The 57,671-nt window shown below is 69.8% G+C and carries 44 protein-coding genes, 1 rRNA gene and 2 pseudogenes (1 of these 47 running past the window's edge); 35 read left to right on the forward strand and 12 right to left on the reverse strand.

The window, feature by feature from the left end; translation table 11 throughout:
• From CV755_RS31025 to CV755_RS31035, 3 genes and pseudogenes are all read left to right on the forward strand, one after another.
• A pseudogene (locus tag CV755_RS31025) lies at positions 1 to 547 on the forward strand (GNAT family N-acetyltransferase); the annotation flags it as partial.
• A gap of 107 nt (positions 548 to 654) precedes the next feature.
• Positions 655 to 1,188, forward strand: a complete 534-nt coding sequence (locus CV755_RS31030) for a GNAT family N-acetyltransferase (RefSeq protein WP_109283848.1) — start codon at positions 655 to 657, stop codon at positions 1,186 to 1,188.
• Between the two features lie 315 nt (positions 1,189 to 1,503).
• Positions 1,504 to 3,211 (forward strand): annotated as a pseudogene (locus CV755_RS31035) (proline--tRNA ligase).
• 102 nt (positions 3,212 to 3,313) lie between these two features.
• Here CV755_RS31035 and CV755_RS31040 read toward each other — a convergent pair.
• Genes CV755_RS31040 through CV755_RS36980 form a run of 3 tightly spaced genes read right to left on the reverse strand, consistent with a single transcriptional unit; the run spans position 3,314 to position 5,012 of the window.
• Positions 3,314 to 4,237, reverse strand: coding sequence for an aminoglycoside phosphotransferase family protein (locus CV755_RS31040; protein WP_109283850.1), 924 nt, complete (start codon positions 4,235 to 4,237; stop codon positions 3,314 to 3,316).
• Between the two features lie 29 nt (positions 4,238 to 4,266).
• A complete protein-coding gene (locus tag CV755_RS31045) occupies positions 4,267 to 4,740 on the reverse strand; it encodes a ferritin-like domain-containing protein (protein ID WP_241560875.1) in 474 nt (157 codons plus the stop codon).
• Positions 4,741 to 4,754: 14 nt separating this feature from the next.
• A complete protein-coding gene (locus tag CV755_RS36980) occupies positions 4,755 to 5,012 on the reverse strand; it encodes a hypothetical protein (RefSeq protein ID WP_338323720.1) in 258 nt (85 codons plus the stop codon).
• 405 nt (positions 5,013 to 5,417) lie between these two features.
• Here CV755_RS36980 and rimP point away from each other — a divergent pair, with 405 nt between their 5' ends.
• The 9 genes from rimP (at position 5,418) to CV755_RS31095 (ending at position 18,102) form a co-directional block, all read left to right on the forward strand.
• The gene (gene rimP, locus CV755_RS31055) at positions 5,418 to 5,933 is read left to right on the forward strand and encodes a ribosome maturation factor RimP (protein WP_109283823.1); all 516 of its coding nucleotides are present in this window, start codon (positions 5,418 to 5,420) and stop codon (positions 5,931 to 5,933) included.
• A 2-nt stretch (positions 5,934 to 5,935) separates the two neighbouring features.
• Positions 5,936 to 6,934 (forward strand): transcription termination factor NusA, encoded by a 999-nt coding sequence (gene nusA / locus CV755_RS31060; protein WP_109283852.1) that lies wholly within the window; start codon positions 5,936 to 5,938, stop codon positions 6,932 to 6,934.
• Positions 6,935 to 7,110: 176 nt separating this feature from the next.
• Positions 7,111 to 7,392, forward strand: a complete 282-nt coding sequence (locus CV755_RS31065; protein WP_109283854.1) for a YlxR family protein — start codon at positions 7,111 to 7,113, stop codon at positions 7,390 to 7,392.
• A 152-nt stretch (positions 7,393 to 7,544) separates the two neighbouring features.
• Positions 7,545 to 10,547, forward strand: coding sequence for a translation initiation factor IF-2 (gene infB, locus CV755_RS31070; RefSeq protein ID WP_109283855.1), 3,003 nt, complete (start codon positions 7,545 to 7,547; stop codon positions 10,545 to 10,547).
• Between the two features lie 136 nt (positions 10,548 to 10,683).
• Positions 10,684 to 10,980 (forward strand): DUF503 domain-containing protein, encoded by a 297-nt coding sequence (locus tag CV755_RS31075; protein ID WP_109283857.1) that lies wholly within the window; start codon positions 10,684 to 10,686, stop codon positions 10,978 to 10,980.
• A gap of 22 nt (positions 10,981 to 11,002) precedes the next feature.
• Positions 11,003 to 11,455, forward strand: a complete 453-nt coding sequence (gene rbfA / locus CV755_RS31080; RefSeq protein WP_109283859.1) for a 30S ribosome-binding factor RbfA — start codon at positions 11,003 to 11,005, stop codon at positions 11,453 to 11,455.
• Positions 11,452 to 12,354, forward strand: coding sequence for a tRNA pseudouridine(55) synthase TruB (truB, locus tag CV755_RS31085; protein ID WP_109283861.1), 903 nt, complete (start codon positions 11,452 to 11,454; stop codon positions 12,352 to 12,354). The genes rbfA and truB overlap by 4 nt, the downstream gene beginning before the upstream one ends.
• 306 nt (positions 12,355 to 12,660) lie before the next feature.
• The gene (locus CV755_RS34825) at positions 12,661 to 17,091 is read left to right on the forward strand and encodes a serine protease (RefSeq protein WP_161968773.1); all 4,431 of its coding nucleotides are present in this window, start codon (positions 12,661 to 12,663) and stop codon (positions 17,089 to 17,091) included.
• A gap of 45 nt (positions 17,092 to 17,136) precedes the next feature.
• Positions 17,137 to 18,102 carry a bifunctional riboflavin kinase/FAD synthetase gene (locus CV755_RS31095; protein WP_109283863.1) on the forward strand — a complete coding sequence of 322 codons (966 nt, stop codon included), beginning with the start codon at positions 17,137 to 17,139 and terminating at the stop codon, positions 18,100 to 18,102.
• Positions 18,103 to 18,146: 44 nt separating this feature from the next.
• On the opposite strand, the gene CV755_RS31100 is transcribed toward CV755_RS31095, so the two are convergent.
• The 3 genes from CV755_RS31100 to eccE form a co-directional block, all read right to left on the reverse strand.
• On the reverse strand, positions 18,147 to 20,990 hold the full coding sequence (locus CV755_RS31100) for an SCO5717 family growth-regulating ATPase (protein ID WP_109283865.1): 2,844 nt from the start codon (positions 20,988 to 20,990) through the stop codon (positions 18,147 to 18,149).
• Between the two features lie 825 nt (positions 20,991 to 21,815).
• A complete protein-coding gene (locus CV755_RS31105; RefSeq protein WP_109283867.1) occupies positions 21,816 to 22,598 on the reverse strand; it encodes a hypothetical protein in 783 nt (260 codons plus the stop codon).
• On the reverse strand, positions 22,598 to 23,941 hold the full coding sequence (gene eccE, locus CV755_RS31110) for a type VII secretion protein EccE (protein ID WP_109283870.1): 1,344 nt from the start codon (positions 23,939 to 23,941) through the stop codon (positions 22,598 to 22,600). The genes CV755_RS31105 and eccE overlap by 1 nt, the downstream gene beginning before the upstream one ends.
• Before the next feature lie 135 nt (positions 23,942 to 24,076).
• Here eccE and eccB point away from each other — a divergent pair, with 135 nt between their 5' ends.
• From eccB to CV755_RS31145, 7 genes are all read left to right on the forward strand, one after another.
• Positions 24,077 to 25,672, forward strand: a complete 1,596-nt coding sequence (gene eccB, locus CV755_RS31115; protein WP_109283872.1) for a type VII secretion protein EccB — start codon at positions 24,077 to 24,079, stop codon at positions 25,670 to 25,672.
• A 3-nt stretch (positions 25,673 to 25,675) separates the two neighbouring features.
• Positions 25,676 to 26,968, forward strand: coding sequence for a type VII secretion-associated serine protease mycosin (gene mycP, locus CV755_RS31120; RefSeq protein ID WP_422070617.1), 1,293 nt, complete (start codon positions 25,676 to 25,678; stop codon positions 26,966 to 26,968).
• A gap of 110 nt (positions 26,969 to 27,078) precedes the next feature.
• Positions 27,079 to 27,525 carry a hypothetical protein gene (locus tag CV755_RS31125; protein ID WP_153068774.1) on the forward strand — a complete coding sequence of 149 codons (447 nt, stop codon included), beginning with the start codon at positions 27,079 to 27,081 and terminating at the stop codon, positions 27,523 to 27,525.
• 20 nt (positions 27,526 to 27,545) lie between these two features.
• The gene (locus tag CV755_RS34395; protein ID WP_153068775.1) at positions 27,546 to 29,063 is read left to right on the forward strand and encodes a WXG100 family type VII secretion target; all 1,518 of its coding nucleotides are present in this window, start codon (positions 27,546 to 27,548) and stop codon (positions 29,061 to 29,063) included.
• 113 nt (positions 29,064 to 29,176) lie between these two features.
• Positions 29,177 to 30,382, forward strand: coding sequence for a S8 family serine peptidase (locus CV755_RS31135; protein ID WP_241561507.1), 1,206 nt, complete (start codon positions 29,177 to 29,179; stop codon positions 30,380 to 30,382).
• 97 nt (positions 30,383 to 30,479) lie between these two features.
• On the forward strand, positions 30,480 to 30,794 hold the full coding sequence (locus CV755_RS31140) for a WXG100 family type VII secretion target (RefSeq protein ID WP_109283880.1): 315 nt from the start codon (positions 30,480 to 30,482) through the stop codon (positions 30,792 to 30,794).
• Between the two features lie 54 nt (positions 30,795 to 30,848).
• Positions 30,849 to 31,151: a WXG100 family type VII secretion target gene (locus tag CV755_RS31145; protein ID WP_109283882.1), complete on the forward strand. Its 303-nt coding sequence runs from the start codon at positions 30,849 to 30,851 to the stop codon at positions 31,149 to 31,151.
• Positions 31,152 to 31,213: 62 nt separating this feature from the next.
• On the opposite strand, the gene CV755_RS31150 is transcribed toward CV755_RS31145, so the two are convergent.
• From CV755_RS31150 to CV755_RS34405, 3 genes are all read right to left on the reverse strand, one after another.
• Complete coding sequence (locus tag CV755_RS31150) at positions 31,214 to 31,447, reverse strand: DUF397 domain-containing protein (protein ID WP_109283884.1); 234 nt, start codon at positions 31,445 to 31,447, stop codon at positions 31,214 to 31,216.
• A gap of 28 nt (positions 31,448 to 31,475) precedes the next feature.
• Positions 31,476 to 31,691, reverse strand: a complete 216-nt coding sequence (locus CV755_RS34400) for a hypothetical protein (protein ID WP_153068776.1) — start codon at positions 31,689 to 31,691, stop codon at positions 31,476 to 31,478.
• A gap of 251 nt (positions 31,692 to 31,942) precedes the next feature.
• On the reverse strand, positions 31,943 to 32,419 hold the full coding sequence (locus CV755_RS34405) for an ATP-binding protein (RefSeq protein ID WP_153068777.1): 477 nt from the start codon (positions 32,417 to 32,419) through the stop codon (positions 31,943 to 31,945).
• A gap of 203 nt (positions 32,420 to 32,622) precedes the next feature.
• Between CV755_RS34405 and CV755_RS31160 the strand changes: the two genes are divergently transcribed.
• The 6 genes from CV755_RS31160 (at position 32,623) to CV755_RS31190 (ending at position 37,940) form a co-directional block, all read left to right on the forward strand.
• Positions 32,623 to 33,477, forward strand: coding sequence for a helix-turn-helix domain-containing protein (locus CV755_RS31160; protein ID WP_109283888.1), 855 nt, complete (start codon positions 32,623 to 32,625; stop codon positions 33,475 to 33,477).
• A 970-nt stretch (positions 33,478 to 34,447) separates the two neighbouring features.
• Positions 34,448 to 34,846: a hypothetical protein gene (locus tag CV755_RS31170; protein ID WP_109283893.1), complete on the forward strand. Its 399-nt coding sequence runs from the start codon at positions 34,448 to 34,450 to the stop codon at positions 34,844 to 34,846.
• A 15-nt stretch (positions 34,847 to 34,861) separates the two neighbouring features.
• Complete coding sequence (locus tag CV755_RS31175) at positions 34,862 to 36,646, forward strand: alpha/beta hydrolase (RefSeq protein ID WP_109283895.1); 1,785 nt, start codon at positions 34,862 to 34,864, stop codon at positions 36,644 to 36,646.
• 3 nt (positions 36,647 to 36,649) lie between these two features.
• Positions 36,650 to 37,213, forward strand: a complete 564-nt coding sequence (locus CV755_RS31180) for a hypothetical protein (protein ID WP_153068778.1) — start codon at positions 36,650 to 36,652, stop codon at positions 37,211 to 37,213.
• Positions 37,214 to 37,394: 181 nt separating this feature from the next.
• Positions 37,395 to 37,526, forward strand: coding sequence for an alpha/beta hydrolase (locus CV755_RS31185; protein WP_109283899.1), 132 nt, complete (start codon positions 37,395 to 37,397; stop codon positions 37,524 to 37,526).
• Positions 37,527 to 37,625: 99 nt separating this feature from the next.
• Complete coding sequence (locus CV755_RS31190; protein ID WP_109283901.1) at positions 37,626 to 37,940, forward strand: hypothetical protein; 315 nt, start codon at positions 37,626 to 37,628, stop codon at positions 37,938 to 37,940.
• Between the two features lie 429 nt (positions 37,941 to 38,369).
• On the opposite strand, the gene CV755_RS31195 is transcribed toward CV755_RS31190, so the two are convergent.
• Both CV755_RS31195 and eccCa read right to left on the reverse strand, forming a co-directional pair.
• Complete coding sequence (locus CV755_RS31195; protein WP_161968775.1) at positions 38,370 to 39,758, reverse strand: outer membrane protein assembly factor BamB family protein; 1,389 nt, start codon at positions 39,756 to 39,758, stop codon at positions 38,370 to 38,372.
• A gap of 494 nt (positions 39,759 to 40,252) precedes the next feature.
• Positions 40,253 to 44,242: a type VII secretion protein EccCa gene (gene eccCa / locus CV755_RS31200; protein WP_109283905.1), complete on the reverse strand. Its 3,990-nt coding sequence runs from the start codon at positions 44,240 to 44,242 to the stop codon at positions 40,253 to 40,255.
• Between the two features lie 173 nt (positions 44,243 to 44,415).
• Here eccCa and eccD point away from each other — a divergent pair, with 173 nt between their 5' ends.
• The 6 genes from eccD (at position 44,416) to CV755_RS31230 (ending at position 51,546) form a co-directional block, all read left to right on the forward strand.
• Entirely contained in the window at positions 44,416 to 45,885 is a 1,470-nt protein-coding gene (eccD, locus tag CV755_RS31205; protein WP_109283908.1) for a type VII secretion integral membrane protein EccD, read from the forward strand.
• A 246-nt stretch (positions 45,886 to 46,131) separates the two neighbouring features.
• Complete coding sequence (rpsO, locus tag CV755_RS31210; protein WP_109283937.1) at positions 46,132 to 46,419, forward strand: 30S ribosomal protein S15; 288 nt, start codon at positions 46,132 to 46,134, stop codon at positions 46,417 to 46,419.
• 256 nt (positions 46,420 to 46,675) lie between these two features.
• Entirely contained in the window at positions 46,676 to 48,904 is a 2,229-nt protein-coding gene (locus CV755_RS31215) for a polyribonucleotide nucleotidyltransferase (RefSeq protein ID WP_109283911.1), read from the forward strand.
• Complete coding sequence (locus tag CV755_RS31220; protein WP_109283914.1) at positions 48,901 to 50,280, forward strand: M16 family metallopeptidase; 1,380 nt, start codon at positions 48,901 to 48,903, stop codon at positions 50,278 to 50,280. The genes CV755_RS31215 and CV755_RS31220 overlap by 4 nt, the downstream gene beginning before the upstream one ends.
• A 45-nt stretch (positions 50,281 to 50,325) precedes the next feature.
• Positions 50,326 to 51,078, forward strand: a complete 753-nt coding sequence (gene dapB / locus CV755_RS31225; RefSeq protein ID WP_109283917.1) for a 4-hydroxy-tetrahydrodipicolinate reductase — start codon at positions 50,326 to 50,328, stop codon at positions 51,076 to 51,078.
• 6 nt (positions 51,079 to 51,084) lie between these two features.
• Positions 51,085 to 51,546 carry a hypothetical protein gene (locus CV755_RS31230; protein ID WP_109283920.1) on the forward strand — a complete coding sequence of 154 codons (462 nt, stop codon included), beginning with the start codon at positions 51,085 to 51,087 and terminating at the stop codon, positions 51,544 to 51,546.
• 70 nt (positions 51,547 to 51,616) lie between these two features.
• Here CV755_RS31230 and CV755_RS31235 read toward each other — a convergent pair whose 3' ends face one another.
• Positions 51,617 to 51,853, reverse strand: a complete 237-nt coding sequence (locus tag CV755_RS31235) for a hypothetical protein (RefSeq protein ID WP_109283923.1) — start codon at positions 51,851 to 51,853, stop codon at positions 51,617 to 51,619.
• Positions 51,854 to 52,052: 199 nt separating this feature from the next.
• Between CV755_RS31235 and thyX the strand changes: the two genes are divergently transcribed.
• From thyX to CV755_RS31260, 4 genes are all read left to right on the forward strand, one after another.
• A complete protein-coding gene (gene thyX, locus CV755_RS31240; RefSeq protein WP_241561508.1) occupies positions 52,053 to 52,832 on the forward strand; it encodes an FAD-dependent thymidylate synthase in 780 nt (259 codons plus the stop codon).
• Between the two features lie 186 nt (positions 52,833 to 53,018).
• Positions 53,019 to 53,918 carry a 4-hydroxy-tetrahydrodipicolinate synthase gene (gene dapA / locus CV755_RS31245; protein ID WP_109283928.1) on the forward strand — a complete coding sequence of 300 codons (900 nt, stop codon included), beginning with the start codon at positions 53,019 to 53,021 and terminating at the stop codon, positions 53,916 to 53,918.
• A 141-nt stretch (positions 53,919 to 54,059) separates the two neighbouring features.
• Positions 54,060 to 55,745, forward strand: a complete 1,686-nt coding sequence (locus tag CV755_RS31250; RefSeq protein WP_109283930.1) for a ribonuclease J — start codon at positions 54,060 to 54,062, stop codon at positions 55,743 to 55,745.
• 508 nt (positions 55,746 to 56,253) lie between these two features.
• Positions 56,254 to 57,671 (forward strand): 16S ribosomal RNA (locus CV755_RS31260) (it continues 108 nt past the right edge of the window).

A 57,671-nucleotide genomic window follows, 5' to 3' on the forward strand; every position in this document is an offset into this window, starting at 1 on the left:
GCCGAGTCCACCGCCGCGCTCTGGGCGCTGCTGGAGCCGCACTGGGGCCCCGCCCGGGAGGTCCGTGCGCACCAGCCGCTGATGGTCACCGCGCCATGCCGCCGGGCATCGTGCCCGACCCGCTGGTGCGGCGCGTCCGCAAGGACGAGATGGACCTGATCCTTCCGGCCTGTGTGGCCATGTTCACCGAGGAGGTGGGGGTCTCCCCGCTGGCCGGCGACGGCGGGCTGCTGTACCAGGCGCGGGTCGCCGAGCTCGTGGGCGCCGGGCGGTCCTTCGCCCGGGTCGAGGACGGCCAGGTGGTCTTCAAGGCGGAGATCGGTGCCGCCACCGACCGGGCCTGCCAGATCCAGGGCGTCTGGSTCGSCCCGGGCCACCGGGCCGCGGGCTGTCCGTCACCGGCATGGCGGCCGTACTGCGCTACGCCCTGCGCGAGGTGGCCCCTGTGGTCAGCCTCTATGTCAACGACTACAACACCGCCGCCCGCGCCGCCTATCGACGGGTCGGCTTCCAGGAGACCGGCGCCTTTATGAGCGTGCTGTTCTGAGGGCCTCATGCGGGCCGCCGTGCCGGGCGCGCCCCGCGCCGCGGGGCGGGGCGGACCGGTCCGGCGCCACGGCCCACGGGGCCGCGTACGGCGGGTAGCCTCCCGGCATGGATGACATCGTGGTCGGACCGCTCGACCTGGCGGCTCGGGTGGACGACGCGCTTGCCGTGCAGGCGCTCGCCTTCGGGCTCTCCGCGGAGGAGGTCGGCGTACGGCGGCACATCGTGCTGCGGCACCTCACCAACCCCGGGGCGCGCGCCCTGGGCGCCACCACGCCGAGCGGGCGGCTGGTCGGCTTCGTCTACGGCATGCCCAATGACCGCACCCAGTGGTGGTCCACCGTGGTCGAGCCATATCTGCGGGCCACCGGCACCGAGGGCTGGCTGGACGAGTCCTTCGTCATCACCGAGCTGCATGTCCACCCGGCCTTTCAGAACCGGCACATCGGCCGCGCCCTGCTCACCGGCCTGACGGCGGGGGCCAGCGAGCCCCGCTCCATCCTCTCCGCCATCGACACCGAGAGCCCCGCCSGGGCGCTCTACCGGAAGCTGGGCTACCGGGACCTGGCCCGGCAGGTGGTCTTCCCCAGCGCGGCCAGCCCCTATGTGGTCATGGGCGCCACCCTGCCGCTGCACGGATAACAGGCTGGTCCGGCGCCCCATGGGGCGTGGGGCCGCGGCCCCATGCGGCTCCGCCGCGCGGCGCGGCCGGCCACCAAGGACCCGTACCCGAAGGGCGCCGGACCGCACCGCCACGGAGCACGGAGCGGTCCAGGAGCCGTCGCGCTGGCCTGCGCACGGCGCAGCCGGCCGGGAGACAAAACCGGTGCGCGGCCGCATGGGGCCGCCGTTACCCTCCTGGCACCGCGGACGCACCGCGGACGGACCGCAGGCGCACCGCAGACCCGCCGCAGGCGCACCGCACGCACCGCAATCGCACCAGAGGGAGACCGCCCCATGCCCCAAGTCCAGCGCATGTCCGCGATGTTGCTCAAGACACTGCGCGACGACCCGGCCGACGCCGAGACCGCCAGCCACCGGCTGCTGGTCCGGGCCGGCTACGTTCGCCGCTCCTCCGCCGGAGTGTGGACCTGGCTGCCGCTCGGCAAGCGGGTGCTGGAAAACGTGGCCTGCGTGGTGCGCGAGGAGATGGACGCCATCGGCGGCCAGGAGGTGCTGCTGCCCGCCCTGCTGCCCAAGGAGCCCTACCAGCGGAGCGGGCGCTGGGAGGAGTACGGCGACCTGCTGTTCCGCCTGAAGGACCGCAAGGGTGCCGAGTACCTGCTGGGCCCCACGCATGAGGAGATCTTCACCCTCACGGTCAAGGACCAGTGCACGTCCTACAAGGACCTGCCGGTCATCGTCTACCAGATCCAGACCAAGTACCGGGACGRGGCCCGGCCCCGCTCCGGGGTGCTGCGCGGCCGCGAGTTCCAGATGAAGGACTCCTACTCCTTCGACACCACCGACGAGGGCCTGGCGGAGTCCTACCGGCTGCACCGCGCGGCCTACCGCCGCATCTTCGAGCGCATCGGCCTGGATTACCGCATCGTCTCCGCCGTCTCCGGCGCCATGGGCGGCTCCGCCTCCGAGGAGTTCCTGGCTCCGGCAGCGGCCGGCGAGGACACCTTCGTGGAATGCCCGGCGTGCGACTACGCAGCCAACACCGAGGCGGTCACCACCGTGGTGGAGCCCCGGCACCGGCGGCGCACGGCCCCGTCGAAGAGCTGGACACCCCCGACACCCCCACCATCGAGACGCTGGCCCGGCACCTGGCCGTGCCCGCCTCCGCCACCTTGAAGAACCTCCTGGTCAAGGTGGACGGCAAGATAACGGCGGTCGGTGTGCCGGGCGACCGCGAGGKGGACCTGGGCAAGCTGGCGGAGCACCTGGCGCCCGCCGTGGTGGAGCTGGTGACCGCCGAGGACTTCGCCGGCCACCCCGAGCTGGTCCGCGGCTATGTGGGCCCGCAGGGCCTGGGGCTGCCCTACCTCGCCGACCCCCGTGTCGCCCCGGGCACCGCCTGGATCACCGGCGCCAACAAGCCCGGCACACACGCCCGAAATGTGGTCTGCGGCCGCGACTTCACCGTGGACCGCTACCTCGACGTGGTGGTTGTCGAGCCGGGCGACCCCTGCCCCCGGTGCGGTGCCGGACTGCGCATCGGCCGGGCCATTGAGATCGGCCACATCTTCCAGCTGGGCCGCAAGTACGCCGACGTCTTCGGCTTCGATGTGCTGGGGTCCCAGGGCAAGCCGGTCCGGGTCACCATGGGCTCCTACGGCATCGGCGTGTCCCGCGCGGTGGCGGCACTGGCGGAGCAGACCCATGACGAGGCCGGCCTGTGCTGGCCCCGTGAGGTCGCCCCCGCCGACGTCCATGTGGTCGCGGCGGGCAAGACGCAGCAGACCGAGCTCGCCCTCCGGGTGGCCGGAGACCTGGCCCGGGCCGGGGCCAGGGTGCTGGTGGACGACCGCGCCGGAGTGTCCCCCGGGTGAAGTTCACCGACGCGGAGCTGATCGGTGTGCCCACCGTGCTGGTGGTCGGCCGCCGCGCCGGGGAGGGCGTGGTGGAGCTGAAGGACCGCCGCACGGGGGAGCGGGAGGAACTCACGATCCAGGCGGCGGTGGCGGCCGTGGCACGGCTGGTCGGCCAAGAGGGCTGATCAGACGGGCGACCCGGTCGGCGGGGTTGTCCGGTCGGCTGGTTGACCCGGTCGGCAGGGCGATTCGGTCGGCCGGGTGCCCGGGCCGGCAGGGCGATTCGGTCAGCTGAGCGACTGGGCGAATTCCAGCAGGAGTTCGCCTGCCGGGCGGGCGCCGAGCGCGATCTCCCCCAGGCCCGCCTCGGCCGCCCGGAAGACCGCCCAGCCGCGCAGCCGCTCCCGGTCCACCTCCAGCGAGTCCGCCAGCTTGGTCACCCGCCGCCGCCCGGCGGCCGCCGCGCCCGGGGCGGCCAGCAGGGTGTCCAGCCGGTCCCGGGCCGGCCAGGCCAGGTCGTACGCCCGCTCGCCCACCAGCGGTCGCGGCCCCACCGCCAGCCATGGGGCGCGGTCCCCGGCCAGCACCTTGCCCTGGTGATAGTCGCCGTGCAGCAGGTACGGCTCCTCGTCCGCCCCGCCGGCCAGCGCCTCGCGCAGCTCGAGCGCCTCGTCGATCAGCGCCCGGGCGTCCGCCGCCCAGGGCTCCGCGCGCCACCGGCGCAGGTTGCCGGCCAGGGCGGCGGTGTGCTCGGCCACGGACGGGAAGGAGTGCCCCGCGGGAGGGCGAACCCAGAGCCGCTGAAGCGTCGCCGAGGCCTCCAGTACGGCCTTCGCCTCCGGCAGCGAGCGCAGGTTGACCTCCCCGTGCAGCCGCTCCAGCAGCAGCGCGCCCGCCYCCGGAGCGGCGCGCAGCACCCGCMNCGCGCTGGCCCCGTGCCAGTGCGCCAGCGCCGCGTACTCAAGCTCCGCCGTGCGCCCCGGGGGCGTGAGCTTCAGCGCGGCCGGGGTGCCGTCCGCCTGCCGCACCAGCACCACCATGCCGCGCCGCCCGCCGGGCCGTTGCACCCGTTCGGGTGTCAGCTCCCAGCGGGCCAGGTACTCCTGACAGGTCGTCGGCACGGTGGCCAGCCACTGCCGGGCCTCCTCGTCCGCGGCCAGGGCGCGCAGGAGCCGCTCCGGTGGTTCTAGGCGGTCGTTCCCACTGGCCATCCGTGCGCTGTCCCTTTCGTCGTTGCCGGTCAGGACCGCGCCGCCGGACTGCTCGGCGCGGCGGACGCGGCCCGCTCGGCGAGCCCCGGGAAGGCTACGCCGTCGCCCTGCCAGCGCACCGACCGCACCGCCGCCTCGCGCAGCGCGGCCGCCGCCTCCCCGCGCAGCGCGCCGCTCGCGGCACGCACCAGGTCGGCGTAGACGCCCGCCAGCCGGTTCTCCAGCTCCGCCGCCAGGCGCACCGCCGAGTCCGCGTCGGTGACCGGGAACGGCAGCCGGTAGCCGGCCGCGGCGGCCATGGGGCGGCCGCCCAGCTCCCGCACGGTGCGCTCCAGCGCGTCCCGGCGGGAGCGGTGCGCCTGGTACGCCTCCTGTGCCTGCGCGGCGCGCGCTCCCTCCAGGTGGCCGCCGGCCACCCCGTAGCCGTAGACGGCGGCGTGCTCGCCGGACAGTGCCGCCTGGGCCGCCTCCAGAGCCGCCTGGTCCGTATTCGCCTGGTCCATGGCCGCCTGATCCATCAGTCCGCCCCCAGCAGATAGGTGTGCGCGGCGCCCGCCGCCGCGATGGAGGCCAGCAGCCGGGCCAGTTCGCCGGGCGCGGCGGCCAGGGCCGCGGTGTGCGCCTCGGTGGTGCGCCGCTCGGCCTCCGCCAGGGCTCCCAGCGCCGCCTTCTCGTCCCCGGGTGGCGTGGGGGAGGCGGAGGGCGCGGTGGCATGGGGCGAGGCGGCCTGGGGCGTGGCGCGCGGGGGGCCCAGGGCCTGGACATGCCGGGCCACCTGCTCGCGCAGCGGGCGCAGCCTGGGGCCCAGCGCGGGGTGGGCGGCCAGCGTGGCGTCGTACCGTCGCAGCAGCTCGGCGGAGCGGTCCGCGGCCKGGGCGCGCRGCGTGCBCKSGGKGGYGCGCGCCCGBCGGCCYCCCGGCGCGSGGGGCSGGRGCMGCCGGRGRGCRGGRGGGCCSCCSCSCCCCCCCGCCAGTACCCTGCGTCTGCGCGGGCCGTCGGCGCCCCGCGTCGTCATGGTGAGCGGCACGATCCTCTTTCCGTAGGTCCATGATCGCCGCCTGCGAGGGTACCGGCGCCCGGGCACCGGGAACCGAATCGTCAGCCGGGTGCCGGAACAGATAGGCTTTGACCTGACACGCGACTTTCCCACAACAGCACACGCGGCCGAGGAGTCACCCGGATGAGCACCACCCAGAGCGAGCGGCTGCGCGAGCTGCTTGCCCCTCTCGTCAGCGCGCGGGAGCTGGATCTGGAAGAGGTCGAAGTGACACCGGCCGGCAAGCGCCGGGTGCTGCGTGTCGTGGTGGACGGCGACCAGGGCGTGTCGCTCGACGAGTGCGCGGAGCTGAGCCGCGAGGTCTCCCAGCGGCTGGACGACACCGATGTGATGGGCGGCGCCCCGTACGTCCTGGAGGTCACCTCCCCCGGCGCCGACCGCCCGCTGACCAGGCACCGTCACTATGTCCGGGCCACCGGCCGGCTGATCAAGGCCCAGCTCGCCGAGGGCGGCGAGCTGCTGGCGCGGATCACCGCCGTGGACGAGGAGGGGCTCGACCTCGAGGTTCCCGGTGTCAAGGGGCGCAAGCCCACCACCCGCCGACTGGCCTTCGACGAGATCGCCAAGGCCCGGGTGGAGATCGAGTTCAACCGCAAGGCCGCCGAGAAGGCCGCCGACGAGAGCCAAGAGGAGGCGTAGCCGTGGACATCGACATGAGTGCCCTGCGGGGTCTGGTGCGAGAGAAGGAGATCTCCTTCGACCTGCTGGTCGAGGCGATCGAGTCGGCCCTCCTCATCGCCTACCACCGCACCGAGGGAAGCCGCCGCCGGGCCCGGGTGGAGCTGGACCGCTCCACCGGCCATGTGACGGTCTGGGCCAAGGAGGACCCGCAGGACCTCGCCGAGGGCGAGGAGCCGCGCGAGTTCGACGACACCCCCTCCGGCTTCGGCCGGATCGCCGCCACCACCGCCAAGCAGGTCATCCTCCAGCGTCTGCGGGACGCCGAGGACGAGATCACTTTCGGTGAGTTCGCCGGCCGGGAGGGCGATGTGGTCGCCGGCGTGGTCCAGCAGGGCAAGGACCCCAAGAACGTCCTGGTGGACATCGGCAAGCTGGAGGCCATCCTGCCGGTGCAGGAGCAGGTTCCCGGCGAGGAGTACAAGCACGGCCTGCGCCTGCGTACCTATGTGGTGCGGGTGGCCAAGGGCGTCCGCGGCCCCTCGGTCACGCTCTCGCGCACCCACCCCAACCTGGTGAAGAAGCTCTTCGCCCTGGAGGTCCCGGAGATCGCGGACGGCTCGGTGGAGATCGCCGCCATCGCCCGTGAGGCCGGTCACCGCACCAAGATCGCCGTACGGTCCAACCGCTCCGGGCTCAACGCCAAGGGCGCCTGCATCGGCCCCATGGGCGGCCGGGTGCGCAGCGTGATGGCCGAGCTCAACGGCGAGAAAATCGACATCGTCGACTGGTCGGACGACCCGGCCGAGCTGGTGGCCCACGCACTGTCCCCCGCGCGGGTGAGCAAGGTGGAGATCGTCGATCTCGCCCAGCGCTCCGCCCGGGTGACGGTTCCCGACTACCAGCTCTCGCTGGCCATCGGCAAGGAGGGCCAGAACGCCCGGCTCGCCGCCCGGCTGACGGGCTGGCGGATCGACATCCGCCCGGACACCGAGCAGGCCGAGCCGGCCGCCCAGTCCTAGCCGGCCGGAGCGCCGGGGGCGCGTGGAAGCGAGCCGGAGCGCATGGAAGCGGTTTGGCGATGTTCCGAAAAGCCGCGTGACAGGCGGCGCCGGTCCGGAGACCATGGTCATAACGGATGCGTAGCCGATCAGTGCCCCGAAGGGGTGAGGTTGGCACGGGGAGGTAGACTTAAGCAGTGTCTGGCCGGACGCATGCCCGCGTATGCCCTGAACGCACCTGTGTGGGGTGCCGGGAGCGAGCGGCCAAGGGCGATCTCTTGCGGATCGTGGTGATCGAGGGCGCCTGCGTCCCCGATCCTCGCGGTACGCTGCCCGGCCGGGGTGCCTCCGTGCATCCCACACCGGTTTGTCTGGAACTGGCGGTGCGCCGCCGGGCGTTCCCCCGGGCCTTCAAAAGCCCGGGACCGTTCGATACCGCTCAACTGCGTCGATACGTCGAACACGGTGAGCGGCACTAGTTCGGCCCCGCGTCATGCGGGGATGGTCCATGTCAGGTACCTCGCGAGTTGGAAGTAGGTCGAGATTGCGATGAGCACTCGATGAGTACGCGATGAGTACGCCCATGAAGTAGCGACGGTCCGGTTGACAACCCGGACCTAGAAGGAGCGAAGTGGCTAAGGTCCGGGTATACGAACTCGCCAAGGAGTTCGGAGTAGAGAGCAAGGTCGTCATGGCCAAGCTCCAAGAACTTGGTGAATTCGTCCGTTCGGCGTCCTCCACGATCGAGGCGCCGGTCGTCCGTAAGTTGACTGACGCGCTGCAGGGACCCGGTGGCAACGCCGGTAAGTCCGCTGCCAAGCCGGCGGCGCCGCGCAAGGCCCCGTCCGCGAAGCCGGGTGCCCCCACCGCGGGTGCGCCCCGTCCCGCTGCCCCGGCACCCAAGCCGGCCGCGGCCCCCACCCCCAAGCCCGCCGGTGCCGCGCCCACGCCCGGCCCGCGTCCGGGCCCCAAGCCCGCCCCGGCCGCCCCGGCCAAGCCGGTGCCCGCGGCGGAGTTCTCCGCGCCCCCGGCGCAGCCCGCCGCTCCCTCCGGTCCGCGTCCGGGTGCCCCCGGTCCGCGTCCCGGCGCCCGTCCCGGCCAGGCCGGCCAGCAGGGCGGCGGCCAGCGTGCGCCGCGTCCCGGCGGCGGCCAGGCGCCGCGTCCGGGTGCCCGTCCGGCCGGTCCCCGTCCGGGCAACAACCCCTTCACCTCCGGTGGTTCCACCGGCATGGCCCGTCCGCAGGCTCCGCGCCCGCAGGGGCCGCGTCCCGGCGGTGGCCAGGCCGTTCCCGGCGCCCCGCGTCCGCAGGGCGGCCCGGGTGGTGCCCCGCGCCCGCAGGGTGGTGCCCCGCGTCCGACCCCGGGCGGCATGCCCCGTCCGCAGGCTCCCGGTGGCGCGCCGCGTCCCGGCGCCCCGGCGGGTAACCGTCCCAACCCCGGCATGATGCCGCAGCGTCCGGCCGCCGGCCCGCGTCCGGGCCCCGGCGGCGGTGGCCGCGGTCCCGGCGGTGCGGGCCGTCCCGGCGGTGCCGGCCGTCCCGGCTTCGCCGGCCGTCCGGCCGGTCCGGGCGGCGGCGGCCGTCCGGGTGGCGGCGGCGGTTTCGCCGGCCGTCCCGGTGGCGGTGGCCCCGGCGGTGGCGGTGGCGGCTTCGGCGGCGGCCGTCCCGGCTTCGGCGGGCGTCCCGGCGGCCCCGGTGCCCGTGGCGGCACGCAGGGTGCCTTCGGCCGTCCCGGCGGTCCGGCGCGGCGTGGCCGCAAGTCCAAGCGCCAGCGCCGTCAGGAGTACGAGGCCATGCAGGCCCCGTCGGTCGGCGGCGTGATGCTGCCGCGCGGCAACGGCGAGACCATCCGGCTCTCCCGTGGTGCCTCGCTCACCGACTTCGCGGAGAAGATCGGCGCCAACCCGGCGTCGCTGGTCGCCGTGATGATGAACCTGGGCGAGATGGTCACCGCCACGCAGTCCGTCTCCGACGAGACGCTGCAGCTCCTCGGCGACGAGATGAACTACACCGTTCAGATCGTCAGCCCCGAGGAGGAGGACCGCGAGCTGCTCGAGTCCTTCGACATCGAGTTCGGTGAGAACGAGGGCGGCGAGGAGATGCTCGTCGCGCGTCCGCCGGTGGTCACCGTCATGGGTCACGTCGACCACGGCAAGACCCGCCTGCTGGACGCGATCCGCAAGACCAATGTGGTCGCGGGCGAGGCCGGCGGCATCACCCAGCACATCGGTGCCTACCAGGTCGCGACCGAGGTCAACGACGAAGAGCGGCGCATCACCTTCATCGACACCCCCGGTCACGAGGCGTTCACCGCCATGCGTGCCCGTGGTGCCAAGTCGACCGACATCGCGATCCTCGTGGTGGCGGCCAACGACGGTGTGATGCCGCAGACGATCGAGGCCCTCAACCACGCCAAGGCGGCCGACGTGCCGATCGTGGTGGCGGTCAACAAGATCGACGTCGAGGGCGCCGACCCGACCAAGGTGCGCGGTCAGCTCACCGAGTTCGGCCTGGTGGCCGAGGAGTACGGCGGCGACACCATGTTCGTCGACATCTCCGCCAAGCAGGGTCTGAACATCGACAAGCTGCTCGAGGCCGTGGTCCTGACCGCCGACGCCGCGCTCGACCTGCGCGCCAACGCGGAGCAGGACGCGCAGGGCATCGCGATCGAGGCCCACCTCGACCGCGGCCGCGGCGCCGTGGCGACCGTCCTGGTCCAGCGCGGTACCCTCCGCGTCGGCGACACCATGGTGGTGGGCGACGCCTACGGCCGGGTGCGCGCCATGCTCGACGACAAGGGCCAGAACGTGGAGGAGGCGGGTCCCTCGACCCCGGTCCTCGTCCTTGGTCTGACCAATGTCCCGGGCGCCGGCGACAACTTCCTCGTCGTGGACGAGGACCGCACGGCCCGGCAGATCGCCGAGAAGCGTGCGGCGCGCGAGCGCAACGCGGCCTTCGCCAAGCGCACCCGCCGGGTGTCCCTGGAGGACCTGGACAAGGTGCTCAAGGCCGGCGAGATCCAGCAGCTCAACCTCATCATCAAGGGCGACGCGTCCGGCTCGGTCGAGGCTCTGGAGTCCTCGCTGCTCCAGCTCGATGTGGGCGAGGAGGTCGACATCCGCGTGCTGCACCGCGGCGTGGGTGCGGTCACCGAGTCCGACATCTCGCTGGCGTCCGGCTCCGACGCGATCGTCATCGGCTTCAATGTCCGCGCCGAGGGCCGTGCCACCCAGCTGGCCGAGCGCGAGGGCGTGGACGTCCGGTACTACTCGGTCATCTACCAGGCGATCGAGGAGATCGAGGCGGCCCTGAAGGGCATGCTGAAGCCGGAGTACGAAGAGGTCGAGCTCGGTACGGCGGAGATCCGCGAGGTCTTCCGCTCGTCCAAGCTGGGCAACATCGCGGGTGTTCTCATCCGCTCCGGCGAGGTCAAGCGGAACACCAAGGCGCGCCTCATCCGCGACGGCAAGGTCGTGGCGGAGAACCTCACCATCGAGGGTCTGCGGCGCTTCAAGGACGACGTCACCGAGATTCGCGAGGGTTACGAGGGCGGTATCAACCTCGGCAACTTCAACGACATCAAGGTCGACGACGTCATCGCGACGTACGAGATGCGCGAGAAGCCGCGCGGCTGATCGCACCACCTCTACGGGGCCGGTCGGCGGGTAGGAATATCCGTCGATCGGCCCCGGCCGTTGCGTGTACGGTTTCGAATGAGCCGTACGAATCACGGATCCCCAAGGCCCCACGGGTGGCATGAACCCGCACTGCATGTACGTAGGGACGCTGTCCTTCGACCTCCTCCTCGGCGACGTACGGTCGCTGAAGGAGAAGCGCTCCGTCGTCCGCCCGATCGTCGCCGAGCTGCACCGCAAATACGCGGTGAGCGTGGCGGAGACCGGCGAACAGGATCTCTACCGCAGGGCCCGCATCGGCCTGGCGGCGGTCTCCGGCGACATGGGGCACCTCACCGACCTACTGGACCGCTGCGAGCGCTTCGTCGCCGCACGTCCTGAAGTGGAGCTGCTGTCCGCGCGGCGGCGGTTCCACGGCGAGCACGACGACTGAACATCAAGAAGGAGACGGACCAGTGGCCGACAATGCGCGGGCGAAGAAGCTGGCGGACCTCATCCGGGAGGTGGTGGCCCAGAAGCTCCAGCGCGGCATCAAGGACCCGCGGCTCGGTTCGCATGTGACCATCACCGACACCCGGGTCACCGGCGACCTGCGAGAGGCGACGGTCTTCTACACGGTCTACGGCGACGACGAGGAGCGGGCGGCCGCGGCCGCCGGCCTGGAGAGCGCCAAGGGCATGCTGCGCTCGGCGGTGGGCAAGGCGGCGGGCATCAAGTTCACCCCCACCCTGACCTTTGTGGCCGACGCCCTGCCGGAGACCGCCCGGACCATCGAGGACCTGCTCGACCGGGCCCGCAGCTCGGACGCCAAGGTGCGCGAGTCCTCCTCCGGCGCCCAGTACGCCGGCGAGGCGGACCCGTACCGCAAGCCGGGCGAGGCCGAGGACGGGGACGCGGCCGCCGAATGAACCGCAAGCCCACCGTGCCGGACGGCCTGGTCATCGTCGACAAGCCGGCCGGCTTCACCTCCCATGACGTCGTCGCCAAGATGCGCGGCATCGCCCGCACCCGCCGGGTGGGCCACGCGGGCACGCTCGACCCGATGGCCACCGGCGTGCTGGTGCTCGGCGTGGAGCGGGCCACCAAGCTTCTCGGTCACCTGGCGCTGACCGAGAAGGAGTATGTGGCCACCATCCGGCTCGGCCAGAACACGGTGACCGACGACGCGGAGGGTGAGATCACCTCGTCCGCCGATGCCTCCGGGGTCACCCGGGAGGCCATCGACGCCGGGGTGGCCAAGCTGACCGGGGCCATCATGCAGGTCCCCTCCAAGGTCAGCGCGATCAAGATAGACGGCAAGCGCTCGTACAAGCGGGCGCGTGAGGGGGAGGACTTCGAGATCCCGGCGCGCCCGGTGACGGTGTCCTCCTTCGCCGTGCACGCGGTGCACCCCGCCGAGGCCGAGGACGGCACGGCGGTGCAGGACCTGCTGGTCTCGGTGGTCTGCTCCTCCGGCACCTATGTCCGGGCGCTGGCCCGCGACCTGGGCGCGGACACCGGCGTGGGGGGCCACCTCACCGCGCTGCGCCGGACCCGGGTCGGGCCGTACCGGATCGGTGACGCGCGCACCCTGGACCAGCTCCAGGAGGAGCTGACCGTGATGCCCGTCGCCGAGGCGGCGGCCGCCGCCTTCCAGCGCTGGGACGTCACCGCCGAGCAGGCCCGCCTGCTGGGCAACGGCGTACGGATCCGGGTGCCGCTGTTCGACACCACCGGGCCGATCGCCGCCTTCGGGCCGGACGGCGCCTTCCTCGCCCTGATCGAGAACCAGGGCGGACGGGCCAAGAGCCTCGCCGTCTTCGGCTGAGCCGACGGGGCCGGGCACCAGGCCGTGAACCCAGGCCCTGACCAGCCTGTGAACACCGTCGGGCGGGGACCGCGAACCGCGTTCCCCGCCCGACGATCCCCCTCCCTCGCTCTCTATCCATCTGATACGCGGGATTCACCCCAACGGGCAGGCGCTCGGAGTGAACCAAGGGGGTGGAAGGGGGCGCGTTCGGCTCGAGATCTGTCCCGCCGATCATCCGCTGCCTACCGTCGTTGGACGTACGGGCGTGTGACGGTCGCCATTACTGCGTAGGCGGACGTACGCCACTGCGGGGAGGTTCGGCGGATGAGCGGTCGGCGGACCGATGCCAACGAGTCCTTGGTGCGCATCAGAGATCTCGCCGGCAGGCCGCGTGGCACCGGCTTCCCGGTGGACGACCGGTCCACCCTGATCACCAGCCATGAGGCCGTGGACGGCCTGGCCTGCCTGGTGCTGCACGCACCGGGCGACCGCACCGTGGTGGTCGGCGCGGACGCCATCACCCCCCTGCCGGAGTGCGACCTGGCCCTGGTGCGCGCGGAGGGGCTGGCCATGCCGCCCCTGCCGGTCGCGGCGGCCCCACGGGTGGACGGCGGCACCCGGGTACGGCTGAAGGCCGGCCGCTGGCACCGGGCGGAGGTGGTCGGGGACGCCCTGGTCACCTACACCGCCACCGACCGCTTCCATCTGCTGGGCGCCGCGCTGGAGCTGTCCATCGGCGAGCGCACCACGCTGCGGCTGGGGGACGAGGCCACCGGCGGCCCGGTGCTGGACGCGCGGACCGGAGCGGTGCTCGCCGTCCTCGGTACCGCGCTTCAGGCCGACCATGAGGCGGCCGGATTCGCCATCCCGCTGCGGGCCACCGCCGCCGCCCGGCCGGGCGGGGCGCTGGCCGAGCTGCTGGAGCGCAACGCCGCCGCCGTGCCCGCCTATGGCCCCGACCTCAACCTGGCCGGCGCGCTGGAGCTCACCGCCACCTCGCTGGGCTCCGTGGCCACCCCCCGCGCCTGGCAGGACCCGGTCCGGCGCCCGGAGATCGAGCGGGAGTTCGGCCACTTCCTGGACGCCGGGCAGCGCGGCACCGCCCGGGTGCTGGGCCTGGTGGGGGAGCCGGGCACGGGGCGCACCACCGAGCTGGGGGCGCTGGCCGCACGGCGGGCGCGTGGGGCCGAGCCCGCGCCCACCCTCTGGCTGCGCGGCGCCGACCTCAGGGCCGACGACCGGAGCCTGCGCGACGCAGTGGCCCGGGCGCTGAAGTCGGCCGGCCGTATCGTCACCGCCTCCGCGGGGGCCACCGGCACGGTGGGCGACGCCTGCTGCGCCACCCCGGAAGCCGTCGCCGAACTGGCCCATGGCGTGGGGCGGCCGCTGCTGGTGCTGCTGGACGGGCCGGAGGAGATGCCGCCGGTGCTGGCCCATGCCCTGCCCGCCTGGACCGAGGCCACCGCCCGGTGGCTGGAGCAGACCTCCGCCCGGCTGGTCATCGCCTGCCGCCCCGAGCACTGGGAGAGCGCCGGACGGCTCTTCCCGGCCGGCCTGCTGCACGCCCCGCGCGCCACGCTCCGCGCCGCCGCGGAGCGGGAACCGGTGGGGCCCGCCATGCCCCCCTGCGTCCGGCTCGGCGACCTCACCCCCGACCAGGCCGCCCTGGCGCGCAGCGGCCATGCCATCCCCGACGGGGCCATCGACCCGGCGGACGCCTGCCACCCGCTGGCCCTGCGGCTGCTGGCCGAGGTACGCGCCGCGCTGCCCGCCGGGGCCATCACGGGCCCCATGCGCGCCGTGCCGGACCGGTGGGACGTCTTCTCCGCCTACCTGGACCTGGCCTGCCTGCGCATCGCGGTGCGGCTGGCCGCCGCGCGCCGCCCGCCGCTGCGCGGCACCGCGGTCCGGCGGCTGGCGGCCCGGGTGGCCGGGCAGGTGCATGAGGCGGCCCGCCGCTGCCTGGGGCCGGGCCAGGGCGAGCTGGAACGGGAGGCCTTCGAGGAACTCTTCCCCTGGCGCACCGGCTGGGCCTCCGCGGTGCTCACCGAGGGCCTGCTGGTCCCGGCCGGGGCCGGTTACCGCTTCGCCCACGAGGAGTTCGCCGACTGGCTGCACGGCACCCACCTCGACCTGGACGCCGCCCTGCACGCTCTGGTGCACCGCTGGCACGAACCCGACGGCCCGCCCGCCGAGGCACTGCTCAGGCTGCCCTCCCGGCGCGGCGGCTCCGCGCCCGCCCCCGACGGCCATGTGCCGCCCCCGCCCGGCTCCCGCCCCATGCGGGCCGGCCGCCGCCGGGGCCGCCGTACGGATCCCGAGCCGGCCCCGGCGCCCCGCCCGCTGCCGGTGCCCCGTCACCGCATCGGCCCCGTGCTGCAAGCACTGATCATGCTGGCCCGGCGCTCCGGCCCCGACCAGCTCTCCCGCCGCCTGGCCGCCCTGGTGCACGCGGTGGAGATCCTGGTGCCCCAGGCGGGCACGGCCGGGGCAGCGGGTACGGCCGGCGTGACAGGTATGACCGGTAGCGGTGCGGCCGGGGCGGTGAGTGCGGTCGGCATGACCGGTACCGGCGCGTCCCGTGTGGCGGGTGCGGCCGGTGCGGGCGGTACGGCCGGCAGGGGCGAGGCAGCCCGTAACGGCGCGGACGCGCCCACCGGTGAGGGCGGCCCCATGAGAGTGGACGGCCGCCCCATGGAGTGCGGGGGTGACGGCCCCATGGGCGCGGACGGCGGCCCCATGGGGGGCGAGGGCGGCCCCGCAGAAGCGGATTCCGGCACCGCCGAGGGTGCCCGCAGCGCCAGCGGCGCCCGCAGCACCAGGCGTACTCGCACCAAGGGTGCCCGGCCCAAGGATGCCCGCACGGCCGATGACGCCCGGGCCGGGGAAGCCCGCAGCGCCGAGGACGTCCGCAACACCCAGGACGCCCGCACCACCGAACACGCCCGCCCCAAGGGCCGCCCCGAGGAAGCCCCAACCGAGGGCACCACCACCGCCGCCCCCAACTTCGGAGACCCCCACCTCAGGGACCCTCACCCCGACGACCCCCACTCCGAACAGGACACCTCCACTGCCGGCGACGGCGCCCCCGGCCACCTCCCCGACCCCGCCTGGTGGGCCGCCCGCCTGCTCGCCGAGACGCTGCTCCGCCTCCCCGACGCCACCCCCTACCGGCGCGTGCTGCGGCTGCTCGCCGAGCGGCTCACCGCCTGCTCCCGCCTGGTGGGCGGCTTCGACAGCGGCGCCGTGGCCACCCTCGGCGGGCTCACCCTCTTCGGCCCCTCCTTCTGGCTGCGGCTGCGCCTAGGGCCGGCCGACCGCCTGGACCTGCTGCGCCGCCTGGTGCCCGCCGACGCCCCGCCGCGTGGTGCCACCGCCGCCCCGGGCGACCGCTTCCTGCCCACCGTCGCCACCCTGCTCACCGAGGACCCCGGCACCGTCCAGCCCCTGCTGTGCCGCTGGTTCGGCGATGAACGTCCGCTGCTCACCGGCCCGGAGCAGGACCCCGGGCAGGACCCGGACCTGCCGCCCCCCACCGTTGCCGCCGCCGCCCAGGCGCTGCTGCACACCCACCGCGGCCAGGCCCTGGACGACCTCACCGAGGCCCTGGTGCGCACCGCCCACCCCCGCGCCGATGAACTGCTGGCCGCCCTCGCCGAGGACGAGCCCTCCGCCCTGTGCCGCGCGGTGGACCGCTGGGCCCATGACGAGGAGCGGCTGGAACTGCATGTGGCGGCCGCCGCCTACGGACTGAAGGCGGCCCCCCACGCCCGCACCGACGCCGACCGGGAGCTGCTGCGCTACGCCGCGCGGGCCCTGCTCTCCCGCCCCGGCGAGGACACCCTGCATGGCGCCGCGCTCACCCTGCTGGTCCGGGACCGCGAGACCCGCGCCAGGCACCTGCCCCAGGCGCTGGCCCGCTTCGCCGCCGGCGACCCCCAGCTGCCGCCCGATGCGCTGGCCGCCGCCCTCACCAGTCACCCCGAGCCGGTACTGGCCGCCTTCCGGGCCCGGCTGCACGAGGTGGGCGACGGCCCCGCCGCCGTCCTGGCCACCCTTGCCCGGGTCAGCACCCCCGCCCTCGCCCGGCGGGCCTCCGCGCTGGTCCGGGAGTACCTGGAGCACCATCCGGACGGCGCGGGGCACGCCGCCGCTTTTGTGGACCGGCGCCTGGAGGAGGGCTCCGGCGCCCGCGCCGTGCTCTTCCCGCTCGTCGCCGACCTGCTGCGCACCTGCCCCGCGCAGGTGCGCCGCGCCCTGGCTCCGGTGCTCGCCGCCCCCGGCACCCCCGCCTCCCGGCCGCTGCGCCAGGAGCTGCTGGAGGTGCTGCTGGAACGCGAACAACAGAGCCCGGACCAGGACCAGGTCATGGTGCTGGACGCCCTGCTCCGCGCGGTGGCCGAGGGCGCCCCGGGGCGCGGCGAGGCCCGTACCAAGGACCTGCTGCTGCGCACCGCCGAACTGCTGGCCCGCAGCACCGAGGGCACCAGGTGCCTGGACCGGCGGCTGGCCCAGCTGGCCCGGGAGGTCCCGGTCTTCGGCGCCCTGCTGCGGCGCTGGCTGAGGTCCGCGCCCGCCCAGTGGGCCCGGTACATCGGCCCGAGGAGCCGGATCCGGCTGTCGCCGGGCGCCGACGACCCGGAGACCGGGCAGTGCCAGGTGCCGGAACCGGCCGACGGTGCCGAGCAGGCCGGCCCGGAGCCCGGGGCGACCCCGGCCGATGCGGACCGCCGACAACCGGCATGGCACTCTTAGACCTGCGAAATCGACAGACAAGAGTTCGGGCGAGGAGCGGGCACAGTGCAGCGCTGGCGTGGCTTGGAGGACATCCCCCAGGACTGGGGGCGCAGCGTCGTCACCATCGGCTCGTACGACGGGGTGCACCGCGGGCACCAAATGATCATCGGTCGCGCGGTGGAGCGGGCGCATGAGCTCGGTGTGCCCTCGGTCGTGGTGACCTTCGACCCGCACCCCAGCGAGGTCGTCCGGCCCGGCAGCCACCCGCCGCTGCTCGCCCCGCACCACCGGCGCGCGGAGCTGATCGAGCGGCTCGGGGTGGACGCGGTGCTGGTGTTGCCCTTCACCGCCGACTTCTCCAAGCTCTCGCCCGCCGACTTCGTGGTGAAGGTGCTGGTGGACAAGCTGCACGCCAAGCTGGTGGTGGAGGGTCCCAACTTCCGCTTCGGCCACCGCGCCGCGGGCAATGTCGATTTCCTGGCCGAGCTGGGCGAGACCTATGACTACGAGGTCGAGGTGGTGGACCTCAAGCTGACCGGCGAGGCCGGCGGCGGTCTGCCGTTCTCCTCCACGCTGGTGCGCCGCCTGGTCGCCGAGGGTGATGTGGCGGGCGCCATGGAGGTCCTGGGGCACCCGCACCGGGTGGAGGGCGTGGTGGTGCGCGGAGCCCAGCGCGGACGCGAACTGGGCTTCCCCACCGCCAATATCGAGACGCTCCCGCACACCGCCATCCCGGCCGACGGGGTGTACGCGGGCTGGCTGGTGGTCAGCGGCGAGTCCATGCCGGCCGCCATCTCGGTGGGCACCAATGTCCAGTTCGACGCCCGGGAACGGACCGTGGAGGCGTACGCCATCGACCGCGTCGATCTCGACCTGTACGGCCTGCACGCGGCCGTGGACTTCCTGGCCTATCTGCGCGGCATGGAGAAGTTCGAGAGCATCGAGGCGCTGCTGGAGCGCATGGCGGAGGACGTCCGCCAGGCCCGCGACCTGGTGGCGGCGCACGACGGGGCCCCGGCCGGCCGCTGACGGCCCGCCGCGCCCCGGAGCGGGGGCGCGGCGCCGTACCCGCCTCAGCCCTGCGGGTACCCGTACCCGCCCGGCTGCTGCGGCGGCTGCTGCTGGGGCCACCCGCCCTGCTGCGGATATCCGGCCGGCGGCATCGGCTGGGGCTGCCCGTAGGGGTTGTACGGCCCCGGCATCGGCTGCCCGGGGCCCGGCATGGGCTGCCCCGGCTGCGCGGGAGCCGGCGCCTGCGGCTGCTGCGCCTGGTGCGGTGCCTGCTGGGCCTGCTGCGGGTATCCGTACCCGCCGGGCTGCTGCGGCTGCTGGGGCGCGCCGCCCCACAGCCCCTGCTGCGCCCGCACAAAGTCCTCGGCCACCATGGCCGACAGCGTGAAGTACGCCTCCCTGGTCTTGGGCCGCATCATCTCCAGGTCCAACTCGGCACCGGCGGCGAGGTGTTCGTCGAACGGCACTACGACCACTCCGCGGCAGCGAGTCTCGAAGTGGGAGACGATATCCTCCACCTTGATCATTTTTCCGGTCTCCCGGACTCCCGAGATCACGGTCAGGCTCCGCGCCACCAACTCGCTGTAGCCGTGCGCGGAGAGCCAGTCCAGTGTGGTGCTGGCGCTGCTCGCCCCGTCCACGGAGGGTGTGGAGACGATGATCAACTGGTCGGCGAGGTCCAGCACTCCGCGCATGGCGCTGTACAGCAGCCCGGTGCCGGAGTCGGTGAGGATGATCGGGTACTGCCGGCCCAGGACGTCTATGGCCCGCCGGTAGTCCTCGTCGTTGAAGGTGGTGGACACCGCCGGGTCCACGTCATTGGCGATGATCTCCAGCCCGGAGGGGGCCTGGGAGGTGTAACGGCGGATGTCCATATAGCTGTTGAGCCGCGGGATCTCCGAGACCAGGTCACGGATGGTGGCCCCGGTCTCGCGCCGCACCCGGCGCCCCAGCGTGCCGGCGTCCGGGTTGGCGTCGATCGCCAGGATCTTGTCCTGCCGCTCACTGGCCAGCGTGGCGCCCAGCGCGGTGGTGGTGGTCGTCTTGCCCACGCCGCCCTTGAGGCTGATGACCGCGATGCGGTAGCAGGAGAGCACCGGGGTGCGGATCAGCTCCAGCTTGCGCTGCCGCTCCGCCTCCTCCTTCTTGGCGCCGAACTTGAACCGGCTGCCCGAACTCTGCTTCTTCGGCTTGGGCTTGTTCTTCAGCAGCCGCTCCGAGGACAGCTCCACCGCCGCCGTGAAGCCCAGCGGGGCCCCGTGCACGGAGCGCTGGCGCTGCTCGGGCGTCACCGTCGGCCAGCCGCCGGTACGCGGATCCGCCGGCGGCACGGGCGCCGCGGCCTCGCCGAGCCGGGGGTCCACCGGCCGCGCCTCGCCCGCCGGTTGACCCTCCGGTCGCTGGTGGGCGTACGCCTCCGCGGCGCCCGTCACGGGCTGGGCGTAGGCCCCATGCGGCGTGGGGCCGGGGTACGGGGCGGGACCGCCCTGCGGCGCCCCATGCGGCGCACCGTACGGCGCCTGGTGCGGGCCCTGGGGGGCGCCGGCACCGGCCCCATGCTGCGCCGGAGCGCCGTAAGGGCCCGGCGCCGCGGGCGGGTTGGGGACGGGCTGCCCGGGCGCACCGTAATCGCCCGGCGTGGGGCCCGGGTTGGGCGATGGCTGAGCCGGGGACGGGGCGCCGGGGCCCTCCTGCGCGGCGGCAGGCTGCTGGGCCGGGGCGCTCGGGGCGGCCGGTGCCATGGCGCCCTCGGGCGCCGACGGGACGGCGGACGGGGCCTGGGAGCTCTCCGGCGCGGCTGCCGGAGCGCCGTAACCGCCTTGTGCGGCGGCCGGGTTGGGGGACGGCTGAGCCGGGACTCCGGCGTCACTCGCCACGGCGGGCGGCTGGGGCGCCTGCTGCGCGGGAACCGCCGGCTGGACGGGCGCGGCGGTGCCGTAACCGCCTTGCGCGGCAGCCGGTTCGGCGGCGGCTGGTGCCGGGGCGGCCAGCTCGTAACCGCCCGAGCCGGACGCCGGCTCCGGTGCCGGGGGAGCGGGGGCCGTGGCGGGAGCGGTGCCCGCCTGGTCCTGGCCGGAGGCGGCCGGGGCCGGTGCCGCGTTGAACGCGGCCTGCGGGGCACCGGAGCTCGCCGGGACCGGGGCGCTGTAGTCGCCGGACACCGCCGGAGGCTGAGCCGGCTGGACCGGCGGGGCCCATTGGGCCGGCGGGGTCGGCGAAGCGGGCTCGAAGTCCGGCGGCAGCGGCGGCAGGGAGCCCTGCGGTACGGACGGCGGAGTCCACGGTTCCGGAGCGGTCGGCGGGGTGGCCGGGGCCTGTGGCGCAGGCTCCATGGCGGGCGCCTGGGGGGCCGGAACGGCGGCCTCCGCCGCCCCCGCCCGGTCACGCAGCGAGGAGGCCGAGAACCGCATGGTGCCCTCACTGCGCAGCATGCCGCTCGCGCCATCCTCCGGCGAGCCGTTCTCCGCGGAACCGCTCCCGGCCGAACCCTCCGCTGGGGAACCACTCTCAAGGGAACCAGCGGAAGTGGGCGATCCGGACGAAGCGGAACTCTCCTGCTCAGACTCGTACTTATCCGGTTCCTGGGCGTTCTCCGGCTTCCCCACCCGCTCTGTGATCTCGTTCAGCAGCTCGGCGGCGGACAGCCGGACCGTCCCCCGGTCCTTGCCGGGGGACGGGGCGGGCGCCTCCACGCCCGGCGACGGATCGGCCACGGGCGGGGGCGGCGGAGGCGGCGTCTCACCGCCCGGCGTGGTCTGCGTGTACCAGGCGGGCGGCGTGTAGTCGATGGTGAACTCGCCCGTCCGGTCGTGCTCCTGCTCCGGGTCCCGCTCGTGACCGGCGTCGGACCGGTTCTCGCCGCCTGTGATCCCGGCCGCGCGGATCTCGTCCCGATCGCTGCTCACATTGCCTCCTGCTGGTGTGGCCCGGCGCCCCGTTGAAGTCACCTGCCGGGAGCGAGCCGTTCCCGTAGTCCGGCCGTCCGGACTCCCACTGACCTCACCGCGGGCGGGATCCGGCGCCGGCTCCTCAAGTGCGTACAGTCATCAAGACTAATCGTCATCACTGAGACCGCGGCAGGCCCGTCGGCCCCTTACGCCCGTGCGGTGCGCCACCGGCCCCGGGCGCCATGGCTCCGGAATCGGACCGGCACGTACCGGATGCCGGCCCGGCTGGACGAGCGCCGGCCCCGGGCCTGGACGAGCGGCAGCCTGGGGCCCGGCGGCCGCCGGAGCGCGCTACCCGGCATGGGGCCTGAACGGTGGCCGACCAACCCGCCCCATGCGGCGCCCCGTTCAGCGCCCTGGGGCCTGCCGGGGCCTCGAATGGTCACCCTGCACCAGGCCGACATCACTCATGCGAGCGTCCCCCGGCTCCCGCCCGGCCCTGCGGCCCCGACGAGTTGACGCCCCGCCCCACGAGCCCGCCAGGGCGCCCCGCCCCGCGAGGGGCACGGGGCACCGCGCGACCGGCCCCATGCGGCCTGCACGCGCTGACGAAACCCCAGGTATGGGGCGGGCGGCCCCTCGGCGCCACCGCCCCATGCGCCGCCAACGGAACGGCGGCGTCCGCCCCGCCAGGGGCACGCGGCACTCGGCGGCCGGCCACCCCAACCACGGCCCGCACACAGCACGAACCGCCAGGCATGGGGCCACGCCGACGCCGAAAAGCGAAACCCTCAGTCGACGCCCTCAGTCGACGCCCTCAGCCGAAACTCTCGGCCGAAGCCCTCAGTCCATCCGCCGCGCTGTACCCAGCAGCCCCGCCTCCGGGTCCGTGGGCTGGGTGGTGACATACGTCCGCGAGGAGCGCGTACACCACAGCGTGACGCCGTCCGGAAGGCCGGGCAGCGCCTCCACATCCGCGGGCGTCAGGTTCATCGTCCGGCCGATCTGGCGGGCCTCGTCCGGGGACACCCGCTGCACACCCACCACATCCGCATGGGTCATCAGACGCTCCGTGGTCGGCCCCGGATAGGGCAGCAGCGTCACCACGGCCTGCCACGGGGCCACCGTGACCCGCCCATGGGGCGGGCGCACCCCGCAGTCCCGGATGACCAGCACCGGGCTGTGCACCGAGGGCCCTTGCGGCGGGACCCGGCCCACGGCGTGCAAAGTGATTGACTGCTGGCCGGTGTTGGCGCCCTGGACCAGTGGCGTCCACAAGGGCTGGCGGCCGGACTCCACCGCCACCCGGGCCCCCATGCCCACCGTGCGCAGCGCCAGCACCTGCGCCGTCCAGGCGCCGCCGACCAGCACCACATCGAAGGGCGTGGGGCGGAACAGCCCCAGCACGGCCGGTGTGCCCTGGGCGTCGGTACCGATGACCACGCCGTCGTCGCCCACCGGCAGGCCCAGCAGCTCCAGTTGCTCGGCGGCCAGCTCATGCCGGCCGCGGCGCGGGCCCAGCAGACCGAAGCCGCGCCATGCCCTGCCGCCGCGGACCTGCTCCGCGGCGGCAGGGGTGCCGACGGGGCCGCTGGCGCTGGCCGGGGCCGGGAAGGTGGTGGTCATCAGCGGGTTCCTCCCAGCGGCAGGGTGGCGAGCACTCCGGGCACCTGCTCATGGTCCAGCCGGACCAGCCCGACCTTGACGCCCCGGGCGGCGCGCTCCAGCTCCCTGCGCACCGTGGCCAGTTCATCGGCGCTGCGGCCGCACACCCGGACATATCCGGTCAGGGTCGGCGTGTGCCGTCCGCCCCGCGCCCGGCCCCGTCCCAGGGTCAGGCTCAGGGTGGAGGACAGCGCCGGCAGCGAGGTCAGCAGGGCGGCCAGCTGGGGCAGCGGAGTGGCGCCCGGCCCCAACTGGGGCCAACGGCCTATCCAGTAGGCGGTGTGCCAGCGGTCGTCACAGCGCCAGGTACGGGAGGTCTCCACGGTGCGCCGGGCCGGTGCGGCCGCGCGGCTGGCCTGGGCGGTGGCCGCCGGATTGACGCCCGCCGCGGTGGAGACGGCGGCGGTCAGCTCGTCCTCGTCGAGCACCGTCGCCCGGAATCCGGCCCCCTGCAGCCGGCTGGCCAACTGGTCGGCCGCGCGCAGCACACAGCGCCGGGCGCCCTGCAGGCCACCGCCGCGGGCCGCCACCGCCTCCGGGCACAGCTCCGGATCCAGCTTCAGGGCAAGCCAGGTCTGGCGCACCGCCGGGGCACCGGTGAGGGCCTGCAGCGGGGCGTAGTTACGGGCGGCCAGCGACTGGGCGGGCAGATAGGGGGCAGGCGCGGGCAGCGCGTTCTGCACCACCTGTATGGACTCCAGCCGGACGTCGGCCGCGTCCATCGCATCGCGCAGCAGGGCCAGCGGCAGTGCCTTGTCCACCCGTTGGGGGCGCAGCGGGACGTCCACCGCCTCCACACGCAGCAGTACGGTCACAAAGGTGCCGTCGCCGATCAGGCCGATCCGGCGCCCCTCCCGGTCGGTGAACGACTCGGTGTACAGCGCCGGTTCGCACTCCACCACCGGCGCCAGCCGGGGATCGGCGCCGACGGCGGTGTGCTTGCGGGCCCGCCGGGTGCGGCGGCGCAGGGCGACCCAGGCGGTCAGCCACTCCACGATCGGCCGGCGTGCGCGCCGTACCAGTGCCAGCAGTACCAGGACCACCGCCGGCACCGCGGCGGGCACCAGCCACATCCGGCCGGCCACCCAGGCGGCCAGGACCAGGGCCGCGGCCACCTCGATCAGCACCAGCTGCTGCAGGCGCACCGGCCCCATGCTGCCCGGCTGGGAAGCGGTGCGCGGCACCACGGCCGTGGCGGGCGCTGGTGCCGCCGTCGCGGACGTACCGGGCCGGTCGCCCCGGCGCACCGGCCGTTGCCGATTCGCCGAACCACCCCCGGTCCGCAGGCGCGTTGCCACAGCCATTCCCGCCGATACCCCCTTGAAGAGCCGAATCGCAGCTACGGGCATAGTAGAGGCTCCCGCTACGACGGGATCGAGGGCAGGGGCCTGCTCAACCGAGGCGACCGAGGCTGACAAACCGGGGAGAAACAGCTACAGATGGCATCACGGCGGGATGAGCTCAACGCCTATACCTTTGCGAAGAAACGGACGGTTGCCGCATTTCTCCAGCCGTCGGCGACCGGTACCGAGGAGGGGGCGCCGCGGCCGCTGAAGACCGTACTGCCGGGGCTGGTGGTGGGCGCTCTGCTGGTCGCCGGGTTCGGGGCCTGGGGCATGTTCAAGCCCACCGCTCCCAAGGGCTGGGACGATGTCGCGGCGCATGTCATCGTCGGCAGTGATTCCACCACCCGTTATGTGGTGCTGGAGACGGACGGCAAGAAGCAGCTGCACCCGGTTCTCAACTTCGCTTCCGCCAAACTGCTGTTGACGCCGGACAAGTCCTCGGTCATCAAGGTCAAGGAGTCCGAGCTGGACAACGGCCATATCCCGCGCGGTCCGACGATCGGCATCCCCTATGCGCCCGACCGCATGCCGGGCGCCGGTGAGGCCGGCAAGCAGAAGCAGTGGGCGGTGTGCGAACAGCCCGGCGGCAACGGCAAGACCACACAGAAGGCCGTCTTTGTGTTCGCCGACCGCGACCCCAAGCTGAAGAAGCTCACCGGCTCCCAGCGGCTGCACGGCAGCCAGGCCCTCTATGTGCAGGGGCCGGACGACGCCCGCTACCTGGTGGACCCCCAGGGCACCAAGTACCTGCTGGGCGGCCCGGACTGGCAGTCGGCGAGCCCCGCCGAGCACAACCTGCTGCTGCGCTCCATCTTCAAGGACGGGGCCCGGCCGCAGCGCGTCACCAAGGACTGGCTGGACACCTTCCACAACGGCACGCCCATCGTCTTCCCCGAGGTCCCCGGCCCCGTCGGCGCCAACGCGGGCATCTCCACCCTGCCCGGCAACGCCAACAAGGTGGGCATGGTGCTCCAGGCGCCCACCGGCACCGGTACCCAGGACTATGTGGTGCTGCCGGGCAAGGTGCAGCGGGTCTCGGAGTTCGTCGCCAAGCTGCTGCTCAGCAGCCGCAAACTGGCCTCCCTGGGGCAGGCCGGCACCCCGGAGCGGGTCAGCGCCGCCGCCTTCACCCCGGCCGACGAGGAGTTCGCCGGGGCCAACCAGTGGCCGGCCAGCGTGCCGCAGCAGGTCAACTCCATGGACACCGGCGGCGGTAGCGCCAACACCGTCTGCTCCGTCCTCACCGGAATGAGCTCCTCCGGCACCCCCCAACTGGCCACCTGGGCGGGCACCGACTACCCCGCCACCATTCCTGACGGGGCCACCAGCGCCTATGTCACGCCCGGTTCCGGGCTGCTCTACCGTCAGGTGACCGGTCACCAGACCAAGAGCGGCTCGCTCTTCCTGATCACCGACACCGGGCTGCGCTACGGCGTGCAGTCCAACAACGACAGCGCCACCGACAAATCGAAGATCGGCGCCGACAAGACCGCCGCGCCCGGCGGTGACGACGGCTCGGAACCCGACCAGCAGCAGACCCCGGCGCCGGCCCAGCAGGACTCCAACGCCCAGACCAGGCTGGGCTACAAGGACGTCAACCCGGTGCCGGTGCCCGCCAACTGGTCGGCCTTCCTGCCGACCGGTCCGCGGCTGGACACCAACAGCGCGCGACAGCCGCAGGGCGCCTAAGAGGTGACGGTGACCAGACTCCGCAACGCACGGCGCGGGGCCGCCGGGGCCCTGCTGGCCCTGACGGCCCTGACCACCACGGCCGCCGCCCCTCGCCCCATGCCCGCCCCGCTGGCGCTCGCCGGCAGCGGTGAGTGCACCTACCCCGCCAAGCCGATCAAGGGAACTCCCTGGTCCCTTCAGCGGGTTCTACTCGACCAGCTCTGGCAGCAGACCAAGGGCAAGGACGCCAAGGGCAAGCCGGTACGAGTGGCCGTCATCGACACTGGCGTGGACATCTCCAACCCCCAGCTGAGGAACGCGGTCGATGCCAAGGCCGGGGCCGACCTGCTGTCCAAACCCAAGGATCCGGACGCCGGCCAGACCAAGGACGTGGTCGGCCATGGCACCAAGGTGGCGGGCATCATCGCCGCCCGCCCCATGCGGCCGGAAACCGGTTTTGTGGGCCTGGCCCCGGAATCCGTCATCATCTCCATCCGCCAGAACGACGAAAAGGGAACGGGCACTTCCAAAACCCTGGCAGACGGCATCAAAAAGGCCATCGAGGACGGCGCGGACGTCATCAACATCTCCCAGGACACCGTCGGCGACGGCAACTCCCGTAGCCTCGGCCCGGATCCGGGGCTGGAAGAGGCGGTGCAGGAAGCACTGGCCAAGGACATCGTGGTCGTGGCCTCCGCCGGAAATGACGGCATGGACGGCAACAAAAAACGCACCTATCCCGCCGCATACCCCGGAGTTCTGGCGGTGGGCGCCTCCGACCGCAACAACGAACGGGCCCCCTTCTCCCAGGCCGGTGACTTCATCGGAGTCGCCGCGCCCGGCGTGGAGATGGTCTCCACGGTGCCGCGCGGTGGCCAGTGCGTGGACAACGGAACCAGTTTCTCCGCACCTTATGTCTCAGGCGTCGCCGCCCTCATCCGGGCCAAGCACCCAGACTGGAAACAGAACCAGGTGGTCGCCCAGATAGAACAGACCGCGGAACGCCCCGGCAACTCCCGTGACCCTTACATCGGTTGGGGAGTGGTGGACCCGGTACGCGCCCTGACGGACGACGCCCACCCCATCAACCATGTGACCGTCGACAAGAACCCGGCCCGCGGCGTACCCGCCCCCGAGCCGGCGGCCCTCGCCCTGGGCGAGACCCCCGAGCAGCGCCGCGAGCGCCTGGCCACCTATGTACTGGGCGCCACGGGCCTGTTGGTCGCCGTGATCGCGGGCACCGCCGTGGTGCTGCGCGACTGGCGGCGCCGAAGGGGAGTTGAGACGGCGCCCCGTGGTGGTGGTTCGGCATGAAACCTGTTTCCGAACCGTCGCGGACCCTTGACGGGAATGTGGTTGGTGGCCACATGGAGTGTGGTTAAAGTGAGGGCCTGGCAGTTGAGGTGCTGGAGGGGAGAGGCACGGTGAGTTCGGGGGCATCGGGGGATGGCTCGCAGTCCACGCCGTTCGGCAAGAATTTTGCCAAGGCAGCGGAGACGCTTGGGAATTTCAAGGGGCGTCTTGACGAGATCCTCTCGAATCTGGAGAAGTCACCCGCATCGCAGAAGGCGATGGGCGACCTGAAGATTGACGCGGCGACCTATGGCTCGCTGCCGAGTGCGGCGCATGTGGCCGAGGCTTACGACAAGGTCCACTCTCGTTTGACCGAGATGTCCAAGTCCCTTGGCATGCTGATCGAAGGCATGGGCATCAGCGCGATGATCGCCGACCGGGGTTACGACCATGTCGATGCCAAGTACGCGGAGCGGCTGCGGGCCATTCAGAAGCAGCTGAAGAGCGACTACCGCCCGCCGGCCGACACACATCAGACCCCGCCCGGCGTCGGCCAGGGCAAGCACGGCGCGACCTGAGTCCGGTGGCGGAGGAGAACATGGCAAACACATCCGGAAAAGGCGACAACTCACCCTTCAGCGGCTACTCCTACGAGCAGCTCTGCGCCATGCTGGCGAATGCGAAGGCCCATCCGATGTATTCGGCGGCCGAAGCCCTGGTGAAGGCACAGGCCGACCTCACCGCCCTGGCCGAGGAGCTCAAAGCGCACGTCGACAACGTCAAGTGGGAGGGCGAGGGCGCCGAGGCGTTCCGCAAGTGGGGCGCCGACATGGCCAACGAGACCCACCGCATGGCCGACTACGTGAAGGACGCCAGCAGCGCGATCGGAAACGTCGGCAGAGGCATCGACGCAGGCAAGAGCAAGCTGCCGCCGGCGGCGGAAATGTGCTACGCGGACCCCAACCTAGACAAGGCGAGCAAGGCACCGGTCGAGCAGAAGCGGCAGGCGGCGATCCAGGCGCTGGAGGCGGTGGATTCGCATTACTCGGCTTCGCTGGCGGATTTCGGCAAGCTGAAGGAGCCGAACTTTCCGCCTATGCCGGATGGTTGGGTGCAAGAGGATGGCCCACAGACACGCCTCAGCGAGCCTGCGTCCGGAATGGGTGCATCTGCCGCGAATGATGATGCTGCAGCAATGCGCTCCTCGAATGTCGTCCGGCCGACGGGTCATGACAGTGCCGTGGGCCCTTCAAGGGAGATCAGCTCGAAGAACCCCATGGGTTCAGACGCCCCGCCGAGTCATCCGACTGGTACCCATATTGATTCGACGGCCACCCTGCCTTCCCATGAGGGAACTCGAACGCAGCCGCCTGCGCCGCTTCCTGATGGCGATACCCGTGTCCATCCGACCGGTGTGAACCGTCTGCCTACGGTGCCTTTGCCTCCTGCGCCGCTGGACCTGCCGTCTTCGAAGAGGCCCAACATGCTGCCTCCGGAGCCTTTGCCTGGACAAAAGGTGCCGCAGAGCGGCCCAGGAACCTCCCGTAGCGCTAGACCAGTGACAGGCATGCGAGGTGAAGTGGTGGGTGGCTTGCCCGGTCGGCCCGGTGGTTCGTCCGCTACACCACGGCTACCGCGTGCAACGGTCATCGGTGCTGAGCCGCTGCCTGGTGCACATGGCCCAATAGGCACGGGCGGGGTCGGTGCTTCGAGCCCCGGGGCCGTCGGCGGGCAAGGGGGCGGTGTCCGGCGATTCACCCAGAGCAATGTGGTGGGCCAGGAATCCGGCGCCCTGCCGCGCGGCCCCATGGGGGCAGGCGCGCATCCGGTCTCGGGGACTGGTGGAGTCTCGGGGAATAGAGGCGCGGTACGCAGACTCGCATCTGAGCCAGGTGGCATTGCTCGTGCTCCGCGCTCAGCCCAGGGGCGAGCCGAGTTCACGACCGGTGGCACGGGCCTGGTGCGGCAAGACCATACGGGCGACGTGCGCCGCAATAGTCAGTCCTCAGGCGATGCAGGACGAGACATGCAACGGAAGCGGTTGAATCGACAGACGGAGCAAGAGGAGAGCGACACCGGCACTACGCAGCGGACGGCGCCGCCCGTCATCAAGTAGGCAGACTGCCACCTTGATTAGGAGACCCAAGTCAAATGCCTCTGAGATCTAGCAGATTGAAGCGACCTTCAGTGATAGCGCTGACGTCGCTCGGGCTTGGGCTCCTCTTTCAGATGAGCGCCGCATCCACTGCCATGGCCGACGTCCGGTCACATGAGTGGTATCTCGACGACATGCAGGCTGAGGCCATGTGGAAGGTGAGTACGGGCAAGGGCATCACTGTGGCCGTGCTCGATAGCGGAGTTGACGCCACGCTTCCCGAGCTACGTCATCAGATCGTCGGCGGAGCCGATCTGTCCAGCCATCCGACAGGGCCGCTCAAGGACATGGAAGGCCATGGCACAGACATGGCCGCAATTATTGCCGGTGATGGAAGCGGCGGTGGCATTCAAGGAATCGCACCGGGAGTAAAGGTTCTGCCCGTCAAGTTCGACAGGATCGGCGGCGAGGCGATGGCGCGAGGCATCCGGTACGCGGTAGACCAACATGCCCAGGTAATCAACATTTCGATGGGTTGGCCTGCAGCTTCTACACAGGCCAACGATGTGCAGCAGGCCGTGAACTATGCGCTGCAGAAGGGGAGCCTGGTCTTTGCCAGTTCGGGCAATGACGGCGACAACGGAAATATGGCCTCCTACCCGGCCGCTCTGCCCGGAGTGGTGTCCGTAGGGGCAATCGACCGGAACGGGGACGTCACCAAATTTTCCACGCACGGACCGCAGCTGGCCCTCGCTGCCTATGGCCAGGACGTCGTCGGCCACTGCAAGGACGACCGAAGCCAGTACTGCTTGGCAAAGGGAACCAGCCCCGCCAGCGCCTTCGCCTCCGCCGCCGCCGCCCTCATCTGGTCCAAGCACCCAGAGTGGACCAACAACCAGGTCCTGCGCGTCATGATGGAAACCGCCGGCAAGCCCAGCGACGGTCAAGTACCCAGCGAGTACCTGGGCTACGGCATCGTCCGTCCCCGCAAGGTGCTCCTTGAAGGCCAGGGCGACCCGGGCCCGGCCGACGTCAACCCGCTGCCCAGGGCGCAGGCGGAGCTTCACGGCCAGTCCTCCGCCGGTGCTCCGGCAACCCTCGGTAAGGACAAGGGATCGGCCACCCACAAAGCAGACGTAGACTCGGCCGCTGAATCCGCGTCAAGCGGCAGCAGCGGCCACCTCATGACCTGGATCGGCATCGGAAGCGCAGTGGCCGTCGTCATCGCGGCGACCACCGCCTTCCTGATCGCCCGACGACGGAGAGCGACGGTGTCACAGCCGCCCCATCCCGGGGCGCCGCAGATACCGCCCATGGGAGGGGCGTGGCGGGACCAGTAGCCAACCAGTTCCGCTTGCAAGGGCATTGCGCCCTCCGCAGCAACAGCAAGAGTGCGAATCCCGGTGATTCGCCGCCAAACCAGTGAGAAGGTGGGGCATGTCTTCAAAGCAGAAGATCTCAGAGGACGCGTTTAATCAATTCACCAGCACCATCGATGTCGCGATCGAGGCGTTCAACAAGAACGTGCAGAAGTTGCAGTCTGCCATCCTGGCGGTCGAAGGGAACTGGAAGGGGCAGGCCCACGCGGCCTTCCAGCAGGCCCAGACGGAGCTCAATGAGGATCACATGGTCGTCAACAAGCTGATCCAGGAAATCCGTGAAGCAGTGGGCAAGACGCACACCATGGGCGGGGCCAACGACGGTGACATCGCTGCGTCGATGAAGGGCGTCAGCGCGCTCGACCACTACTGAGCCAGCCTCTTTCCCAAGATCGATCAAATCAACACCAGAGAAGTGGGGGACCCCATGGCAGGCAATGGCGGAGAGATCGCGGTAACTTACGAGGCCCTGACCCATACGGCCAAAGACATCCGGGATGCGGCGAACACGCTGGCCACGGAGCTTGAGACCATGAAGCAGGCCGTCAACAAAGTGTCCGAGGGCTGGGTGGGCGAGGCCCACGAAGCGATGAAGCATGCCGAGAACGTGTTTCATCAGCGGGCAGAGCGGATCAAGGCTGCTCTGGAGAAGGTGGCCAAGCTGGTCGAGTCGGGTAGCGAGCACTACCAGATCACGGACAAGAAGGCTGCCGCGCTGTTCCAGCTCTGAACCGGCCGCGGACAAGCGGAGGGCGGGCAGCCGGCTGCATGGTTGCCCGCCCTCCGGCGTACTCACGTCAGGTCAAACTCCCCGTCCCGGACCCCGAGGACAAACGCCCGCCACTCGGACTCCGTGTAGCGCAGCACCGTATCCGGATCTTCCGAAGACCGCATCGCCACTGCACCACCCGGCAAGTACGCGATCTCCACACGCGGCAGGTCCGGCGGGCTGTCGGGTGCGCTCAGCCACTCGACGCCGGAGATGTCCATCGCGTACAGGGCATCGGTCTCTTCTTGGGTTGCCATGGTTCCAGGACTCCCTACCCGAATCTGCCTAGCTGGCTGGTGAATTGATCTGCCAGCAGCGTACTGCGCCAAGCCGTGGGGGAGACCGTTTCGGCGAAAGCCTGTCGAACGGGCCCGCGGCGGTCGTGCCGACCGCCGCGGCGGTACGGCTGCGATGCCCCCGAGCGTGGTCACGGACGGCCTGTTCCGGCACCATGAAGAGGAGCATGGCGAGATCGAAGACGAGAGCGACGAGGATCAGCATGGCAGCCGTCCGGCTCCAGAGAGTGGTCGGCGGCGACGTTCGCACCTGGTCAGTCCAGCATGCCGGCCGCCGCCCGAGGCGGGCTGTCGTGTCAGTGCCGGCGCCTACCACTTGGGTGTCCTGCCCAGCTTCAGGCTGCTAACCAGGGCCTGGACACGCCACCGGTGCTGTATCAGCAGACGCGCCGAGTGGCGGAGTTGTTCCGGCTCCGCCGGTCGCGTGAGTTCAGTCGCCCAGCTCACGCTGGATCGTCACATCCGTGCGTAGTTCCGCGCCGCCTCCCGCGGGAAAACGGCCCACATCTTGCCCCCGTTCAGCGGCGCTCGCGCCTCCTCCACCCCACAGATTCCGCCACAATTGTCAACCAGCGCCTCTACCACCCACAGTGCCTTGCGCCGCTGTTCCCGGCATACGGCCGCGGCCTGTGCGCCGTGCGCCGGGTGCTCGTCGAAGACGGTGAGCCGCAGCGTGCCGTACCGCCACCGCATCGACAGATGCGCGTCCCTCCCTGGCGTGAACGCGCAGGCAGTGGCGAGTAGTTCGGATGCGGCGAGCACTCCGAGATCGCCCATCTCGGCCAAACCGTGTGCCTCGAGTAGCTTCCGGACGAGTTCACGCGTTGTGGCCAGGCAGTAGGTACTCGCGGGCAGACCGAAGGAGTAGTTGAGGCTGGCGGGGGTCGGCTTGAGTGCGTGGGAGGAGTTGGGAGGGCAGGGACTGTTGTTCATGGGGGTCTCCAAGTGCCACAACAGGGGGAACGCCAAACGCAGGCAGGGCGATACCTGCCGGTGCACCGCTCTGCGTGATCGAGGCAGTACTGAACGTAGCGCAAGCTTGTCGCACCGTGCTACGTGTTCTGAGAACGTTGCTACTGGATGGATCCCCCGACCGCCTGGGGGCAGACTGTGCGCCGTAACCCAGGAGAGGTGACATGCCACCGAGGAGCGCCCCCACTGTTCGACAACGCCGACTCGGCGCCGAACTCCGCAGGTTGCGGGAAGCTGCCGGCGTGACGACGCAAGAGGCTGCGGCGCTACTCGGCGTTGACCGCACCCGCATCCCCAACCTCGAATCCGGCCGCTTTGGCATCAGCTCCGACCGTGTACGTACGCTGGCCCTCAAGTACGGTTGTGCGGATGCTGCTCTCGTTGAAGCTCTCGCGAACATGGCAGAGGACCGTGGTCGGCATTGGTGGGAGTCCTACAGGGGTCTGCTGCCCCCAGCCTTTCAGGACGTCGCTGAGCTGGAGCATCACGCGAACGCCATGAGGATGTTCGTGATGGTCCACATTCCGGGTCTGTTGCAAACTGCGGAACACGCTCGCGCAGTCTTTGAAAAGTCATTGGCGGGGCTGTCGCCTCGGGAGATCGAGCTACGAGTCGCCCATCGCATGCGCCGCCAGGAAATTCTGACGCTACGTGAGCCCGCGCCCCCATTCACTGCGATCATCCACGAGGCTGCCTTGCGTATGCAGTTCGGCGGGGTGAAGGTCGCTCGCAGGCAGTTGGTTCACCTCTTGGAGATGAGTGAGCGCGACACCATCATTCTGCGCGTTCTCGCTTTCGCCTCCGACGGCTTCGCGGGACCAGGGCAACCTATCTTCTATGCCCACGGGCCGGTTCCTCAGCTGGATACTGTTCAGCTGGACAACTACCACGGAGCTGTTTTCGTCGACTCTGCAGCCGACTTGGCGGGGTACCGACGCCTGCTCGACGAGACGGAAATGTGCTCGCTGCTTCCGGGAGCTTCTCGCGATCTCATCCATTCCATCATCCGTCAACTCTGAAAGGCGCACGATGTCCGACATTAGATGGCAAGCCCCGATCTGTGGCGGCAATGGCGGCAACTCTTGCATCCAGATAGGCCACACGGCGAGCGGCGACCTCATATTGCGGGAGACCGCCCATCCAGAGGAGTTGATCAGCACTACGCGCACCAGCCTCCGCAACTTCGTTGAGGCGGCCAAACGGGGAGAGTTGGACCACCTCCTCTGATCTGCTCTACGGAACTTGATCGAGTGGTGTCGTTCAGTGTCTGACAGCGGTCGGTCGGCTTCCGTAGCACTGTGTCGTGAGGTACGCGTAGGGCGGCGGGTTGACCGGCGCCGGGAGGGCTAACCTTGAGCGGACTCGGCTGCAGGCCATGAAGGCTGGCTTGGAACAACGGCTGTAATCCAATTGTCGCCTCGCCCCGGAAGTTCGTCGAGGCGAACGCCGACTGGTTCACCTCTTTACATCTGCTGTCGGGTGCGCATGACCGGACTGGTCTCCGGCGAGGCTCCGGTCGACCAGGTCCGGAGGTCGTCGGCGCAGGTAACCAGGAGCTGAGTGGTGCTCTCGACGCCGAAGCCGCTCCAGTTGCTCCTGCTGTTGAACTGCTCAGCCGGCCCGTGGCCGGGCTGTCACTGGTCCTGCTCGGCTGAGAGACCCAGTCCATCCAACCCAGTTGCCTGACCCGGGCAAGCGCGGTGTCGAACTGGCCTGGTACCGGCGGACGTTGTCGTAAGCGATCACTCACGCCGAACGCGCCAGTGAGGCCAGGCACTTATCGTCGCATGCCACAAATGGGCGCAACTGCGTATAAAGCGTACAGAGATATGTCCGCAAGGGGGCCCAGCGCTCTCAGGCAAGCCCGCGAGTACAGTAATGGCGGCATCGCGACGTGTTTCCCATCACGCCTGTCCCGACGTAGCGGAGCTGAAAGTATTCTTCTTGCCGCTTGGCACAACACCGCTGTATTCGCGACGAGGAGACCGCATGATGTCGGAGCCCGCAGTTCAGCAGGACACCCGAATACAACTGGCCTCTGCCGAGGCGTCCAGAGGAGATGGCACCCACAAGGCGAGTGTGCGGCCGTGGACCGATGCCGGTGGGGTGGCGGGCGAGCTGCGGCAGGGGATGCAGACGGCACTGACTGATCTGGAGCACGGCCACGACGGCATCAAGTCGGGGACCGAGGGTTTCGCCAGCGCCTCAACCTTGGGCAGGATCCTGGGCGGTTGGCAGAGCCGCCTGGAAGCTGTTCGTAATGAGTGCGGCGATCTCGACGGCAAGCTGAAGAAGGCCGGCATCGGCTTCGGCGAGAACGAAACCACGACCAAAGAGTCGTTCGACGCGGTTCGTAACCGCTCCAAGATCGACGACTACGCGAAGTAGGGGCGGATCCGAATTATGGTGACCATCGATCAGCTGACAAATCTCGACACTTCCAAGTTCACCAAGGCGGCAGGTGCGTGGAGTTCTGTCAGTAACCGGGCGAGCTCTGCTCGAACCCGCGTGGAACACGAGATACTTGCCAAGCTCGGCGGCACGCAGAAGGGCGAAGCTGCAACAGCCGTCTTACACCGGCTCGCCACAGTAAGCAAGAACTATGAGTACATACATGCTGAATGCGGGCTGGTCCGCACTGTGCTCAGCTGCCTGGCCGAAGAACTGGCAGTCTCGCAGCGGAAGCTTAAACAGGCTCTCGAGGATGCGGAAGCACTGAAGTTCACGGTCAAACCCGATGGCTCAGTTGAGTACCCGAGAAGTCCCGGGACCCCTTTGCCGCAACTTCAGGCGCCCGCAGCGCCCAACGCGATGCCACCGATACTGAAGCCCGAGGCCACAGCCGATCCAAACGCGGCCAAGGCGCAGGCCATCGCCAACCGCATCGGCGATGCGCTCAAGGATGCCACCGAAATTGATGGCCGTTACGCGAAAGCGCTGGCGGAGCTTACCACCGACGGAAATTTAAAAAACACCGACCGGTCGGACATCGCTAGGGATACGAGAGATGTCCAGCGCGCGGTAGGGGATCACCTCTCCCTGTCGAGCATTCCCAAGGGGAAGTCTGCCAAGGCCAACGCCGAATGGTGGAACAAGCTGAGCCAGGAGAAAAAAGACGAGTACATCGCCCTTTTCCCGGCCGAAATCGGTGCGCTCGACGGGCTTCCTTCCACTGTCCGTGACAACGCCAACCGCGTGGTCCTGGACGAGGCCTACCTCGATGCCAATCAAAAGCTCAAGGAAATCGACGCACGTGAGCCCAAGAAGTACGAACAGAAGTTCAACGACATGACGGGCCTTCCGATCGAGGGGGAGGAGCAGATCTCGCAACAGTGGAAGTTCTGGGCGGAGGACCGAAAGAAGCTCACGGACAGACTGCACGCCATGGAGGCCATACAGGCCCGCTTGGACGATACGGGCGAGGAAGGGCTACCCGAGGCTTATCTGCTGGGGTTCAGTGATAAGGGGCTCGGCAGGTCGATAGTTGCCAACGGCAATCCGGACACCGCCGACCACACCGCAGTCTTTGTTCCTGGAACAACGTCCAAGCTCGAGAAATCCAAAGAATACATCGAGCACATGACCGACTTGTGGAAGGCCAGCCAAGCCAAAGCGCCCGGTCAGAACGTATCGACCATTACGTGGATCGGGTACGACGCGCCCCAGAGCGTTGTGCCCGAGGCGATGTCCCGCACCTATGCCTGGAAAGCTGCGCCGATACTGAACAATTTCCTCGATGGGCTGCAGACCACCCAAGGGGGGCCGGGACACAGCCACACAACAGTCATCGGTCACAGTTACGGAAGCACGGTGGTCGGCGCCGCATCGATTAAAGGTGACCTGGCCGCCAATGACATTGTGGTAGCCGGAAGTCCGGGCATGATGGTGCCGCACGCCAAGGACCTGAGCGTGGGGGCGGACCATGTTTGGTCAGAGGCAGCCTCCCTCGCTGACGATCAAGTTCCGGCCGGTGGAAAGCTCGCCGGACTGGGCGGTCAGACAGATCGGCTCCCCTTTTCCAAGGCGATTCCCTTCGGGTATGCCTTGACGCAAAACGTGCCGTCTGACAGAGACTTCGGAGCGCATATCATGAAGAATGACGCCGAGGGGCACGGGGACTATTGGAGGAAGGGCTCCGTCAGCCTGGACAATCAGGCCAATGTGGTATCCGGGACTATGACAGGGTGACGCGTGACTGACAGAAAGTACAGCGCCGTGCGGCGTCGGCGGTGCGCACGCCTTATCATTCCTTTTATTGCCCTCGTAGGGACCTTCGCAGTGGGGTGTTCTGACGTGCAAAAGCTTAATTATGAGCCGGAAGAACTATCAGTTGACTCGGCCAGAAGCAAGACCAAAAGTGTCTCTAGTCAGCTCCTCGAGATGATTGGCGTCAAGGGGAAGGTCACGCAACCCGGTCCAGGCCTCGCGAAGTGCGATGACGAGCCGGACGCCAAGGATCTGTACATCATGAACCATCCATGGTCGGTGTACGGGGTTTCGAACGATATCCTCAAACAGGGGATGGAAAACCTGCGGAAGTCACTTCCGGAACGCGGCTGGAAGATTCTGAAGGATGGCGAGACCAAAAGCGTTGCCCGGGACCCGGAAATCCTCGCCGAGAACAAGAAACTTCGTTACGCCGCCCACATCGTCTGGATGCGGACGAGCGCCAGCGGTCGGCCGATGATCAATGTAACCGTCGTTTCCGGATGCTTCAGGGCTCCCGCCGGAACGGATATCAACAAGGAATACTGACCGCTGCCTGGTCATCATGCATGGTCATGATTTCAGCTCGACTACGGCAGGCTGGCCCGCACAAGCTCACCACGCGCGCATGGAGCATATTTCTCCGGGTTTCCTGCTACCGGTAGCTCGTTGAACTCATCGGTACCGGCAGCGGGATCCAGACTGTACTTGGCGGCCATGTGAACTCGACATTGTCGCGCATAGTTGCGGAAGCCTGGTGGCCGAAGAGACCGCGCGGGATAGCCCGAATCTTCCTCTGGACAAGGGGATCTTCGTGGGCAGCCCCGGTGTTGGCATAAATCATGCAAGGGCCCCCATCTAAAGGGAAGTTCATGAGAATGCAAACGGCATCCTGGCTACGGCGCTGCTGGCTGTGGCGGGCGCGACGGCGTCATGTGGGACCAATACGGAACAGGCCAAAATGAACGAACAGCAGGCAACCGAACGCGCACAGCAGATCATCCACCAGGCAGTGGACGGCATGTCCCCGAAGCCGACCCTGAAGCTCTCTGAAGGTCCATCGGTCGGTTCCTGTCTGGCTCGCGAAGAACACGGTCACGACGACCGGGTGCAGCTCACGGTCACCTATCAGTTGACAGGGGTTCCTGGCACGCAGGCCAAGGTCCTGGTGAAGCGGGCCAGGGACGCCTGGGTGAAGCAGGGCTACAGGTTCCAGAGTTCGACTGCGGATGGGAAATGGTCCGACCCATTTCCCTTTGTCAATATGCGAACCTAGCCGGATGGCTTCTGGATGGATGCAGTCACCGGGGTGGTGGACAAAGAGAAGGGAGAAGGGCTTGCCTCCCTTTCAGGGATCTCCCCTTGCTTCTCACCGGCCAAATCCGCCACCGCCCAGCGCAACATCCGCGCATAGCCCTGGATCCGGAGAGGCCTCGCACCACCGCCGAACTGGGCGAGCGCAACTCCCCGGCGGCCGTACCCCCTCCTACCACCTGGGCGTCCTGCACGCTCTGGACTGGGCCACTGCAGTGGCTGGTGGTCCGGATCCGGAACGCGCCGACGCGTGCTGTACCAACAGGGGCGCCACGCCGTCGAGTTGCTGTGACGCGCAGGACGTCACCTGACGCTGCTGCAACATTGCAGTCAATTAGCTTCGCAGTCGTAATCGGTCAGCAACTCTGGCAAGAGCCCAAGTGGGCCGGAGTCAGTCGGCGCCCCATACCTCGACCAGGTAATCCGGGGGGTCCTCCTTGTCGCATGGTTTCTGGATGAAGTCCCGGCCCAGGTAGAGCCGGTTCGGGGACCACAGGATCCAGTCGGTATCAGACCTGAACCCGGTCAGGCTGCGGCGAGATTTTTCGGGAAGTTTCAGCAGAGGTATCGCAGTGAACGTACCGGGGCTGATGCTCATCACCGCGTTGCGGCTGTCCGCGTCGGCCCTTTGGTATGCGATCAGATTGCCTTCCCCGTCCACGTTCACTGGTGACAGCCAAGTGCCTTCAGCGCTGGCTGTCTTGCCTTTGGGTTGACCATTGGACAAATCGAACTCGACGATCTCGTTGCCCTGTGCGCCCGAGGCGGTCGTCTGATGCGCCCTTGTGGCCACGTAGAGACTGCCCTTGTTGACCACGAGGTTTCCGCAGTTCTGGATTATGTAGACGCAGCTCGCGACGTATCCGCCATTCGCCATGGAGATCTTTGCGCGCAGTTTTCCGTCCCTGGCACTGTCATCGATGACCATGAGATCGGAAACATCGTTGCCGCTTGAGTCGTTGGCGTTGATGGTGATGACCAGGGGAGCAGCGGAGACCACATAGGCGCTCTTCAGTCCGCGGGGCAGCAGAAATTTGGAAGCCACTGCGCCGTTCGGCCTGAGGGTTTGGACGCTGTACCGTGGGTCCTCCAATTCGTCGCATATGCGCATCGCGACCAGCTTGCCTCCATCGCTGCCGTAGCTGATGTCATGGCAGGTGTCTTCCGGCTTGGGCTTCCACAGCTCTCTGCCGTCATTGAGTGACCAGGCCGCACCGCCGTAGGGGCCACCGGCCGCTACAGTGCTTCCGCCTACGGTGACTTGCCGGAAGTCAAAGGTGTGGTCACCGGATCGAGCCTGCTTCTGCCACAGCTTCCTGCCAGTGCCAAGGTCCAAGAGGACGACTTCTGTGCAATGGTCGCCGGCATCGATTGCGACCTCGCCATTTGCCTTGCTGGTCCGAACGATCAAGGCGACCTTGCCGTCTGGCGTGGCATGGCGGGAGGCCGCGCAGACCTCGCCGTCCAGCGGCAGGTCCCATTTCCGGCCGCCGGTCGGGCCGTAACCGGTGACCTGGGCCAGACCGGTTTTCACAAAGCCGTAATCAGTGACCCACAGGCCGGCAGTCGGACGCATCCCGGGGACCAGGGGCTCGTCCAACGAGAGCAGCAGCCTGCCGTTGATGGGTTTTGGCTTGCCCGCTCTCTTGGGCTCGTCCGTAACTGTCTTGCTGCTGCTGTGATTTGCCGAGCCATGCGAGCCGCCACCGTCCTGGGTGAACGTCCAGATGCCGCCCGCGGCTGCCAGAGCAAGGGCCGTCACCATGCTGGCAAGGACCATCGAGCGCCGTTTACCCCGCTTGCCATTCTCGGCGCCCAGAGCAGTGTGGGACGAGTAGGCACCGATTGGCGGTCGTTGCCCCGGAAGCGGGGTGGCTGGACCGGGCGGCGCCTGCGGGGATCCATGGCCGGCCGGTGGGAGTGGCCGGGACGGCATGGCCGGGGGCGGCCCGAAGCCGTGTGGGCTCCCTGTGGCCGGAGTGTTGCCTTGCTGCGGCGTACCCGGCGCGACCGGTGGTGCGTCGCCCGACAGGTTCGGCGGAGGGCCGAATGCCCCTTCGGCGAAGGGAATCCGAGGCGAGCCGGAACCGGCGGGCGGGTCCTCCGGAGGATTCCCCTGCGGTGACTGGAATGGCTGGGGCGGCTGGGGCGGCTGTGACATCAACCTTCCTCATAACGGACGGAAACCGGGGAACGAATGCCTGCTTGCCGCATTCGTTCCCCGGCGGGCGTGGTGGACTTGCCGTCACCAAGGGCCAGTGCCCCCGGACATGCCTACTGCTCCGCCAGCCACCCCGCCTGCATCAGCGGAGTCCCCCGCTTGCGGGAGACGAAGTAGCCGCGGCCCGGGGGCATGGGGCGGGGGCGGACGCCGCCGAGGAGGTCGCCCTCGTTGGGGTCGCCGGACAGGACGATGCCCTGGGCGCCGAGTTCCTTGATGCGCTGCATAAAGGACTCGTACATGGAGCGGGAGGCACCGGCCGAGTTGCGGGCGATGATGAAGCGAACGCCGACGTCCCGGGCGAAGGGGAGGTTCTCGGTGAGGACGGACAGCGGATTGCCGCTGCTGGTGGAGACCAGTTCGTAGTCGTCGATGATGATGAAGAACTGGGGGCCGGACCACCAGCTGCGGTCGCGCAACTGCTGCGGGGTGATGTCGGGTTGCGGGGCGCGCCGTTCCATCAGGCCGTTGAGCGCGTTGGCGTGGGTGGTCATGGCGGACGCCGTGGGGGCGTACTCCAGCAGATGGCTGGGGGGCACCACATCCAGCAGGGTGCGGCGGTAGTCGCCGACGATGATCTTCGCCTCGTCGGGGCCGTAGCGCTCGGTGATCTGCTTGACCAGCAGCCGCAGCAGGGCCGTCTTGCCGGACTCGCTCTCGCCGAAGACCAGGAAGAACGGGTCGGTCTCGAAGTCGATCCAGACCGGCTCCAGGTTGGTCTCGTCCAGGCCGATGGCCACCCCGTGCTGCGGGTACTCGAAGCCCTTGGGGAGTTCGTCGGCGCGCAGCCGGCGGGGCAGCAGGCGGACCTTGGGGGCGTGCGGGCCCTGCCAGGCCTCGCGGACCGCGCGGATCATCCCGGCGGTGGCGTCGGTCATGGTCTGCGGGTCGTTGCCGGAGTCGATGCGCGGCTGGCCGCCCATGAAGTGGAGTTTCTCCGGGAGTTGGCCGCGGCCGGGGACGCCGGCCGGGACATTGGCGGCCACCTTGCGGTCGAACTCGGAGTCCATGGTGTCGCCCAGGCGCAGCTCCAGCCGGTTGAGGATCTGGTCCTTGAGCGAGGCGCGGACCTCCATGTTGCGGGAGGCGGTGACCACCACATGGACGCCGTAGCCGAGGCCGCGGCCGGCGATGTCGGTGACCACGCCCTCCAGGGCGTCGTACTCCTGGCGGAACGGGCCCCAGCCGTCCACGATCAGGAAGACATCGCCCCATTCCTGGTCGGCGTACTGGCCCATGGCGCGGCCGCGCCGGTAAGTGGCGATGGAGTCGATGCCGTTGGCGCGGAAGTACTCCTCGCGCCGGGCCAGGATGCCGGCGACCTCGGCGACGGTGCGGCGTACCCGCTCGGGGTCCAGGCGGGAGGCGATGCCGCCGACATGCGGCAGGTCGGCCACCGCGCTCAGGCCGCCGCCGCCGAAGTCCAGGCCGTAGAACTGGACTTCGGCCGGGGTGTGGGTGAGGGCGAAGGCGGAGATCAGGGTCCGCATCAGGGTGGATTTGCCGGACTGCGGGCCGCCGACGACCATCATATGGCCGGCGGCGCCGGAGAAGTCGCGGTAGAGGATGTCACGCCGCTGCTCGAAGGGCTTGTCGATGAGGCCGAGGGGGACCACCAGCTGTCCCAGGCGCGGGTAGTCGGCGGCGGTCAGGCCGCGGCCGTCCACCGGAGACAGCGGGGGCAGCAGCTGGTCCAGGGACGGGGCGCTGTCCAGGGGCGGCAGCCAGACCTGGTGGGCGGCGGGGCCCTGGCCCTCCAGGCGCCGCACGATGACGTCCAGCACGGTGTCGGCGAGGGCGTCCTCGCCCTTGGCGGCGGAGGAGGTCAGGGCGGCCGGGTCGGGGGCGGTGTAGGTGACGGGCACCGGTTCGGCGGTGAACAGCACCGGGCGCAGTTCGATGGGCAGCGGCCCGCTGTCCGGGCCGGGCGCGGTGGCGCCGGTGCGGTACGGGCCGGAGACATACGCCGCCTTGAAGCGGGTCATCTCGTCGGTGCCGTACTTGAGATAGCCGGAGCCGGGCACCGAGGGCAGGTGGTAGGCGTCCGGTACGCCCAGCGCGGTGCGCGACTCGGCGGCCGAGAAGGTGCGCAGGCCGATGCGGTAGGAGAGATAGGTCTCCAGACCGCGCAGCCGGCCCTCCTCCAGGCGCTGGGAGGCGAGGAGCAGATGCACGCCCAGGGACCGGCCGATGCGGCCGATCTGGATGAACATGTCGATGAAGTCCGGTTTGGCGGTGAGCAGTTCGCTGAACTCGTCGATGACCAGGACCAGGGAGGCCAGCGGCTCCAGCGGGGCGCCCGCCGCCCGTGCCTTCTCGTAGTCGTGCATATTGGCGTAGTTGCCGGCCGACTTCAGCAGTTCCTGGCGGCGCTGGAGTTCACCGGTGATGGAGTCCCGCATACGGTCCACCAGGGTGAGGTCGTCCGCCAGGTTGGTGATCACCGCGGCCACATGCGGGAGTTCGGACATGCCCGCAAAGGTGGCGCCGCCCTTGAAGTCGGCGAGCACGAAGTTGAGGGTCTCCGAGGAGTGGGTGACCGCCAGGCCGAGGACCAGGGTGCGCAGCAGCTCGGACTTGCCGGAGCCGGTGGCGCCCACGCACAGGCCGTGCGGCCCCATGCCCTCCTGGGCGGCCTCCTTGAGGTCCAGCATCACCGGTGCGCCGGATTCGTCCACGCCGATGGGCACCCGCAGCCGTTCGGCGGTGGTGCGCGGGCGCCAGGTGCGGGTGACGTCCACCGAACCGGCGTCGCCCAGGTTCAGCAGATCGGTGAAGTCCAGGTTGGCCAGCAGCGGTTCCTCGTCGTCGCCGCCGCTGCCCATGCGCAGCGGGGCCAGTTGGCGGGCCAGCGACTCGGCGGCCGGCAGCGACAGAACGTCCGGCACGCCCTCGTAGGAGGCCACCTGGGAGAGCAGTTCGAGCTTGCCGGGGCGGGCCACGATGGACAGACCGCCGCGCAGTTCGTCCAGTTCGCCGGGGATCACCTCGACGATGGTGACGCCCTGCAGGCCCTCGGGGGCGGCGAAGGCGGAGTCCGGCGGCACCATGCCGCCGGCCAGCAGCAGCACCAGGTGCGGCTGGTCGAGGACCGGCTGGCCGTCCCGGCTGAACCGGGTACGGCCCTCCAGGCGCGGCTGCAACAGCAGTTCCAGCTCGGCGAGGTCGTCGCCGATCAGCCGGCGGGTGCCGGCACCGTCCACGGTGCCGGGGACCTGGACATGCGGCAGCCACTTGGCCCAGTCCCAGTCGGCGGCGTTGCCGCGGCCGGTGACCACGGCGATGACCAGGTCCTCCGGCGAGTGCAGGGTGGCCAGTTGGGCGACAAAGGCGCGGGCGTTGCCCAGCACCGTCTCCGGGTCGCCGGAGAGCGTCATGTGGTAGAAGGCGCGCAGCGACAGGGCCAGCGGCATGCCGTCCACGGCGCCATGGGTGGCCAGGAAGCGCTGCATGGCGCCCGCGGTCAGCGGCTCCAGCTCGTCCACCGGGGCGGTTTCCGGGGCGATCAGGGGAGTTGCCAGCTGCTGGGCACCCAGCCCCAGGCGCACCTGCCCGAAGTCGTCGTCGCCGACCCGCCGTTCCCACACCCGGCCCGGGGTCTCGCCGCCGACGCGGGTGGTGGTGGCCTCGGTCACGATGGACCACAGCTGGTCGGGGGCGGGGTGCAGATACAGCTGTGCGGCGCGCTGCGCCCGGGCGGTCTTCCAGACCGTACGCCGGGTCTGCGCCAGGTACTTGAGGTAGTCGCGGCGCAGGTCGCCGAGCTGGCCCTGGGAGCCCTGACGGTGCCTGACGAGCATCGCGACGGTCATGCCGACCGTCGAGAACATCATCATGACGCCCATGATCTTCATCATCGGGGCGGCCCCCGGCATAAAGAAATAGACCATGGAGGAGCCCATGCCCAGGGTCGGCAGCAGCTGCATCAGCATGCTCTCCTGGCGGCCGCGGGGCAGCTCCGGCGGTGCCTGGAGGCGGACTTCCTCGGTGGGCACCTCCGGCGGGAGCGCACGTGGCTGGCGCTTGACGACGACTTGGCTCACCGGATGCCTCAACCCCTCCGCACTGCAAGGAGAATTCCCGGGCCGCCGCTCTCTGCGGCGTGGCCCCCCTGCGCGAACGGCGATCCTATCGGCGTACCGATCGGCCGCACCGATAGGGTGGCCGCCGCGCGTATGCACGAGCGAAGAAGCAGAACTGACAGGGGGCCCAGAAGGTGAGTACGTCCGCTACGACCGGCTTCTGCAGGGTGACCGTGGTGGCACCGGACAGCCGGATCGATGTGGCTCTCCCCGAGGACATCGCCGTCGCCGACGTCTATCCGGAGATCCTGCGGCTGAGCGGGCAGACCCAGCCGGCCGGCGCCCCGGCCGGCTACCACCTGGTGCGCCGGGACGGCACGGTGCTGGACGGGGCGCGTTCGCTGGCCGCCCAGCGGGTGCTGGACGGTGAACTGCTCTCGCTGCGGCCCTTCGCCGAGTCGCTGCCGCCCGCCGTCTTCGACGATGTCTCCGACGCGGTGGCCGCCGCGGTCACCCGGGACCGCACCCTGTGGAACGACCGGCTGCTGCGCGCCTGCGGGCTGTCCGGCGGGGCGCTGCTGCTGGTGCTGATGGCCTTTCTGCTGTGGTTCGCCGACCCGGTCGGGCACGATATGCACGGCCTGCCGGGGATCATCGCGGCCTCGGTGGGCGTGCTGCTGGCCGCGCTGGCGGGGGTACGGGCCCGGGTCTATGACGACCGGGCCTCGGCGGTGGCCCTGGGCCTGGCCGCGCTGCCCCATGTGATGGTGGCCGGTTCCGGCCTGCTGGCCCTGGACAAGGGAGAGGGCATCGGGCGGCTGCAGTTCCTGCTGGGCTGTGTGGCCGTGCTGGTGGCCTCGGTGGCGCTGGTGGCGGTGATGCCGGGCGGGGACGCGCCCTTTGTGGCCGCGGTGCTGGCCTCGGCGACCGGCACGCTGGCCGCGTTCGGCGCCATCCTTACCGGGGCGAGCGCCACCCGGACCGCCGCGGTGTGCGTGGTGGTCGCCATCGGGGCCATCGCCTTCCTGCCCGGACTGTCGGCGCGGGTCGCCCGGCTGCCGATCGGCTACGCGGCCCCGCGCTCGGCCCCCGCCGGGGAGGACCTGGACGGGGCCGGACCGGCCCAGGCCGCGGTGCGGGTGGACGCCGAGCGGATTGCCGCCCAGGCCCGGCGCGGCCATGAGATGCTCCTCGGCCTGGTCGGCGGCTGCGCCGCGGTGGTGACCGGCGCGGTGGCGGTGCTGGGCTTCTCCAACAGCATGTGGGGCCAGCTGCTGGCTCTGGTCTCCGGCCTGGCGATGCTGCTGCGCGCCCGGCTGTTCCGCTACACCGCCCAGGTCGGCGCGGTGCTCGGGGCCGGGCTGGCCTCGCTGTCGCTGCTGGTGCTGGGCCTGGCCCTGAACCCGCCGGCCTCCGCCTTCCGTGCCCTGGCGGGGGGCGACCACGGGCCGCTGGACGTACGCACCCTCTGGCTGGCCGCCTCGGTGGCGGCGGGCGCCGCCCTGCTGACCGGTATTGCCCTGATCGTGCCGCGCAAGGGCCTGTCCCCGTTCTGGGGACGGCTGAGCGATATCGCCGAGGGCGCCTTTCTGCTGGGCCTGGTGCCGCTGTGTCTGGCGGTGCTGGACGTCTACGGGCGGGTACGCGGGCTGGCGGGCTCGTAGCGGGGCGGCGGGCTCATCGCAGGCGATCCCCTCTTTCGGGTGATTCCGGGGGTGACGGGCCGGCCGGCCTGACCGGGCCGTACTGCTGGTACTCTGTGTGACGGCCGTTTGTGTACGCGCCTCCGGACAGCCCAGGCTTCTGGGGACAGCGCCCAGCGGACCCCGCCTCCCGAGTCACGGAAGCTCCCCTGAGACCAAGACCAGGGGCACTCGGTGGCCGAAATCGAGACTCAGAAGGAGTACCGCGTGTCGCTCGACGCCGCTACCAAGAAGCAGATCATGGCCGAGTTCGCCACCAAGGAGGGCGACACCGGTTCCCCCGAGGTCCAGGTCGCGCTGCTCACCCGTCGGATCTCCGACCTGACCGAGCACCTGAAGATGCACAAGCACGACCACCACTCCCGCCGTGGTCTGCTGCTGCTGGTCGGCCAGCGCCGCCGCCTGCTGCAGTACCTGGCGAAGAAGGACATCCAGCGCTTCCGCGCCCTGGTCGAGCGCCTCGGCATCCGCCGCGGTGCGGCCGGCGCCAAGTAAGACGGCGTGAAGGGAGCGGTTCCCACATCTGGGGGCCGCTCCCTTCGCCGTATCTCGTGGGAAGCAGAAGCTTTGTAGTCTGGTCCCACAACGCAAGACCGTATGAGGAGGAGCGCACGGCTCGCCGCCGGTCCTCGGTAGTGGCCCCCGGAACGGGGAATTCCGGGTGCTTCGATCGAAGACCGGCCAGCACAGGCGCCCTCCGCCACCGTCCCCGCCACACGGGCGCCGGGACGCAGACGAGGAGATAACCCTGGTGGAGAACGAGACCCACTACGCCGAGGCCGTCATCGACAACGGCCCCTTCGGCACCCGCACCATCCGCTTCGAGACGGGCCGCCTGGCCAAGCAGGCCGCCGGCTCCGCCGTCGCGTACCTGGACGACGACACCATGGTGCTGTCGGCCACCACCGCCTCCAAGAACCCCAAGGACCAGCTGGACTTCTTCCCGCTGACCGTGGACGTCGAGGAGCGGATGTACGCCGCCGGGAAGATCCCCGGCTCCTTCTTCCGGCGTGAGGGCCGCCCCTCCGAGGACGCCATCCTCACCTGCCGGCTGATCGACCGCCCGCTGCGCCCGTCCTTCAAGAAGGGCCTGCGCAACGAGATCCAGGTCGTCGCCACCGTCATGGCGCTCAACCCCGACCACCTCTACGACGTGGTCGCCATCAACGCCGCCTCCGCCTCCACCCAGCTCGCGGGCCTGCCCTTCTCCGGCCCCATCGGCGGTGTCCGGGTCGCGCTGATCCAGGGCCGCTGGGTCGCCTTCCCGACCCACAGCGAGCTGGAGGACGCCGTCTTCGACATGGTGGTCGCCGGCCGCGCCCTGCCGGACGGCGATGTCGCGATCATGATGGTCGAGGCCGAGGCCACCGAGAAGACCATCCAGCTGGTCAAGGACGGCGCCGAGGCCCCGACCGAGGAGGTCGTCGCCGCCGGCCTGGAGGCCGCCAAGCCCTTCATCAAGGTGCTCTGCAAGGCCCAGGCCGACCTGGCCGCCAAGGCCGCCAAGCCCACCGGCGAGTTCCCGATCTTCCTGGACTACCAGGACGACATCCTGCAGGCGCTGTCCGCCGCCGTCCGCACCGAGCTCGCCCAGGCGCTGACCATCGCCGGCAAGCAGGAGCGCGAGGCCGAGCTGGACCGCGTCAAGGCGCTGGCCGCCGAGAAGCTCCTGCCGGAGTTCGAGGGCCGCGAGAAGGAGATCTCCGCCGCGTACCGCTCCCTGACCAAGTCCCTGGTCCGCGAGCGCGTCATCAAGGAGAAGAAGCGCATCGACGGCCGTGGCGTCACGGACATCCGTACGCTGGCCGCCGAGGTCGAGGCCATCCCGCGGGTGCACGGCTCGGCCCTGTTCGAGCGCGGCGAGACCCAGATCCTGGGCGTCACCACGCTGAACATGCTGCGCATGGAGCAGCAGCTGGACACCCTCTCCCCGGTGACCCGCAAGCGCTACATGCACAACTACAACTTCCCGCCGTACTCCACCGGTGAGACCGGCCGCGTCGGCTCCCCCAAGCGCCGCGAGATCGGCCATGGCGCGCTGGCCGAGCGCGCCCTGATGCCGGTGCTGCCGACCCGCGAGGAGTTCCCCTACGCCATCCGCCAGGTCTCCGAGGCGCTGGGCTCCAACGGCTCCACCTCGATGGGCTCGGTCTGCGCCTCCACCATGTCGCTGCTGAACGCCGGTGTGCCGCTGAAGGCCCCGGTCGCCGGTATCGCCATGGGCCTGATCTCCCAGGAGATCGAGGGCGAGACCCACTACGTCACCCTCACCGACATCCTCGGTGCCGAGGACGCCTTCGGTGACATGGACTTCAAGGTCGCCGGCACCAAGGAGTTCGTGACCGCCCTGCAGCTGGACACCAAGCTGGACGGCATCCCCGCCTCGGTCCTGGCCGCGGCCCTCAAGCAGGCCCGCGACGCCCGTCTGCACATCCTCGATGTGATGATGGAGGCCATCGACCGCCCCGACGAGATGTCCCCGCACGCCCCGCGGATCATCACCGTCAAGATCCCGGTGGACAAGATCGGCGAGGTCATCGGCCCCAAGGGCAAGATGATCAACCAGATCCAGGAGGACACCGGCGCCGAGATCACCATCGAGGACGACGGCACCATCTACATCGGCGCCGCCGACGGTCCCTCCGCCGAGGCCGCCCGTACCACCATCAACGGCATCGCCAACCCGACGATGCCCGAGGTCGGCGAGCGCTACCTGGGCACGGTCGTCAAGACCACCACCTTCGGCGCGTTCGTCTCCCTGCTGCCGGGCAAGGACGGTCTGCTGCACATCTCGCAGATCCGCAAGCTGGCCGGCGGCAAGCGGGTGGAGAACGTCGAGGATGTCCTCGGCGTCGGCAGCAAGGTCCAGGTCGAGATCGCCGAGATCGACCAGCGGGGCAAGCTCTCGCTGATCCCGGTCATCGAGGGCGAGGACGCGAACGCCGAGAACGCCGAGAACAAGGACGAGTCCGACCAGTGACGTCCCGTAGTACCCGGAAGACGGCCCGCACCTCTTCGGAGGGGCGGGCCGTCGCCCGTACCCAAACGCTTCTCAAGGGCACCGGCGGCATTGGCACGGTGCGGCGCACCACCCTGCCCGGCGGGCTGCGCGTGGTCACCGAGACCCTGCCGTCGGTACGCTCCGCAACCTTCGGCATCTGGGCGGGGGTGGGCTCGCGCGACGAGACCCCGAGCCTCAACGGCGCCACCCACTACCTGGAGCACCTGCTCTTCAAGGGCACGGCCAAGCGCACCGCGCTGGACATCTCCGCCGCCATCGACGCGGTGGGCGGCGAGATGAACGCCTTCACGGCCAAGGAGTACACCTGCTACTACGCGCGGGTGCTGGACACCGATCTGCCGCTGGCCATCGATGTGGTCTGCGACATGCTCACCGGCTCGCTGATCGCGCCCGAGGACGTGGACGCCGAGCGCGGGGTGGTCCTGGAAGAGATCGCCATGACCGAGGACGACCCCGGTGACTGTGTGCACGACCTGTTCGCGCACACCATGCTGGGCGACACCCCCCTCGGCCGCCCGGTGCTGGGCACCGTGGACACCATCAACGCGCTCACCCGCGACCGGATCGCCCGCTTCTACAAGAAGCACTACGACCCCACCCACCTGGTGGTGGCCGCCGCGGGCAATGTCGATCACGCCAAGGTGGTGCGCCAGGTGCGGGCCGCCTTCGAGAAGGCCGGGGCGCTGGGGCGGACGGACGCGGTGCCGGTGGGCCCGCGGTCCGGCGCCCGTACCATCCGCACCGCCGGACGCGTGGAGCTGCTGGGCCGCAAGACCGAGCAGGCCCATGTGGTGCTCGGTATGCCGGGCCTGGCCCGTACCGACGACCGGCGCTGGGCGCTGAGCGTGCTCAACACCGCGCTGGGCGGCGGGATGAGCTCCCGGCTGTTCCAGGAGGTGCGGGAGAAGCGCGGACTGGCCTACTCGGTGTACTCCTACACCTCCGGCTTCGCCGACTGCGGCCTGTTCGGCGTCTACGCCGGCTGCCGTCCCAGCCAGGTGCACGATGTGCTGAAGATCTGCCGGGACGAGCTGGACAAGGTCGCCGCCGAGGGCCTGTCGGACGAGGAACTGCGCCGCGCCATCGGGCAGTTGGCGGGCTCCACGGTGCTGGGCCTGGAGGACACCGGCGCGCTGATGAACCGCATCGGCAAGAGCGAGCTGTGCTGGGGCGAGCAGATGTCGGTGGACGACATGCTGGCCCGCATCTCGGCCGTCACCCCGGACGAGGTCCGCGCGGTGGCCCGCGATGTACTGGGACAGCGTCCTTCGCTGTCGGTCATCGGCCCGCTGAAGGACCGGCAGGCCGCCCGCCTGGACGAGGCCGTTTCCTAGTACTCCCCACACCAGGCCGTTTCGTAATTCGAGGAAGCAGGGACGATGAGCAAGCTGCGCGTGGCGGTCATCGGCGCCAAGGGCCGGATCGGCTCCGAGGCCGTCAAGGCCGTCGAGGCCGCCGAGGACATGGAGCTGGTGGCCGCGCTGGGCCGGGGTGACGACCTCGGGGCACTGACCGAGGCCGGTGCCCAGGTCGCCGTCGAGCTGACCCACCCCGACTCGGTGATGGCCAACCTTGAGTTCTGCGTGGCCAATGGCATCCACGCGGTGGTCGGCACCACCGGCTGGAACGAGGAGCGGCTGGCCCGGCTGAACTCCTGGCTGGCCGCCTCGCCGTCCACCGGGGTGCTCATCGCGCCCAACTTCTCCATCGGCGCGGTGCTCACCATGGCCTTCGCCCGGCAGGCGGCCCGCTTCTTCGAGTCCGTCGAGGTGGTGGAGCTGCACCACCCCAACAAGGCGGACGCTCCCTCCGGCACCGCCACCCGCACCGCCCAGCTGATCGCTGCGGCGCGGCGGGAGGCGGGCTGCGCCCCGCAGCCGGACGCCACCACCACCGCCCTGGACGGCGCCCGCGGCGCGGACGTGGACGGGGTGCCGGTGCATGCGGTACGGCTGCGCGGGCTGCTGGCGCACCAGGAGGTGCTCTTCGGCGACACCGGCGAGACGCTGACCATCCGGCACGACTCGCTGCACCACAGCTGCTTTATGCCCGGCATCCTGCTGGGCGCGCGGCGGGTGGGGACCACTCCCGGCCTGACCTTCGGGCTGGAACACTTCCTGGATCTGGACTGAGCTGCCATGCGCGCGAAGATCGTCTATTTCGCTCTGGCGGCCGTGCTGGTCGTCTACTTCGTCCTGGTCGGCAGCCGGGGCGTGATGCTCATCCAGCAGGGCACCGCGATCACGGTGGCCTTCGGGGTGGCGGTGCTGATCCTGCCGTTCATCGGCGCCTGGTTCCTGTACCAGACCACCAGGTTCGCCCGGGACGCCAACCGCCTGGCCAAGGAGCTGGAGGCGGAGGGCGGGCTGCCGGTGGACGAGCTGGTGCGCACCCCCGGCGGCCGGATCGACCGGGACTCCGCGGACGCGGTCTTCGCCCGCCGCCGGGCCGAGGCGCTGGACGCCCCGGACGACTGGCGGTCCTGGTTCCGGCTGGCGGTGGCCTATCACGACGCCCGGGACACCCCGCGGGCCCGTAAGGCCATGCAGCGGGCGATCGCCCTGCACGACGGGAAGCCGGTGCGCGCGGGCGCGCTCTAGCGCCGGCCGCGGGACGGCATGACAAAGGCCCGGTCACCCCGAGGGTGACCGGGCCTTCGCCTGGTCAGCGTCAACGGCTCTGTGAAGCCTGCGACTTCTGAATATTCTGGGCAGAACTCGTATCCAGTGCCGGAGTGCCGAACAGCAGTGCTCCCACCAGCCCCGCGGTGACCGTCAGCCCCACGAGCACCCGGCCGGCGATCTGCGACCGGCTGGCGCGTTCCCGGGGCGGCGGTGTCACATTGCTGCGGTAGCGCTCTGCTTCGGCGACGAAGGCGAACGGTACTGGCTCTCGCCGGCGGAACATGAGGGGCTCTCCTAGGAACCTCGAAGTGTGCTGTCACACATATGGACGATCCACAAGTCCCGATGGTGCCCGCTTCCGGCGAACTTCTGTGAAAAATCTCAACCGGCGGGCCCCGGCGGCCACCCGGTGCCCGGTGGGCGGGGCGTGGTGGGCGGGGCGGGTGTCAGTGGCGGCCCGTAGGCTTGGCGCCGCCCGAGCAATGCGATGGAAGGACCCGCCGGTGACCGACCGCACCACCGAAGACGCCAAGGAAGCCCCCGAGGCCAAGCCGACGTTCCGCAGCGATGTGACCGTCGAGCTGGTCAAGCACAGCGCGGCCGACAGCGATGTGCTGTGGGCGGCCCGCGTCTCCACGGCCGGTGAGCAGTCCCTGGAGGAGATCACCAAGGACCCGGAGCGTTCCAAGGGCCTGATCAACTTCCTGATGCGGGACCGTCACGGCAGCCCCTTCGAGCACAACTCGATGACCTTCTTCATCAGCGCACCGATCTTTGTCTTCCGCGAGTTCATGCGCCACCGGGTGGGCTGGTCCTACAACGAGGAGTCGGGCCGCTACCGGGAGCTCCAGCCGGTCTTCTACGTCCCCGACGCCTCCCGCAAGCTGGTCCAGGAGGGCCGCCCCGGCAAGTACGTCTTCGTCGAGGGCAGCCAGGCGCAGCACGAGCTGACCGGCCGGGTGATGGAGAGCAGCTACCAAGACGCCTATGAGGCGTACCAGGAGATGCTGGCCGCGGGCGTGGCCCGGGAGGTGGCGCGCTCGGTGCTCCCGGTGGGCCTGTACTCCTCGATGTACGCCACCTGCAACGCCCGGTCGCTGATGCACTTCCTGGGCCTGCGCACCCAGCATGAGCAGGCCGCGGTGCCGTCCTTCCCGCAGCGGGAGATCGAGATGGTGGGCGAGAAGATGGAGGCGGAGTGGGCCAGGCTGATGCCGCTCACCTACGCCGCCTTCAACAACAACGGCCGTATCGCTCCCTGACCGGCGGGCCCGCCGCAACCAGTGGAGTACGGGGGAGATTGTCCCGATTGCGGCGTTTCGATGTCTTCATTTAGGCTGAATAAACGGACCCGGCACTGTTTGAACCCCCGAGCAGGCAGTGCCGGGATCCCCTTTGGTACTCCCCGACCGAGTACCTCACGGTGAGCAACGAGTAGCGTGGCCCCTATGGCTCCGATCTCCACACCGCACACCCCCTTCGGACGGGTGCTGACCGCGATGGTCACGCCCTTCACCCCGGACGGCTCCCTCGACCTCGACGGCGCTCAGCGACTCGCCGCACACCTGGTGGACGCAGGCAACGACGGCCTGATCGTCAATGGCACCACCGGTGAGTCCCCGACCACCAGCGATGCGGAGAAGGCCCGGCTGGTACGGGCGGTGGTGGAGGCCGTGGGCGACCGCGCCCGGGTGATCGCCGGAGCGGGCACCAATGACACCCGGCACAGCGTGGAGCTGGCCCGCCAGGCCGAGCAGGCCGGCGCGCACGGCCTGCTGGTGGTCACCCCCTACTACAACAAGCCTCCGCAGGACGGCCTGTACCGCCACTTCACCGCGGTCGCCGACGCCACCGGGCTGCCGGTGATGCTCTATGACATCCCCGGCCGCAGCGGCGTGGCCCTGGAGACCGAGACCATCGTCCGGCTCGCCGAGCACCCCAGGATCGTGGCCAACAAGGACGCCAAGGGCGACCTGGCCGCCGCCGGCTGGGGCATCGCCCGCAGCGGCCTGGCCTGGTACTCCGGCGACGACATGCTCAACCTGCCGCTGCTGTCGGTGGGCGCGGCCGGCTTTGTCTCGGTGGTCGGCCACTTTGTGGCCGCCGATCTGCGCGCGATGCTGGACGCCTACCTCTCCGGCGACACCGGCAAGGCCACGGCGATCCACCAGAGCCTGCTCCCGGTCTTCACCGGTGTCTTCCGCACCCAGGGCGTGATCACCACCAAGCGCGCCCTCGCCCTGCAGGGCCTGCCCGCCGGTCCGCTGCGGCTGCCGCTGACCGAGCTGGACGCCGCGGGCACCGAGCAGCTCAAGCGCGATCTGGCGGCCGGCGGGGTACAGCTCTAGCAGCGGGACCGCCAGGCGGCCTATGCGCGGCGTCCATGAGCCAAGGACTTCACAACTGAACACCGAACAACTGCAAGTGCACGAATGTCGCACCCGCCATGTGCCCTGGGGGCATATGGCGGGTGTGGTGAGGAGAGTCTTTTGAGCCACCCGCATCCTGAACTCGGTCCTCCGCCGAAGCTTCCCGAGGGCGGTCTGCGTATCACCCCGCTCGGTGGGCTGGGCGAGATCGGCCGCAATATGACGGTCTTCGAGTACGACGGCCGTCTGCTGATCGTCGACTGCGGAGTGCTCTTCCCCGAGGAGGAGCAGCCCGGAGTCGACCTGATCCTGCCGGACTTCACGGTGATCCGGGACCGCCTGGACGATGTGGTGGGCATTGTGCTCACCCACGGCCACGAGGACCACATCGGCGGTGTGCCCTTCCTGCTCCGCGAGAAGCCGGACATCCCGCTGATCGGCTCCAAGCTGACCCTGGCCCTGATCGAGGCCAAGCTGCAGGAGCACCGCATCCGCCCGTACACCCTGGAGGTCGCCGAGGGCCACCGGGAGCGGGTCGGCCCCTTCGACTGCGAATTCGTGGCGGTCAACCACTCCATCCCGGACGCGCTGGCCGTCGCCATCCGTACCCCGGCCGGCATGGTGGTGCACACCGGCGACTTCAAGATGGACCAGCTCCCGCTGGACCGCCGGCTCACCGATCTGCCGGCCTTCGCCCGGCTCGGCGAGGAGGGCATCGACCTGCTGCTGGTGGACTCCACCAACGCCGAGGTCCCCGGCTTCGTCCCCCCGGAGCGGGACATCTCCAATGTGCTGCGGACGGTCTTCGCGGGTGCGCAGAAGCGCATCATCGTGGCCAGCTTCGCCAGCCATGTGCACCGCATCCAGCAGATCCTGGACGCCGCGCACGAGTACGGCCGCCGGGTGGCCTTTGTGGGCCGCTCCATGGTCCGCAACATGGGCATCGCCCGCGACCTGGGCTATCTGCGGGTCCCGGCCGGACTGGTGGTGGACGTACGGGCGTTGGACGACCTGCCGGACGACGAGGTGGTGCTGGTCTGCACCGGCTCCCAGGGCGAGCCCATGGCGGCGCTGTCCCGCATGGCCAACCGGGACCACCAGATCCGCATCGTCCAGGGCGACACCGTGATCCTGGCGTCCTCCCTGATCCCGGGCAATGAGAACGCCGTCTACCGCGTGATCAACGGCCTTACCCGCTGGGGCGCCAACGTCGTTCACAAGGGCAACGCCCGGGTGCATGTCTCCGGCCATGCCTCGGCCGGCGAGCTGCTGTACTTCTACAACATCTGCAAGCCGCGCAACCTGATGCCGGTGCACGGCGAATGGCGCCATCTGCGCGCCAACGCCGAACTGGGCGCGCTCACCGGTATCCCCAAGGACCACATCGTCATCGCCGAGGACGGCGTGGTGGTGGACCTGGTGAACGGCAAGGCCAGGATCGTCGGCAAGGTCCAGGCCGGCTATGTCTATGTGGACGGCCTCTCGGTCGGCGATGTGACCGAGGCGTCCCTGAAGGACCGCCGGATCCTCGGCGACGAGGGCATCATCTCGGTCTTCGTGGTGGTGGACAGCACCACCGGCAAGGTGGTCAGCGGACCGCAGATCCAGGCCCGCGGCTCCGGCATCGAGGACGCGGCCTTCTCGGCCGTGGTGCCCAAGATCGAGGAGGCGATCGCCAAGGCCGCCGCCGATGGCATCGCCGAGCCGCACCAGCTGCAGCAGCTGGTCCGCCGCTCGGTGGGCAAGTGGGTGTCCGACAGCTACCGCCGGCGCCCGATGATCCTCCCGGTGGTGGTTGAGGTCTGACGTAGCGTCAGCCTCCAGGACGGCCGCCCCGGTCCCGATTTGCATCCGGGCGCGGCCGTCCAGTACGTTTACGTCTCCACCGCGACGGGAACCCTGAAGCGCTTCGAGCGCAGGGGGATCCTGGAAGCGGCCGGAAAATCCGACTCGATCGAATCTGATAAAGTCGAATTCGTCGGAACGCGAAAGCGGAAAGACGAAAACCCCGCTCCAGCAGGGGGCCGGAAACGAGAAATCGGATCTGGTAAGGTTGGAAACACCGAAGGGAAGCGCCCGGAGGAAAGCCCGAGAGGGTGAGTACGAAGGAAGCGTCCGTTCCTTGAGAACTCAACAGCGTGCCAAAAGTCAACGCCAGACTATAAAACAACCCCGTCCCTCACATGTGTGAGTGGATGAGGTTCCTTTGAAAAACACAGCGAGGACGCTGTGAACGACCGGGCTTATTCCGCCTGGTTGTTCCGCTCTCGTGTGTGTGCACCGGCAGTTTTTAATTAAACGCGGCCGGTAAACATTCACGGAGAGTTTGATCCTGGCTCAGGACGAACGCTGGCGGCGTGCTTAACACATGCAAGTCGAACGATGAACCGGTTTCGGCCGGGGATTAGTGGCGAACGGGTGAGTAACACGTGGGCAATCTGCCCTGCACTCTGGGACAAGCCCTGGAAACGGGGTCTAATACCGGATACGACCCGGGGAGGCATCTCCTCGGGTGGAAAGCTCCGGCGGTGCAGGATGAGCCCGCGGCCTATCAGCTTGTTGGTGGGGTGATGGCCTACCAAGGCGACGACGGGTAGCCGGCCTGAGAGGGCGACCGGCCACACTGGGACTGAGACACGGCCCAGACTCCTACGGGAGGCAGCAGTGGGGAATATTGCACAATGGGCGAAAGCCTGATGCAGCGACGCCGCGTGAGGGATGACGGCCTTCGGGTTGTAAACCTCTTTCAGCAGGGAAGAAGCGCAAGTGACGGTACCTGCAGAAGAAGCGCCGGCTAACTACGTGCCAGCAGCCGCGGTAATACGTAGGGCGCAAGCGTTGTCCGGAATTATTGGGCGTAAAGAGCTCGTAGGCGGCTTGTCGCGTCGGATGTGAAAGCCCGGGGCTTAACCCCGGGTCTGCATTCGATACGGGCAGGCTAGAGTTCGGTAGGGGAGATCGGAATTCCTGGTGTAGCGGTGAAATGCGCAGATATCAGGAGGAACACCGGTGGCGAAGGCGGATCTCTGGGCCGATACTGACGCTGAGGAGCGAAAGCGTGGGGAGCGAACAGGATTAGATACCCTGGTAGTCCACGCCGTAAACGTTGGGAACTAGGTGTGGGCGACATTCCACGTTGTCCGTGCCGCAGCTAACGCATTAAGTTCCCCGCCTGGGGAGTACGGCCGCAAGGCTAAAACTCAAAGGAATTGACGGGGGCCCGCACAAGCAGCGGAGCATGTGGCTTAATTCGACGCAACGCGAAGAACCTTACCAAGGCTTGACATACACCGGAAAGTGCTAGAGATAGTGCCCCCCTTGTGGTCGGTGTACAGGTGGTGCATGGCTGTCGTCAGCTCGTGTCGTGAGATGTTGGGTTAAGTCCCGCAACGAGCGCAACCCTTGTTCTGTGTTGCCAGCATGCCTTTCGGGGTGATGGGGACTCACAGGAGACTGCCGGGGTCAACTCGGAGGAAGGTGGGGACGACGTCAAGTCATCATGCCCCTTATGTCTTGGGCTGCACACGTGCTACAATGGCCGGTACAATGAGCTGCGATACCGTGAGGTGGAGCGAATCTCAAAAAGCCGGTCTCAGTTCGGATTGGGGTCTGCAACTCGACCCCATGAAGTTGGAGTTGCTAGTAATCGCAGATCAGCATTGCTGCGGTGAATACGTTCCCGGGCCTTGTACACACCGCCCGTCACGTCACGAAAGTCGGTAACACCCGAAG

Source organism: Streptomyces orinoci, assembly GCF_003121295.1.
Lineage (GTDB): Bacteria > Actinomycetota > Actinomycetes > Streptomycetales > Streptomycetaceae > Streptomyces > Streptomyces orinoci.

Bases quoted from the DNA above. Each gene is read 5' to 3' on its own strand.
- CV755_RS31045 (WP_241560875.1), bottom strand. From the start codon at position 4,740: ATGGACCAGGCGAATACGGACCAGGCGGCTCTGGAGGCGGCCCAGGCG.
- rimP (WP_109283823.1), top strand. From the start codon at position 5,418: ATGAGCACCACCCAGAGCGAGCGGCTGCGCGAGCTGCTTGCCCCTCTC.
- CV755_RS31075 (WP_109283857.1), top strand. From the start codon at position 10,684: ATGTACGTAGGGACGCTGTCCTTCGACCTCCTCCTCGGCGACGTACGG.
- truB (WP_109283861.1), top strand. From the start codon at position 11,452: ATGAACCGCAAGCCCACCGTGCCGGACGGCCTGGTCATCGTCGACAAG.
- CV755_RS34825 (WP_161968773.1), top strand. From the start codon at position 12,661: ATGAGCGGTCGGCGGACCGATGCCAACGAGTCCTTGGTGCGCATCAGA.
- CV755_RS31105 (WP_109283867.1), bottom strand. From the start codon at position 22,598: ATGACCACCACCTTCCCGGCCCCGGCCAGCGCCAGCGGCCCCGTCGGC.
- eccE (WP_109283870.1), bottom strand. From the start codon at position 23,941: ATGGCTGTGGCAACGCGCCTGCGGACCGGGGGTGGTTCGGCGAATCGG.
- eccB (WP_109283872.1), top strand. From the start codon at position 24,077: ATGGCATCACGGCGGGATGAGCTCAACGCCTATACCTTTGCGAAGAAA.
- CV755_RS34395 (WP_153068775.1), top strand. From the start codon at position 27,546: ATGGCAAACACATCCGGAAAAGGCGACAACTCACCCTTCAGCGGCTAC.
- CV755_RS31135 (WP_241561507.1), top strand. From the start codon at position 29,177: ATGAGCGCCGCATCCACTGCCATGGCCGACGTCCGGTCACATGAGTGG.
- CV755_RS31140 (WP_109283880.1), top strand. From the start codon at position 30,480: ATGTCTTCAAAGCAGAAGATCTCAGAGGACGCGTTTAATCAATTCACC.
- CV755_RS31145 (WP_109283882.1), top strand. From the start codon at position 30,849: ATGGCAGGCAATGGCGGAGAGATCGCGGTAACTTACGAGGCCCTGACC.
- CV755_RS31150 (WP_109283884.1), bottom strand. From the start codon at position 31,447: ATGGCAACCCAAGAAGAGACCGATGCCCTGTACGCGATGGACATCTCC.
- CV755_RS34400 (WP_153068776.1), bottom strand. From the start codon at position 31,691: ATGCTGATCCTCGTCGCTCTCGTCTTCGATCTCGCCATGCTCCTCTTC.
- CV755_RS34405 (WP_153068777.1), bottom strand. From the start codon at position 32,419: ATGAACAACAGTCCCTGCCCTCCCAACTCCTCCCACGCACTCAAGCCG.
- CV755_RS31160 (WP_109283888.1), top strand. From the start codon at position 32,623: ATGCCACCGAGGAGCGCCCCCACTGTTCGACAACGCCGACTCGGCGCC.
- CV755_RS31170 (WP_109283893.1), top strand. From the start codon at position 34,448: ATGATGTCGGAGCCCGCAGTTCAGCAGGACACCCGAATACAACTGGCC.
- CV755_RS31175 (WP_109283895.1), top strand. From the start codon at position 34,862: ATGGTGACCATCGATCAGCTGACAAATCTCGACACTTCCAAGTTCACC.
- CV755_RS31190 (WP_109283901.1), top strand. From the start codon at position 37,626: ATGAACGAACAGCAGGCAACCGAACGCGCACAGCAGATCATCCACCAG.
- CV755_RS31195 (WP_161968775.1), bottom strand. From the start codon at position 39,758: ATGGTCCTTGCCAGCATGGTGACGGCCCTTGCTCTGGCAGCCGCGGGC.
- dapB (WP_109283917.1), top strand. From the start codon at position 50,326: ATGAGCAAGCTGCGCGTGGCGGTCATCGGCGCCAAGGGCCGGATCGGC.
- CV755_RS31230 (WP_109283920.1), top strand. From the start codon at position 51,085: ATGCGCGCGAAGATCGTCTATTTCGCTCTGGCGGCCGTGCTGGTCGTC.
- CV755_RS31235 (WP_109283923.1), bottom strand. From the start codon at position 51,853: ATGTTCCGCCGGCGAGAGCCAGTACCGTTCGCCTTCGTCGCCGAAGCA.
- thyX (WP_241561508.1), top strand. From the start codon at position 52,053: ATGCGATGGAAGGACCCGCCGGTGACCGACCGCACCACCGAAGACGCC.
- dapA (WP_109283928.1), top strand. From the start codon at position 53,019: ATGGCTCCGATCTCCACACCGCACACCCCCTTCGGACGGGTGCTGACC.